Origin of the sequence: Providencia sp. PROV205 (genome assembly GCF_028479505.1) — a bacterium.
Lineage (GTDB): Bacteria > Pseudomonadota > Gammaproteobacteria > Enterobacterales > Enterobacteriaceae > Providencia > Providencia huaxiensis.
The window spans coordinates 1-57,671 of record NZ_JAMPNU010000033.1; the positions used below are offsets into that span (position 1 = coordinate 1).

48 protein-coding genes (1 of these 48 running past the window's edge) are annotated in these 57,671 nt (G+C 41.1%); 19 read left to right on the forward strand and 29 right to left on the reverse strand.

The window, feature by feature from the left end; genetic code table 11:
* From PR800_RS17525 to ybbA, 3 genes are all read right to left on the reverse strand, one after another.
* Positions 1–1,134, reverse strand: a 1,134-nt coding sequence (locus tag PR800_RS17525) for an esterase-like activity of phytase family protein (RefSeq protein ID WP_272531199.1), incomplete at its 3' end; no start/stop codon positions are given.
* A 235-nt stretch (positions 1,135–1,369) separates the two neighbouring features.
* Positions 1,370–3,814, reverse strand: coding sequence for a putative ABC transporter permease subunit YbbP (gene ybbP / locus PR800_RS17530; protein WP_195697604.1), 2,445 nt, complete (start codon positions 3,812–3,814; stop codon positions 1,370–1,372).
* Positions 3,811–4,497, reverse strand: a complete 687-nt coding sequence (ybbA, locus tag PR800_RS17535) for a putative ABC transporter ATP-binding protein YbbA (protein WP_102139374.1) — start codon at positions 4,495–4,497, stop codon at positions 3,811–3,813. Before ybbA ends, ybbP begins: the two co-directional genes overlap by 4 nt.
* Here ybbA and tesA point away from each other — a divergent pair.
* The 5 genes from tesA (at position 4,465) to PR800_RS17560 (ending at position 8,355) form a co-directional block, all read left to right on the forward strand.
* Positions 4,465–5,106: a multifunctional acyl-CoA thioesterase I/protease I/lysophospholipase L1 gene (gene tesA, locus PR800_RS17540; RefSeq protein WP_102139375.1), complete on the forward strand. Its 642-nt coding sequence runs from the start codon at positions 4,465–4,467 to the stop codon at positions 5,104–5,106. The genes ybbA and tesA overlap by 33 nt on opposite strands.
* Positions 5,107–5,184: 78 nt before the next feature.
* Positions 5,185–5,988: an SDR family oxidoreductase gene (locus PR800_RS17545; RefSeq protein ID WP_102139376.1), complete on the forward strand. Its 804-nt coding sequence runs from the start codon at positions 5,185–5,187 to the stop codon at positions 5,986–5,988.
* A 75-nt stretch (positions 5,989–6,063) separates the two neighbouring features.
* Positions 6,064–6,921: a co-chaperone YbbN gene (locus PR800_RS17550; RefSeq protein ID WP_195697607.1), complete on the forward strand. Its 858-nt coding sequence runs from the start codon at positions 6,064–6,066 to the stop codon at positions 6,919–6,921.
* Between the two features lie 13 nt (positions 6,922–6,934).
* On the forward strand, positions 6,935–7,879 hold the full coding sequence (locus PR800_RS17555) for an SPFH domain-containing protein (RefSeq protein WP_004260315.1): 945 nt from the start codon (positions 6,935–6,937) through the stop codon (positions 7,877–7,879).
* A complete protein-coding gene (locus PR800_RS17560) occupies positions 7,876–8,355 on the forward strand; it encodes an NfeD family protein (RefSeq protein WP_166265643.1) in 480 nt (159 codons plus the stop codon). The genes PR800_RS17555 and PR800_RS17560 overlap by 4 nt, the downstream gene beginning before the upstream one ends.
* On the opposite strand, the gene cueR is transcribed toward PR800_RS17560, so the two are convergent.
* A complete protein-coding gene (cueR, locus tag PR800_RS17565) occupies positions 8,309–8,719 on the reverse strand; it encodes a Cu(I)-responsive transcriptional regulator (RefSeq protein WP_094960975.1) in 411 nt (136 codons plus the stop codon). The genes PR800_RS17560 and cueR overlap by 47 nt on opposite strands.
* A gap of 119 nt (positions 8,720–8,838) precedes the next feature.
* Here cueR and copA point away from each other — a divergent pair, with 119 nt between their 5' ends.
* Positions 8,839–11,772 (forward strand): copper-exporting P-type ATPase CopA, encoded by a 2,934-nt coding sequence (gene copA / locus PR800_RS17570; RefSeq protein ID WP_272531200.1) that lies wholly within the window; start codon positions 8,839–8,841, stop codon positions 11,770–11,772.
* Positions 11,773–11,876: 104 nt separating this feature from the next.
* Here copA and PR800_RS17575 read toward each other — a convergent pair whose 3' ends face one another.
* Genes PR800_RS17575 through PR800_RS17610 form a run of 8 tightly spaced genes read right to left on the reverse strand, consistent with a single transcriptional unit; the run spans position 11,877 to position 20,691 of the window.
* The gene (locus PR800_RS17575) at positions 11,877–13,508 is read right to left on the reverse strand and encodes a sodium/sugar symporter (protein ID WP_166265649.1); all 1,632 of its coding nucleotides are present in this window, start codon (positions 13,506–13,508) and stop codon (positions 11,877–11,879) included.
* Between the two features lie 15 nt (positions 13,509–13,523).
* Positions 13,524–14,282 carry an SDR family NAD(P)-dependent oxidoreductase gene (locus tag PR800_RS17580; protein ID WP_166265652.1) on the reverse strand — a complete coding sequence of 253 codons (759 nt, stop codon included), beginning with the start codon at positions 14,280–14,282 and terminating at the stop codon, positions 13,524–13,526.
* Positions 14,283–14,316: 34 nt separating this feature from the next.
* Entirely contained in the window at positions 14,317–15,663 is a 1,347-nt protein-coding gene (locus tag PR800_RS17585) for an MFS transporter (RefSeq protein ID WP_166265655.1), read from the reverse strand.
* A gap of 1 nt (position 15,664) precedes the next feature.
* Positions 15,665–16,582 carry a dihydrodipicolinate synthase family protein gene (locus tag PR800_RS17590; RefSeq protein ID WP_166265658.1) on the reverse strand — a complete coding sequence of 306 codons (918 nt, stop codon included), beginning with the start codon at positions 16,580–16,582 and terminating at the stop codon, positions 15,665–15,667.
* Entirely contained in the window at positions 16,582–18,288 is a 1,707-nt protein-coding gene (gene ilvD, locus PR800_RS17595) for a dihydroxy-acid dehydratase (protein WP_166265661.1), read from the reverse strand. Before ilvD ends, PR800_RS17590 begins: the two co-directional genes overlap by 1 nt.
* A gap of 18 nt (positions 18,289–18,306) precedes the next feature.
* Positions 18,307–19,167 carry an SMP-30/gluconolactonase/LRE family protein gene (locus PR800_RS17600; RefSeq protein WP_272531201.1) on the reverse strand — a complete coding sequence of 287 codons (861 nt, stop codon included), beginning with the start codon at positions 19,165–19,167 and terminating at the stop codon, positions 18,307–18,309.
* On the reverse strand, positions 19,167–19,811 hold the full coding sequence (locus PR800_RS17605; RefSeq protein WP_166265667.1) for a 2-dehydro-3-deoxy-6-phosphogalactonate aldolase: 645 nt from the start codon (positions 19,809–19,811) through the stop codon (positions 19,167–19,169). Before PR800_RS17605 ends, PR800_RS17600 begins: the two co-directional genes overlap by 1 nt.
* 1 nt (position 19,812) lies before the next feature.
* Complete coding sequence (locus PR800_RS17610; protein WP_206275919.1) at positions 19,813–20,691, reverse strand: 2-dehydro-3-deoxygalactonokinase; 879 nt, start codon at positions 20,689–20,691, stop codon at positions 19,813–19,815.
* A 340-nt stretch (positions 20,692–21,031) separates the two neighbouring features.
* Between PR800_RS17610 and PR800_RS17615 the strand changes: the two genes are divergently transcribed.
* The 4 genes from PR800_RS17615 (at position 21,032) to ybaK (ending at position 24,024) form a co-directional block, all read left to right on the forward strand.
* Positions 21,032–21,766 carry a FadR/GntR family transcriptional regulator gene (locus tag PR800_RS17615; RefSeq protein ID WP_166265674.1) on the forward strand — a complete coding sequence of 245 codons (735 nt, stop codon included), beginning with the start codon at positions 21,032–21,034 and terminating at the stop codon, positions 21,764–21,766.
* A 201-nt stretch (positions 21,767–21,967) separates the two neighbouring features.
* Positions 21,968–22,549, forward strand: coding sequence for an HdeD family acid-resistance protein (locus PR800_RS17620; protein WP_166265677.1), 582 nt, complete (start codon positions 21,968–21,970; stop codon positions 22,547–22,549).
* A gap of 157 nt (positions 22,550–22,706) precedes the next feature.
* A complete protein-coding gene (locus PR800_RS17625) occupies positions 22,707–23,507 on the forward strand; it encodes a TraB/GumN family protein (protein WP_272531202.1) in 801 nt (266 codons plus the stop codon).
* A 43-nt stretch (positions 23,508–23,550) separates the two neighbouring features.
* Positions 23,551–24,024 (forward strand): Cys-tRNA(Pro)/Cys-tRNA(Cys) deacylase YbaK, encoded by a 474-nt coding sequence (gene ybaK, locus PR800_RS17630; RefSeq protein ID WP_272531203.1) that lies wholly within the window; start codon positions 23,551–23,553, stop codon positions 24,022–24,024.
* Positions 24,025–24,119: 95 nt separating this feature from the next.
* Here ybaK and ushA read toward each other — a convergent pair whose 3' ends face one another.
* Entirely contained in the window at positions 24,120–25,790 is a 1,671-nt protein-coding gene (gene ushA / locus PR800_RS17635; protein WP_166265680.1) for a bifunctional UDP-sugar hydrolase/5'-nucleotidase UshA, read from the reverse strand.
* A gap of 258 nt (positions 25,791–26,048) precedes the next feature.
* Between ushA and PR800_RS17640 the strand changes: the two genes are divergently transcribed.
* Both PR800_RS17640 and ybaL read left to right on the forward strand, forming a co-directional pair.
* A complete protein-coding gene (locus PR800_RS17640; protein WP_102139384.1) occupies positions 26,049–27,272 on the forward strand; it encodes an MFS transporter in 1,224 nt (407 codons plus the stop codon).
* Positions 27,273–27,558: 286 nt separating this feature from the next.
* Positions 27,559–29,307 (forward strand): YbaL family putative K(+) efflux transporter, encoded by a 1,749-nt coding sequence (ybaL, locus tag PR800_RS17645; protein ID WP_102139385.1) that lies wholly within the window; start codon positions 27,559–27,561, stop codon positions 29,305–29,307.
* A gap of 109 nt (positions 29,308–29,416) precedes the next feature.
* Here the strand turns inward: ybaL and PR800_RS17650 are convergent, their stop codons facing one another.
* The 4 genes from PR800_RS17650 to PR800_RS17665 form a co-directional block, all read right to left on the reverse strand.
* Positions 29,417–29,767, reverse strand: coding sequence for a DUF1937 family protein (locus PR800_RS17650; protein ID WP_102139386.1), 351 nt, complete (start codon positions 29,765–29,767; stop codon positions 29,417–29,419).
* A 110-nt stretch (positions 29,768–29,877) separates the two neighbouring features.
* Positions 29,878–30,654, reverse strand: a complete 777-nt coding sequence (locus tag PR800_RS17655) for a DeoR/GlpR family DNA-binding transcription regulator (protein WP_102139387.1) — start codon at positions 30,652–30,654, stop codon at positions 29,878–29,880.
* Between the two features lie 35 nt (positions 30,655–30,689).
* Positions 30,690–31,931 carry an NAD(P)/FAD-dependent oxidoreductase gene (locus PR800_RS17660; RefSeq protein ID WP_272531204.1) on the reverse strand — a complete coding sequence of 414 codons (1,242 nt, stop codon included), beginning with the start codon at positions 31,929–31,931 and terminating at the stop codon, positions 30,690–30,692.
* A complete protein-coding gene (locus PR800_RS17665) occupies positions 31,928–33,328 on the reverse strand; it encodes an NAD(P)/FAD-dependent oxidoreductase (protein ID WP_166265683.1) in 1,401 nt (466 codons plus the stop codon). Before PR800_RS17665 ends, PR800_RS17660 begins: the two co-directional genes overlap by 4 nt.
* 241 nt (positions 33,329–33,569) lie before the next feature.
* Between PR800_RS17665 and PR800_RS17670 the strand changes: the two genes are divergently transcribed.
* Together PR800_RS17670 and eutH are read left to right on the forward strand one after the other, a co-directional pair.
* Positions 33,570–35,009 (forward strand): FGGY family carbohydrate kinase, encoded by a 1,440-nt coding sequence (locus tag PR800_RS17670; protein ID WP_102139390.1) that lies wholly within the window; start codon positions 33,570–33,572, stop codon positions 35,007–35,009.
* Between the two features lie 22 nt (positions 35,010–35,031).
* On the forward strand, positions 35,032–36,282 hold the full coding sequence (gene eutH / locus PR800_RS17675) for an ethanolamine utilization protein EutH (RefSeq protein ID WP_102139391.1): 1,251 nt from the start codon (positions 35,032–35,034) through the stop codon (positions 36,280–36,282).
* Positions 36,283–36,624: 342 nt separating this feature from the next.
* On the opposite strand, the gene PR800_RS17680 is transcribed toward eutH, so the two are convergent.
* The 9 genes from PR800_RS17680 to apt form a co-directional block, all read right to left on the reverse strand.
* Positions 36,625–37,938 (reverse strand): inosine/guanosine kinase, encoded by a 1,314-nt coding sequence (locus PR800_RS17680; RefSeq protein ID WP_102139442.1) that lies wholly within the window; start codon positions 37,936–37,938, stop codon positions 36,625–36,627.
* 106 nt (positions 37,939–38,044) lie between these two features.
* Positions 38,045–39,166 (reverse strand): LPS O-antigen length regulator Wzz(fepE), encoded by a 1,122-nt coding sequence (gene wzz(fepE) / locus PR800_RS17685; RefSeq protein ID WP_181490076.1) that lies wholly within the window; start codon positions 39,164–39,166, stop codon positions 38,045–38,047.
* A 123-nt stretch (positions 39,167–39,289) separates the two neighbouring features.
* A complete protein-coding gene (gene hemH / locus PR800_RS17690) occupies positions 39,290–40,255 on the reverse strand; it encodes a ferrochelatase (RefSeq protein ID WP_102139392.1) in 966 nt (321 codons plus the stop codon).
* 181 nt (positions 40,256–40,436) lie between these two features.
* A complete protein-coding gene (gene adk / locus PR800_RS17695) occupies positions 40,437–41,081 on the reverse strand; it encodes an adenylate kinase (protein WP_239978556.1) in 645 nt (214 codons plus the stop codon).
* 192 nt (positions 41,082–41,273) lie between these two features.
* The gene (gene htpG / locus PR800_RS17700) at positions 41,274–43,142 is read right to left on the reverse strand and encodes a molecular chaperone HtpG (RefSeq protein WP_272531207.1); all 1,869 of its coding nucleotides are present in this window, start codon (positions 43,140–43,142) and stop codon (positions 41,274–41,276) included.
* 493 nt (positions 43,143–43,635) lie between these two features.
* A complete protein-coding gene (gene recR / locus PR800_RS17705; protein WP_102139395.1) occupies positions 43,636–44,235 on the reverse strand; it encodes a recombination mediator RecR in 600 nt (199 codons plus the stop codon).
* Entirely contained in the window at positions 44,235–44,564 is a 330-nt protein-coding gene (locus tag PR800_RS17710; RefSeq protein ID WP_004260403.1) for a YbaB/EbfC family nucleoid-associated protein, read from the reverse strand. Before PR800_RS17710 ends, recR begins: the two co-directional genes overlap by 1 nt.
* A 48-nt stretch (positions 44,565–44,612) precedes the next feature.
* Entirely contained in the window at positions 44,613–46,556 is a 1,944-nt protein-coding gene (gene dnaX / locus PR800_RS17715; RefSeq protein WP_102139396.1) for a DNA polymerase III subunit gamma/tau, read from the reverse strand.
* 112 nt (positions 46,557–46,668) lie between these two features.
* Positions 46,669–47,220, reverse strand: a complete 552-nt coding sequence (apt, locus tag PR800_RS17720) for an adenine phosphoribosyltransferase (RefSeq protein WP_102139444.1) — start codon at positions 47,218–47,220, stop codon at positions 46,669–46,671.
* Between the two features lie 142 nt (positions 47,221–47,362).
* On the opposite strand from apt, the gene priC reads away from it, so the two are divergent.
* Together priC and PR800_RS17730 are read left to right on the forward strand one after the other, a co-directional pair.
* Positions 47,363–47,911, forward strand: coding sequence for a primosomal replication protein PriC (priC, locus tag PR800_RS17725; protein ID WP_102139397.1), 549 nt, complete (start codon positions 47,363–47,365; stop codon positions 47,909–47,911).
* 18 nt (positions 47,912–47,929) lie between these two features.
* Complete coding sequence (locus PR800_RS17730) at positions 47,930–48,106, forward strand: DUF2496 domain-containing protein (protein WP_166265695.1); 177 nt, start codon at positions 47,930–47,932, stop codon at positions 48,104–48,106.
* Here PR800_RS17730 and mscK read toward each other — a convergent pair whose 3' ends face one another.
* From mscK to acrR, 3 genes are all read right to left on the reverse strand, one after another.
* On the reverse strand, positions 48,107–51,487 hold the full coding sequence (gene mscK, locus PR800_RS17735) for a mechanosensitive channel MscK (protein ID WP_166265698.1): 3,381 nt from the start codon (positions 51,485–51,487) through the stop codon (positions 48,107–48,109). It lies immediately after the preceding gene.
* A gap of 107 nt (positions 51,488–51,594) precedes the next feature.
* Positions 51,595–51,948, reverse strand: a complete 354-nt coding sequence (locus PR800_RS17740) for a DsrE/DsrF/TusD sulfur relay family protein (protein ID WP_102139400.1) — start codon at positions 51,946–51,948, stop codon at positions 51,595–51,597.
* Positions 51,949–51,959: 11 nt separating this feature from the next.
* Positions 51,960–52,610, reverse strand: a complete 651-nt coding sequence (gene acrR / locus PR800_RS17745) for a multidrug efflux transporter transcriptional repressor AcrR (protein ID WP_102139401.1) — start codon at positions 52,608–52,610, stop codon at positions 51,960–51,962.
* A 134-nt stretch (positions 52,611–52,744) separates the two neighbouring features.
* On the opposite strand from acrR, the gene PR800_RS17750 reads away from it, so the two are divergent.
* The 3 genes from PR800_RS17750 to PR800_RS17760 all read left to right on the forward strand — a co-directional run.
* Positions 52,745–53,932, forward strand: coding sequence for an efflux RND transporter periplasmic adaptor subunit (locus PR800_RS17750; RefSeq protein ID WP_166265701.1), 1,188 nt, complete (start codon positions 52,745–52,747; stop codon positions 53,930–53,932).
* A 15-nt stretch (positions 53,933–53,947) separates the two neighbouring features.
* A complete protein-coding gene (locus tag PR800_RS17755) occupies positions 53,948–57,106 on the forward strand; it encodes an efflux RND transporter permease subunit (RefSeq protein ID WP_102139403.1) in 3,159 nt (1,052 codons plus the stop codon).
* Positions 57,107–57,433: 327 nt separating this feature from the next.
* Positions 57,434–57,671, forward strand: the beginning of a protein-coding gene (locus tag PR800_RS17760; protein WP_102139404.1) for a two-partner secretion domain-containing protein. It continues 698 nt past the right edge of the window; 238 of the gene's 936 nt are visible here — the first part of the coding sequence; its start codon is at positions 57,434–57,436; its stop codon lies beyond the right edge, outside the window.

A 57,671-nucleotide genomic window follows, 5' to 3' on the forward strand; every position in this document is an offset into this window, starting at 1 on the left:
CTTATCTACGGCTTTCCCTACGTTGCTATCTGAAAATTCAATACGATATACACGCTTGAATTTAGCTAAATGACTAAAGCAATTTTCAGTATTACTGTTTCCCGCCGTGCAGGCTTTATCTGCTGTACCTTCACCATTATCACGCTCAATGATTAGGCCGTGGGTATCATCAATAAGATTGAAATCACCAATGGCATTTTGATTGTCTTCAAAGGCATACAACCAGCTTCTACCCGTCCAATCTTGCTTTTTCACATCAAACTCAAGAATACGTGCTGCGCGTTTACCATCAACATTTTCATAATCTTGCTTGTCATCAAGCCAAATCGCACCTTCTAGCATTGGGTAGAGCTTAGAACCGTCTGGTGATGACGCCATACCTTCAAAACCTTTCGAACGGTTGACTTGGAAATTCACTTTATCAGCAGGTTTACCCGGTGTTGTGATTTGGTAGTGATCAGGAGAAACAACTTTCTTTCCATCTACTTGTGTTTCAAACAAGGCTAATACCTTGCCATCCAAATCCATTTTGATTAGATAAGGGCCAAACTCATCGCCAACCCATAGAGCACCACCTGCAAATTGAAAGCTTTCAGGGTCAAAATCACTTCCTGTTAAATAGCGTTCTTTTGTACTCTCATTCGTAATATGAAAAGGAATAATTTTATCGGGGTCATGGAAGAAAACCGTTTTTAATGGCGTTGTATTACCTGATTGAAAATCAATATCATATTGAGTGACATACAACATAGAATCAGGGGAATTTACTTTATTACCGAATCCATTGTCGGTTAAAACCCAGTAAGTGCCATCCACCATGCTTTTGATACCCGAGTGCCCTTGCTGTGGCTGGCCTTTAATTGGAATATGCATTCCTGTTGGGCGATCTGCAGATTTACCTTCCACTTTCCCTAAACTATCAACACGAGCGCCAGTGGTAAATTTACCACTCACTTGCATGTCTGAAGGTGCATTTTCGGGGGAAGAAACCGTTGAATTAACTGGAAGAATGGAGTGCCCCGCTAACGTTGCGGTCACTTCTTGTTGTGCAAACCCTGTGATGCTAAATGAAATTAAACTAGCCAATAAAGATAACGAGCCCAGCTTACGTTTAATCGAATGGTTATTCTGCATTGTTATGTTTCCATTATAAGGCTATCAATAATTGATGGCGGAATCATAACGTCGATGAATGAAGCTTTTATGAAGGATTAGAGACAGTTATTTTACTGAAAAACAAGTTGTTTTTATAATGTTCAATAAATAGTGGCATTAAGATATTTCCCTAACACCACTATATTCTAAATAATTCGAGTTGCAGCTAGCTGAACGTAATCAACAACGCTGCAACTTGAAGTATGACGAGTATTTAACCATTCAAACGACGGTGCTGACTCCCCGTCCCTAATAAACGTAACCCCAACCAACCACCACAAATGGATAGTAAGAAAGCCGCGCTTAAGGGTAATAGCACCCACATACTCCACTCAGGTTGCCAAGGGAAATCAAACACTTTACTTTGCAACAACCATAAAGCAATTTCTGCCCCAAATGCCGCGGCAAGCCCTGCCATTAAGCCAAGTAATGCAAATTCGCTCCACAGGGTTCGACGCATCAATTTTTTACTGGCTCCCAGAGTTCGGTACACCACTAATTCACGTTCCCGTTGGCTCATACCGACTTGAATTTGAGCCAATAATAGCAACAGCCCACAAAAAATAACCAGCACTACCATCACCTCAAGGGCTTGGCTCACTTGCTGAAGAATTTGCTGGATTTGGGTGATAATTGCACCGGTGTCGAGCACATTAATGGTTGGGTAATGGCGGCTAAGTTGCGTTAATAGCTGCCCATCGCCTTCATAGTGGAAGCTGCTCAACCAAGTGGCCGGCATCTGAGAAAGGCTTTCTTCAGAGAAAATAAAATAGAAGTTTGGTCGTAGGCTTTCCCAATCAACCGTACGAATACTACTAACTGTTGCACTAAAGACCTGGGCCCCTGCGTTAAATGTGAGTTTATCACCTAATTTCAACCCAAGCTCTTTAACGACCGTTTGTTCAATCGAGACTTCACCTGCTTTTGGTGGCCAAGTTCCTTTATCAACCACATTAGCTGGCGCTAAATCAGATTGCCAAGTTAGGCTCAATTCACGTCGCACCGTATTATTATTTGGATCACGTTGATCGGCCCATTCAATTGCTGACTGGTCATTAATATCGGTTAAGCGCGCTAACACCACAGGGTTGAACTCGGTGGGTTTCACGTCAAACTCAGCCAATAGCTTGGTGACAGGCTCAAGCTGTGACTGGTTCATATTGATCAAAAAATAGTTCGGGCTATCTGCGGGTAACTGTTGCTGCCAACGGTCAAGCAAATCACCACGCACTAAAATTAGCAGCGCCAACAACATAAATGACAGCGAAAATGCACTCATTTGTGTGATGGTTTGTAACGGCTGGCGCAATAGGCGACTAACGGATAAACGCAAACTTAATTGGCGAAACTTAATATGACGCAGCCCCCATAAGCCAACCCAACCAATCAGCGCAAGTAGAATGGCAACCACGACAATACCGGCCAAAATTGACCACAACAGAGGGTTAACGCCAGCAAACACAAATAAGCCGCCAACCACAATTAAAATAACAATTGGCAGATAATAATATAGCGGCCAAACGGGTGATTTGGCATCTTCACGTAATACCCTTGAAGGCTGTGTTGCCATCAGTTGGTAATAGGGGCGGCTGCCAACAATTATCGCAATAATAAATAATGTACCGATCGCCCAAACCCAAGGCATTAAACTTGCAGGCGGCAATTCCTTCGGCAACATAGCCCCTAAGATTTGCATTAAAATGCCTTCAAAAGCCAAACCTAATAATGAGCCGAGTAAAGCCGCAGCAATTAAAATCACTAACCACTGCCCAATAATCCACTGACGTAATGCGCTACGCCCTGCCCCTAAGGTTTTTAATACTGCAATTAATTGATGGCGGCTACGGCAGTAATGCGTCATTGAAACCACAACCGCAGCAATGGCTAGCAGCAGGGTTAATAAAACTGACAACAATAAAAACTGTTGGGCACGTTGGAAGGTTTTCCCCACTGCACCGTTATTTTCGCTTAACGTAAACCAACGCTGATCATTTCGTAGGTCTTGGTCATATTTTTGTTGAAATACATCAATAAGCTGGCGATCGCCGGCAAACATGTCGCGATAAGTTAACCGGCTGCCTAATTGAATTGCCCCTGTTAATGGTGCATCTTCAATTGCTATCAATACTCTTGGCGCAATCTGGAATGGGTTAAAACCGCTGTCAGGCTCTTGAATTAGTTTACCCGAAACTTTTAGCGTCGCATCTCCGATATCAATGTTATCCCCTACATTGAGGTTCAATAATTCTAATAACCGTGGTGCGACTAATATCTCCCCTTTTGTCGGGGTTACCCCAGCCGGTTCTGTGATGAGCTCGCCATATAATGGATATGCCTTATCCGCTGCTTTCACTAACACCAGTTGTGGCCGAGCGTCTTCATCTTCCGTCGCATAAGCCATGGTAGAAAATGATATTTGCTGGCTTAGCGTTAACCCCTCTTTTTGGGCCTCTTGTAACCATGCAGGGTCGCTTGGGTGAGAAGATCGTAAAACTAAGTCACCCGCTAATAGCTCACGGCTTTGGTAGCTCATGCTATTTTCAATGCGATCGCTAATTCGCCCTAAAGCCAGTACACAAGCAACCGCAAGGGTAAGCGCAAGCCAAACAATCAATAACGAGGGTGTTTTCCATTCACGCCAAAACCAACGCCAAATCATACTTCTTCCCTCAACTGCCCATCGACCAAGCGCAAGCGGCGTTGGCAGCGTGCAGCCAGCTCGTTATCGTGGGTAACTAAAATCAAGGTTGTTCCATGCTCTTTGTTCATATCAAACAGTAAATCTGCAATTTTATCCCCGGTGTGGCGATCGAGATTCCCCGTTGGTTCATCGGCAAATAAAATCTGTGGGCGGCCATTAAAGGCACGAGCAAGTGCAACACGCTGCTGCTCACCCCCTGACAACTGTGGTGGCATATGTTTTAGGCGATCTTTTAAGCCTAAATCCGTCAATAAACTTGCCGCGTGTTGGTAGCTTTCAGACTCAGATTCACCACGTAACAAAGAAGGAAGTTGCACATTTTCAATAGCATTTAAGGTTGGGATCAACATAAAGGATTGGAACACAAAACCGACACTTTGTGCCCGTAAACGTGCCCGTTGTTCTTCGTCCATTTTAGTAAGGTCTTGGCCTAATAAATTAACCGTTCCGCTTGAGCCGTCATCCAACCCCGCAATAATCCCTAACAAGGTTGATTTCCCCGAACCTGACTCCCCAATTAAAGCAATTGTTTGCCCGGACTCGACAATTAGCTCAACACCTTGCAATATAGTCAGTTCATGTTCACCTTGACCAACACGTTTAATGAGATGATGAACTTCAAGAATATTATTCGCCGACATATATTGGTATTTCTCCTGTTACTGACTGCAAGTGGGCACGCACTTGCGTCAACTAAGCTATTAATCTTAGGTGATAGCCTAAGTGCAGGCTACCGTTTACCGGCTGAGCAGGCTTGGGCCTCCTTGCTTGCCGAACGTTGGCAGAAACTTTCCCCACCCGTTGCTATTGTTAACGGTAGTATTAGTGGAAATACCTCTGCACAGGGGTTAGAACGCCTTTCCGTTTTACTCGAACAAAACAAACCTAACTGGGTATTGATCGAATTAGGTGCAAATGATGGCTTACAAGGTCTCCCTGTAGAGCAACTCGAAGATAATTTACAGCAAATTATCGATCAAATCGTGCAATCGGGTGCGAAACCGCTCTTAATGCAAATTCGCATTCCACCTAACTATGGCAAACGTTATACGACAAGTTTCGAAAAAGTCTATCCGAAATTGGCGCAAAGTAATCAAATTCCATTACTCCCGTTTTATATGGAAACCGTGATAACTAAGCCTGAATGGATACAACAAGATGGTATTCACCCTACCGTTGAAGCCCAGCCATCCATTGCTGATTTTATGGAAAAACAGCTTTTCGAACACATTTTACCGTCTAGTAAATAAAACAGACGTTAAACAAGGGTATTAAAACGCTCTTTTATACCCGAAATAGATTCAGCTGCATGAAACCAAGGTAAAGTTATGCAAACATCGGCACGAAACAAAAAATCAGTCCTAGTCACAGGTGCATCAAGCGGTATTGGCTTTTGTGCTGCACAGACACTTCGGCAGCGTGGCTACCATGTGATTGTTGCTTGCCGTAAAGAAAGCGATATTTTGCGCCTAAAAGAGCTAGGTTATGACACGGTATCCCTTGACCTCGATGATAAGAATAGCATAGAAACCGCGGCTAAAACGGTGCTAACACTCTGTAATCATCGCCTTTTCGGTTTATTCAATAACGCTGGTTTTGGGGTGTATGGCCCGTTAAATAGCGTCAGCCGTGAACAACTTGAAGCACAATTTTCCACTAACTTTTTTGGTGTTCACCAGTTAACCTTTTTGCTATTACCTGCAATGCTAGCGCACCATGAAGGGCGAATTATCCAAACTAGTTCAGTGATGGGGGTAATTTCAACCCCCGGTCGTGGCGCTTATGCTGCCAGCAAATACGCGCTGGAAGCATGGTCCGATGCGCTACGCTTAGAATTGGTAGGAACAGGGGTGAAAGTGAGTTTAATTGAACCGGGCCCGATCCATACGGCTTTTACTCAAAATGTTGAACAAACACAAAAAGATAAACCCGTTAAAAACCCAGGTATTGCTTCACGTTTCACCTTAACACCAGAACATGTGGTAGAAAAACTGATCCATGCGTTAGAAAGCCCCCGCCCAAAAGTACGCTATTCTGTCACGTTATTAACCGTCGCTGTGCGTATCTTAAAACGTATTCTACCTGACAAAATAATGGATAAAATACTGGCAAATCAGGGGAAAAAAGCTTGAAAAAAGCAAAATCAGCCCCACTTTATTACTATTGCTCACAAATTCTATTGATAACAAATTCAAAAGAGACTTCTTATGTTTGCTAACGCTCAGATAATTGATATTAACGAAACGAACCTACACCAAGTCATTGAACAATCAATGAACTTACCCGTCATGTTTTACTTTTGGTCACCGCGTAGCCCTCATTGCCAAGATTTCGGTACCATGTTGGAAAAAATTGCCAACGACTACGCAGGGTCATTTATTTTAGCTAAAGTTAATTGTGATGAAGAACAAATGATCGCAAGCCAGTTTGGCTTAAAAGCGATCCCTACTGTGTATGTATTGCAAAATGGTCGCCCTGTTGATGGCTTTGAAGGGCCACAACCAGAAGAAGTGGTATTGGAAATTTTAGCTCGTGTGCTGCCAAGCCCAGAAGAAATGAAAGCAGCACAAGCTGCTGAATTAATAGCAGAAGGTAAAATACAAGAAGCACTGCCACTGCTAAAAGAAGCGCATCAGCTGAACCCCAAAAATAGCGATATCACATTATTATTAGCAGAAACCCAAATTGGTTTAAATCTCGTTGATGACGCACAAGCTACTTTAGAAGCTGTCCCATTACAGGATAAAGACAGTCGCTACCAAGGTTTAATCGCACAAATTGAATTATTAAAGCAAGCTGCGGACACCCCTGAAATTCAACAATTGCAAGATGAATTCAATCAAAATCCGCAAAATACAACGTTAGCGGTTCAATTAGCCCTAAAACTGCATGAAGTAAACCGCAACGAAGAAGCGCTGGAAATGTTATTCGGTTTTTTACGTACCGACTTGGGTGCAGGTGACGGCGCAGTAAGAAAAACCATGATGGATATTATGTCTGCAATGGGTACTGGTGACGCCATTGCCAGTAAATACCGTCGCCAAGTATATTCATTACTTTACTAATTAAGGGTTAAATATGGACTTGTTCGCCTTTGGTGCAATACCGATTATCATTTTTGTCGCTGTCGTTATTGTTTTTACCTGTGTTAAAACAGTACCTCAAGGCTTCCAATGGACGGTTGAGCGCTTCGGTCGCTATACCCGTACGCTACAACCGGGCTTGCATATTATTGTGCCATTTATGGACAAAATTGGCCGTCGTATCAATATGATGGAACAAGTCCTTGATATCCCATCTCAAGAAGTTATTTCTCGTGATAATGCCAACGTCACGATTGATGCCGTCTGCTTTATCCAAGTCGTTGACCCAGTACGTGCTGCCTATGAAGTCAGTAACCTTGAGCTTTCAGTCCTGAATTTGACGATGACCAATATTCGTACCGTATTAGGTTCCATGGAACTGGACGAAATGTTGTCACAACGTGATTCCATTAATAGCCGTTTGTTGCACGTGGTGGATGAAGCAACCAACCCTTGGGGTGTCAAAATTACCCGTATCGAAATTCGTGACGTGAAACCACCAAAAGAATTGATTAGTGCGATGAATGCTCAGATGAAGGCTGAACGTACTAAACGTGCCGATATTCTTGAAGCCGAAGGGATCCGCCAAGCGGCAATTTTGAAAGCTGAAGGTGAAAAACAGTCACAAATTCTCAAAGCCGAAGGGGAACGTCAGTCGGCATTTTTACAAGCCGAAGCGCGTGAAAGAGCCGCGGAAGCGGAAGCAAAAGCGACACAAATGGTATCTGAAGCGATCGCCGCTGGGGATATGCAAGCAATTAACTACTTTGTGGCGCAAAAATACACCGATGCACTGACCAGTATTGGTTCTGCCGAAAACAGCAAAGTCATCATGATGCCATTAGAAGCCAGTAATTTAATGGGCGCAATTGGTGGGATCACTGAACTAATCGGCGAAAGCAAGAAAACCAGTGCCATGAAAAAGCAGGTAAAAGAATGATAGAGCTTATCAGTGCTCAACCCGCATGGTTTTGGCTGTGTCTTGGTGGGCTATTACTGATTGGTGAACTTCTTGGAACCGCAGGCTACCTTTTATGGTCGGGTATTGCGGCGGTACTTGTTGGGGTTATCGTTTGGGCTCTACCATTCATCGGTTGGGAGTGGCAAGGGGTCTTGTTTGCTATTTTTACCGTGGTCTCCGCTGTTTTATGGCGAAAATGGTTGAGTAATAGGCAAAAAAACAAGGCTGATAACGTCAACCAAATTAGCCATCAACTCATCGGTGTTAAAGGCCGTTTGTTGTCAGATACTGAAGAAGGTTTTAGCCGTGTACGCCTTGCTGATGGCAGTTGGCGTGTCTATAGCGACACGCCATTAAGTGCCAACACCGAAGTCGTCGTCATCGCAGTAGACGGCATCACCTTGCAGGTTAAGCCTTCGCATGGTGACAACACCCACGCGCCAAGTGGTCAATAATCGGGCAATCTGCACCATCATCCCCAGGGCACACGTCCACAAGCTCTTGTAATGTATCTCGAATGGCAGACAATTTAACGATTGTCTGCTCTATTTCATTTATCTTGGCTATCGTTGTCGTTTTTACATCTGCGCTATGTCTGGTTGGATTACGAAACAAACCTAATAGTTCGCCACATTCATCCAAGGTAAAACCCACATCTTTTGCCTGTTTGAGCAATACAAGTTCGTTTAAATGACGTTCTTGATAATAACGGTAGCTATTTTCCCCTCTTTCAGGGGGGGTAATTAGCCCTTTGTCTTCATAAAAACGAATAGCTTTTGCAGTTAGGCCAGTTTTTTTGGCAATTTCACTAATATTCATAATTCCTCTTGACCTTAACCTTGCTGGAAGGTGTAACCTTTGTTCATTGTCGAATTATAGACCTAATTGTAGATAAAGTTATAGACCCAATACATCAAACGGGTTTTGGAGGCTGCAAAATGAGTAACATGATTATTTTAAAATTACAGGGACTAAGCTGCATGCATTGTGTCGGTTCAGTCACTAAAGCGCTCGAAGGGCGTGGCGATGTCGCTAACTTAAAAGTCACTATCGATTATGCCGTGATGGAAAGTGATGCCAATGTCGCTGACTTAATTAAAACCATCGTTGATGCAGGTTATGAAGCTGAAGTGGCTAACACTCCAGATACCGAGTTACAGCTCTCCGGCCTCAATTGTATGAAATGTGCAGGTAAAACACAAAAAGCTCTCGAAGAGGTTGACGGTGTCGCTGCCGCTGTTGTCGATACCACCAGCGCCAAAGTGTACGGTTCAGCTGATGCACAAGCGTTAATCGCAGCCGTTCAACAAGCGGGCTATAACGCAGAAATTGCCCAAACTAAGGCGATCACTTTAGCCCTTTCGGGTCTAAGTTGCATGAAATGTGCCGCTAAAACGCAGCAAGCGCTAGAAGCCGTTGACGGCGTTGATAGCGCAACTGTCGATACCCAAACCGCTGTTGTCCATGGTACCGCATCCGCAGAAGCCTTAATTGCGGCAGTTCAAGCCGCTGGCTACCAAGCTACAGAGGAGGGATCTCACCCAAAAACTGAGCCGCTGAGTACCACAACTGAACAGCCGGAAGCTGATTCAGCGGCAATCTGTGAGATCCCGGCACAAGAGTCTGATTTAGGTGAACAACCTGAAATTAGCCCAATGGATGACAGTGTACAGTTACTGCTTGATGGCATGACCTGTGCCAGTTGTGTCAATAAAGTTCAAAAAGCCTTAAATAGCGTACCGGGTGTTGAAAATGCACGAGTCAACTTAGCTGAGCGTAGCGCTTTAGTCACCGGAACCGCTGAACCTAATGATTTAATCGATGCTGTTGTCAAAGCAGGTTATGGCGCAGAGATCATTCAAGATGAAGCCAAGCGTCGTGAGCGCCAACAAGAAGTTGCTCAAGCTAATATGCATCGCTTCCGTTGGCAATCAGCATTAGCACTTGCCCTTGGTATCCCTGTGATGGTGTGGGGGATGATGGGCGATAACATGGTGCTGACTGAGCAAAACCATACCATCTGGCTCACCATAGGTGTATTAACCCTTGCAGTCATGGTATTTGCAGGTGGGCACTTTTATCGCAATGCATGGCAAAGCCTGAAAAATGGCAGTGCCACTATGGATACCTTAGTTGCGTTAGGAACAGGAGCAGCTTGGCTCTATTCTATTGTGGTGAATATTTGGCCTGAATGGTTCCCTGACCAAGCCAGACACCTTTATTATGAAGCCAGTGCCATGATCATCGGTCTTATCAACCTAGGTCACGCCTTAGAGCAACGCGCTCGCCAGCGCTCATCAAAAGCTCTTGAACGTTTGCTAGATTTGACGCCACCAACAGCACGTGTTGTCACAGAGCAAGGCGAAGTGGATATGCCACTGGAGCAAGTCAAAAAAGGGATGGTTTTACGCTTAGCAACCGGTGACCGTGTGCCTGTTGATGGTGAAATTATCGAAGGCGAGGTCTGGCTAGACGAAGCCATGCTAACCGGTGAGCCGATCCCACAGCAAAAGAGTAAAGGGGATCAAGTCCATGCCGGAACCGTGGTACAAGATGGTACCGTACTATTTCGTGCCGCTGCTGTCGGTAGCCAAACGACTTTAGCACGAATTATCCACCTTGTTCGCCAAGCACAAAGTAGTAAACCACAAATTGGCCAGCTTGCTGACCGAATTTCAGCCGTGTTTGTCCCCATTGTTGTGGGTATTGCCTTAATTTCAGGTGCTATTTGGTACTTTGTTGGGCCTGCACCACAAATTACTTACGCACTCGTTATCACAACAACCGTATTAATTATTGCGTGTCCTTGTGCGCTAGGCCTTGCAACACCAATGTCGATTATTTCTGGCGTGGGCCGAGCAGCTGAGTTTGGCGTGTTAGTACGCGATGCGGATGCATTACAGCAAGCCAGTGAATTAGATACTATTGTATTTGATAAAACAGGTACATTGACTGAAGGAATGCCTCAAGTTACAGATATCCATGTGTTTAATGGGTTCGAACAAGACACCGCCTTACAGTATGCCGCTTCATTAGAAAATGGCTCTAATCACCCACTAGCTCGCGCTGTTTTAAATCGCGCAAAAGGTTTAACGCTGCCGGCTAATGAACAGTTTAGAACCTTAGCTGGGTTAGGTATTAGTGCAATAATTAACGGCCAAACTATTTTGTTAGGTAACCAAAAACTGTTAGCGCAAAATAATGTTGATACCCGTGACGTGGAAGAAACGCTACACCAACAAGCGACTCAAGGCGTAACCCCTGTATTGCTAGCTATTGATGGAAAAGTTGCTGCGCTATTATCTATCCGTGACCCATTACGTGAAGACAGCATAAGTGCGCTGGCGCGTTTACATAAACAAGGTTTCCGTTTAGTCATGTTAACCGGAGACAACCCAGTAACCGCCAATGCGATAGCCAAAGAAGCGGGTATTGATGAAGTGATTGCAGGCGTCATGCCAGACGGAAAATCCGCTGCAATTGAAGCCTTACAAGCCAAAGGCCACAAAGTGGCGATGGTCGGTGATGGTATCAATGATGCCCCTGCTCTAGCCCGAGCTGACGTTGGTATTGCGATGGGTGGCGGTAGTGATATCGCGATTGAGACCGCATCCATTACCTTAATGCGCCAAAGCTTACATGGCGTTGCCGATGCAGTGTCTATTTCAAAAGGAACACTGCGTAACATGAAGCAAAACCTATTTGGTGCCTTTGTTTATAACACATTAGGCATTCCAATCGCGGCGGGTATTTTATACCCAATTACGGGGACTTTACTTAACCCTGTTGTTGCAGGTGCAGCAATGGCCTTATCATCCATTACCGTGGTCAGTAACGCCAACCGCTTATTACGCTTTAAACCTGAGAAATAATGGCTAACTTATTTATATTTCGTTGCCTATGCTAATAAATAGCATATAAAAGGGCCTCAAATTGCTGAGGCCCTTTATATTAAGAGTATCTAATACTACGGAAATTACCAAAAAACTGCATATAGCATAGCGAAGATAATAAAGATGGCATATGACGAGATATTAAATGCTGCACTCGTTTTAAATTCTTTCGCGGTCAATATAATCGCTTTCGGATCATCATCGCCTGTATTATTTGTTAAACTCACTACGAAAATACAAACAATAGTAAACAGAAATGTATATAGCATTTGATCTAAGAATGGCATACCGAATGGCATCAGCTTCAGGAATAAAGCGAATGGAATTGATAGAACTACTCCCCAAATAGCGCCTTTAGATGTTGCTTTCTTCCAGTATATCCCTAATAAAAAGACCGCTAAAATACCAGGACTGACTAAACCTGTATATTCTTGGATATACTGAAATGCTTGCCCTAGATTTTTCAGTAATGGTGCAATAAAGCTCGCAATAATTAATGAAATAATTGCAGAGAAACGACCGACATTAACTAAAACTTTTTGGCTAGCTTTAGGCGCAATGTACTCTTTATAGATATCCATCGTAAATATTGTCGCGATAGAGTTAAGCATTGAAGCTAATGAAGAGACAATTGCTGCAGTTAAAGCTGCAAATACAAGTCCTTTAACACCTGCGGGTAAAAATTGAGCTAACCATGGGTAAGCTTTATCCGCTTGTTCAAAACTTGGTAAATTAAATGTCGCATACTCTCCTAATCCTGCCAATAAAGCAGGGTCATTTACAATAACATAAGCCGCAATTCCCGGTATAACCACAATGATAGGCAATAAGAATTTAATAAATGCGGCAAAAACTAATCCTTTTTGCGCTTCATTTGTGGATTTAGCAGCTAATGCTCTTTGAATAATATATTGATTAAATCCAAAATAGTACAAGTTAGCGACCCATAATCCCCCAAGTAAAACAGCGATACCTGGTAAATTTTCAAATTGCGGATGGTCTTTACTAAGGATCATTTCAAAATGCTCTGGTGCCGCTTGCGTTAATTGACCTAATCCTGAAAAAAAGCCTTGTTCTCCACCAATATAGTCTATCGCTAAAAATGCAGTTAAAAAACCGCCAAGGATAAGAACAAAAACTTGAACGACGTCAGTCCATGCTACAGCAGATAACCCACCATAAACTGAATAGACGACAGCAAATATTGATAATCCTGCAATCGCATACATCATTGGAACATTTAGAATAGTTTCTAATGCTAATGCACCTAAGTATAATACTGAGGTTAAATTCACAAAAACAAATAACCCTATCCAGAAAATAGCTAGAATTGTTTTTAACGATTTATTGTAACGTTTCTCAACAAACTCCGGTATTGTATAAATTCCTTCTTTTAAAAAAATTGGTAATATAAATTTAGCAACAACCACTAACCCTATCGCAGCAATCCATTCATATGCTGAAATCGCTAATCCAATTGAAAAACCAGAACCGGACATACCGATAAATTGCTCTGCAGATATATTCGCTGCAATTATTGAGGCACCAATAGCCCACCAAGGTAGACTTTTACTTGCAAGGAAATAATCTTCAGTCGTTTTTGTTTGACCATTTTTAGTTCTGGAGACCCATAAACCAATTCCAATAATAACAATCGCATAAGTAATAAAAATCACATAATCTAATGTACTTAAACCAATTATTTCTGTGTTCATAGTGTATTCTCCACACTAATCTTGCATAACGGCACTACGACCGCCATCAATTAAAATAGTTGTCCCTGCAATAAAACCAGCATCACTACTCGATAAAAATAAACAAAGCTTGCCCACCTCTTCCGGCTTACCGATTCGCTTAACACAGTGTTTATTTTCAATTTCTTGGCGTGCTTTACGTGAATCCGCAAAAGAATCAAAATAGGTTTGATTACCTTCTGTATCAATAAAACCCGGTGCAATACCGACTGTTCTTATTGTGGGTCCCCAATTTAACATTAAGCTTTGAACGAGAGATAGAAGAGCCCCTTTGCTTATATTGTAGGGTGCACATTCTGGTAATGTGTGATACGCGTGATTAGATGTAATAATAATAATTACACCATTACTTTTTTCTAATGACGGCTTGAATGCTTTAGCCATTCTCCAATGTGATTTTAAATTCAAGTCAAAATTGTGATCCCAATCTTCTTCGTCACAATCAATACCTTTGAATATATTTTTTCCTGCATTTGAAACTAAAACGTTAATTGTTCCAAATTTTTCACTTACCATTTTTGAAAAGTTTGTAATTTCATTTTTTTTAGAAACATCAACTTCATAATAAAAAAAACTATCAGTGTACTTTTCTGTTAAGAGAGAAATATTTTTATTTTTGGGTTCACAAGCGCATCCAATGACAATATCTCCATTCTTCAAATACGTCTCACAAATACTATAGCCAATACCTTGACTGACGCCAGTAACAACAACAACTCTAGAATTATTATTCATATTAAGATACCTGTTCTATCTTTTGCTATGTTTATTAATTATTTTTTATTTCAGGATTAACTAATTTAGCTGGAATGAGAAATATCAACGGTGCACATAAAGCTAAAAAACCGGCTAATATAAGTAACCCGATACCAGAACTACCTGTTAAATCATTTAACCATCCTAAAACCGTCGGCCCAAAAAAACCTGCCAGATTTCCAACCGAATTAACTAACGCTATACCAGCAGCTGCAGCAGTTCCTGAGAAAATTGCACCCGGTAAACTAATATAAGTAGGAATTAGAGCTAAAGTTCCTGAGATAGCAACACAGATCCAAAACATCATTGCTATTGTCGAACCTTCATTTAAAGAACTAAAGACTAACCCTATAGAACCTAATATCGCTGGAATAGCAATATGCCAACGTCTCTCTTTTTTAAGATCTGAGTGATAGCTGTTCCACAACATAAATATAGAACCAAACAAATAAGGTAATGCCGCTATAAAACCAATTGATAAGTCATCAGTTATCCCAGACGATTTAATTATGGATGGCAACCAAAAATTAATTCCATAATAACCAATGTTAAAACTAAAGAAAATTAGTGATAATAGCCAAACATACTTGTTTTTTAACAAATCTTTCAGACTAGCAGCGACTTTTCCATCACTGTTTTTTTTCTTTTGTTCTCCATCTTTTTTTAGATCATCTTGTATGACCAATTTCTCTTCATCTGTTAGCCATTTTGCTGACTTAACATCGTTATCTAAATATTTTAAAACAACAAATGCCAATAAAAATGAAGGTATTGCTTCAACTAAGAAAAGCCATTGCCAGTTATACCAGGGCCCAACACCATCAAACATCTTTAAAATAAAACCTGATAATGGACTACCTAAAATTGTCGATAAAGGCGTTACTAATATAAATAGCCCCAATGTTTTAGCTGAACGCCATGATGGAAACCATAGCGTCAAATAGAACACAATCCCAGGAAAGAACCCTGCTTCCGCAACACCTAATAAAAAACGGACAACGTAAAATTGAGTCGGCGTTTGAACAAACATAGTTAGTGCAGATAATATTGACCAGCTGACCATTATTCTAGCGATCCAAAATCTCGCACCATATCGCTGCATTAATAAGTTGCTAGGCACTTCAAATAAAAAATAGCCAATAAAAAATATACCAGCACCGAGCCCATAAACTGTATTACTAAAGCTAAGGTCCTCCTGCATATGTAATTTTGCGAAACCAACATTCACTCTATCTAGGTAGGCAAAAAAATAACATAGAACAAGAAAAGGAATTAACCTAAATATAACTTTTCTATAAACCTTATCTTTTTCTTTCTCTATTATTTTATCATTTTCAGAAATCAGTGATGAATTACCCATATCACCCTCCACCGTTAATTGGCGTTAAGTTAAACTCATTCATAAATTCAGCGATTGTTTTCATGTCATCATTATTAAGTGAATAATTAGGTCTTCGACAATAATCACTTTTTAAAATCCCTCTTTTGTTTAGAATTGTTTTTTCTACTTGAATAATATATTCGCAATGTGTCATCCATTGATTAATATATTTCAATAATCGTCCATGTAGCTTTTGCGCTTTATCTTTCTCTTTATTTACCCAAAGACGATATATTTCGACATAAATTTCCGAGAAAGAACACCCTGGCATTACACCTTTCCCACCAATATCTAGCATGTCAAGCATATATAGACCTGCATAGCCGTTAAGCACTACAGCATCAGGTACATAGCTCAAAAATTCTTGGGTATATTCTGTCGGAGGGTTACATTCTATTTTGAAAACCGCATTAGGATAAATTTCACTCCACTGTGCCATTTTTGATGGCGTAATGAGAAACCCTGTTTCATTAGGAGCATATTGCAACATAACAGGAATTGATACTGATTCTAATACCTCTTGAATATGCTTCTCGACGGCGGCTTGAGATGGGTTCAAAAAAAAGGGAGGAAGTAGCATCAGAGCATCCGCACCAAGCTGTTCATATTTTTTGGCTCTTTTAATTGCATTTTCAGTTGAGTGATCAGTGACCGATAATGCCTTATAAAAATTAACCTCTGATTGATTAAGATAAATATCCGCTAATAAATCACGTTCATAATCATTAAATTTAGCAAATTCACTTGCAACGCCAAATAGCGTTGCACCATTAACACCAATCGAATTTAAATAAGAAATAATGTTAGAAAAACCCTGTTCATCTATTTCACCATATCTATCAAATGGTGCTGCAATAATTGGATTAACACCAATTATGTCATTAACTTGATATTTCATTACAGATCCTCATCGTCAATAAATATAGCGCCAAGAGCTGCTGAAGAAGTACTTTTTCGATATAAACGTAAAAAACCACGAGGGACTTCTTTGTGAACTGGAATCCAGTGTTGCTTTCTTGAATCTAAAATTTCATCTGACACTTTTAGTGATATTTGTCGATTAGGAATATCTATAACTATAGAGTCACCATCTTCAATTAAACCAATAATTCCCCCTTCTACAGCCTCAGGAGACATATGACCAACAAACAAACCTCGATTAGAGCCTGAAAATCTTCCATCTGTAATTAATGCACAACTGTCTGATAAATTCATACCTTCTAGTAATTTCATTGGTAGGTACATTTCAGGCATGCCTGGACCACCTTTTGGCCCCTCATAACGTAGGACAAGAACGCTACCTGGTTTTACTTGACCATTCATAATTGCATCAACAGATTCTTGTTCACTATTAAAAGTGATTGCTTTACCTTCGAAAAACATCAAGTTTTCAGGAACCGCAGCAGGTTTAACCACACAACCTAGAGGCGACAAATTACCCGTCAGAACTGCAATTCCTGACTCTTTGCGCACAGGATCACTCAATGTTTTTATGACTTCTGGGCGTGTTGTCTTCATATTTCTGGCTAACAAAGCACCTTTTTCTTCACCATCAACAGTCATTGTGTCTGAAAATAAAATAGATGAAATTTCATGCTCGACTGCAGGAACGCCACCAGCTTCCCAATAATCAATCATGTCGTGCTCTGATGCGGGATATAAAGCAGATACTAGAGGAACTTTATAACTCAATTCATCAAATGATTTTAAAGGCAAGTGCCCTAGCCCTGCTTCATAATGAATCGCTTGTAAGTGAAGAATGGCATTCGTTGACCCGCCTGTTGCCAATAGGTAAGCCATTGCATTATGTATGGATTTCTTATTAATAATTTGACGTGCGGTGATATCTTTCAGTACTAAAGAAACTATCTTTTTTCCTGACTCAATAGCAATCAACCTACGCTCCTTCGACACCGCAGGCAACGTGCTACCACCAGATAAAGACATCCCCATCGCTTCTGCAATGCAGCACATCGTATTCGCTGTACCATACATTGTGCATGAACCAGGCCCAGGCTCTGCGATATTTTCTATATGTTCAAATTCTGCTTCATCGATTAACCCTTGTTTTTTCCACCCAATAGCTTCCGTTATAATGTTTCCGTCCCAATGTTTTCCTTTATATTCAGCTGGATACATTGGTCCACCATTAACAAGGATCGCAGGAACATCTAAACGCGCTGCGGCCATTAGCATGGCTGGAACTATCTTGTCACAAGAACCGAGTAGCACCATTCCATCAAATCGATGCGCCCTCATCATGCATTCAATAGAAGCGGTGATAACTTCACGGGATGCTAAGACATAACGCATACCAAAATGCCCTTCAGCAATACCATCACAAGGCGCGATAGTACCGAAAACCATACCAACACCGCCTCCTTCATCGATCCCTTTTAATACATTTTCGGTAAGTTCATTAAGATTAACGTGGCCCGCCGTTGCATTGGTGTAGCTATTAACGACCGCAATAACTGGGCGTTTTAATTGTTCTGTTGTATGGCCACTCGCTTTATATAAAGCTCGTTTTAAGGCCCCACTGTCTCCTTGTAAACTAGGATTAAAGTGTGTATTACAAGAAGAACACCCTCCACAATTACTCATTTTTTTCTCCATCAATTTTTACAGTACAAATGTGTTACTAGGTTGACCAATAAAACTTGTTTTAATGGAAGTTACCCTTCCATCATTTGTAGTTATTTTTTTTAACCCGTCATAAGCAGAAGTTACATAAAGGGTTGATTGGTCAATTCCTGAAAATATACAACTCGTTGGTTGAGAGGAACCAACTATTATTTTTCCTATTAATTGCATTGAATTATTCAAATCGTATAAAGCAAGACATTTATCTCCCCAGCAAGCATTAATTAAAATACCTTCTTTGGTTAGAGCCGAACCATCTGCAATATAATTAACTGGATACTCTTTAATCTCATTTGTGTTTAAATCTTTTCGATAAAAAACTTTACGCCCTGAGTCTGCAAACCAAAATCCACCGCCAAACCACTGCATAGTATTAGGGATAAGTAAATTAGAATGAATACAGTTCAATTCCTTTCTTTTAACATTGAACTCATAAATCCTACCTATAGGATTATTGGCATTTTTATCCATCACACTGATAAAAATATTTCCATCAGGTGAAATTTGGCATTCATTAGTTCTTATTCCTTCATTGTTAAACTCAAATTCAAAGTAAATACTCAACTCTTTAGTCTTATAATTTAAAACATAAACTCCATTGATATTAATCAAAATAAAAAAATTTTTTATGTTCGTTGGTAAAACGGCACTCGTTAATATTGGAATATCCTGTATTTCTATAACATCACTTAAATCAGGATAAAACCGAAATAATTTCCCTTTTTTAATATCAACCCAAAGTAGCGAATTAGTGTGATGACACCAAATTGGTGACTCACCCAATTCAGCTTGAGGGCTTCTTATAACTTTAGTATCAAATGCAAAAATACTTTTTGGCATTATCGATTATTCCATGCATCTATTAATTTATCTGCATTTTTCAAGACTTCCTCAACGCTCATTGTTGGCTTATATAGGCTTCCGCCAATACCGAATCCATTAGCCCCTGATTCTATATAAGCATTTAATTGATTAGAGTCCGCAGAGATCCCTCCAACTGGAAAATATAAGCCTTTTTTAGGCAGAACAGTTAACATTGCACTAAGTACTTTTGGTGTTATCATATCTGCGGGATAAAATTTTAAAATATCTGCACCATATTCTATTGCATTAAAAGCTTCAGTCACTGTGTAAACGCCCGGGCAACTAATCATTTGTAGATCTTTAGTTTTTCGAACAACATCTTCATTCAAATTAGGTGAGATAATAATTTCCCCACCAATATCTTTGATTTTTTGAACCTGTTCTATTTTGAGAACAGTTCCTGCACCTATAGTTGCTTGATTACCAAATTCTTTAATTAATAACTCAATAACTTCATATGCATAATCAGTATTCAAGGGCACTTCTATATATTTTATCCCCTTATCAATCAAACCACTACAAACTGGAATTGCATGTTCTACCGTTAACCCTCTCAATATAGCAATGAATGGGTACTTATTATTACTCCAATGTACTTCGAACTCTGTTCCATTTTTCATTTTAATTACCTAATTGATTAATTAATTTAAATGCACCTTTTAGAAAACACCCATTACCAGATACATATTCCATATTTAGGCCAAAGTATTTACCTGCAACGATATATTTTTCACCTAATGACTCATTTGTAATTACCCATATTTTATTTTCATACTCTACATTTTTTAATTCAATTCCAATTAAAATACCTGACAAATAACTGCCAACAAATTCAGCAGGTATTTCTTTATTTAATTGTTTAGTTCTGGCAGAGAAAATTAAATGTGTAAATGGAATATTTTCCTTAGATTTTTCGATTCCTGTTAAGAAATACTTTTCATTATCAATCTGTTTTGGCAATCCTTTACCAATCATTGATGAGTTTATTAATAAGGAGTAGAGCTCCCCTGTCATAAAGCTAGTAAACGTTTTTATTTCACCGTGGGAAATAACGCTGTGTTTACTATGTGTTCCTGGCAGAATTGCATAAGTATCTGCACTGTCTGCTAATCCAAGTAATTGGGTTTCTTCTCCACGCATAACATCTGGTAATGCATACTGGCTTAAATTTTGAATACCTGGAACAATCCACGCTTTACTACCCCAGTATGTGGTTAATTCTTTCAGTGACTCGGCTAACCCCTTTGCGGTTATTGGTACTTCTTGATATGGAACTTCATACCAACCTTTTTGGGAGCCAACCATTCCTGCTAATAAAATAGGAAGGTTCCCTTTCGATGTTAGCCAATGCTCAATATTACGGTATAAAACAACATCAAATTGGTTTTCAGTAACGGATAAAATTCCTTCAGTTCCAATAACCTCATCAATGATTTCATCTTTTTTCATTAAAAAAGCACGAAAATTTGTAGTACCCCAATCCACCGCAATCCAATACACTTTGTCCACCTCAATCTTGTAATACAAGTTAATGTAATTTGTATCACATGATTTTATTGTGTCAACTAGGTGAAAATAAGAAAAAAATAATAATCATTTGATAATGTTGAATTTATTGGTATTTACGGAGGGATTAGTTTTTGTTATTTGTTATCTACGTCTACTTTTTTGTAAGTATCAACCTCACCTTACAGTAAAAAATAAACCGTATAACTGGCGGTAGAATCTATATCAGTTACGTTATTTTAGTCACACGAACAAAGATCAGCAGGCAGTTGAACGCCAATCATGATAGATTGTTACAGTCATCAATATTACATCAAAATAAGGTTTTAATTTAATGGCCGAGCCTCAGCAAACATTAGCTCAATCGATTATGCAACAAATCGGGATGCAAATTATTCTTGGGTATTATAAAGATAATATGCTACCTGGTGAAAATGAGCTCGCACAACAATTTTCCGCATCAAGAACATCAATTCGCAATGCACTACAGCAACTTTCCAGTAAAGGGCTTATCTCTATTCAGCCAAAGAAAAGAAGTGTTATTAATCCAAGGGATGAATGGAATTTTCTTGATTACGACCTACTTAAATGGGTTGGCAAAGCAGGAGTTTCTCCTGAACTATTCAAACAACTCGTTGTATTAAGGCTCATGTTTGAACCTAATGCTTCCGCACTAGCTGCCAGCTTTGCTACAGGAGCAGATTTAGCAGACCTAGAGAAAGCCTGGTTTTTAATGCAAAAAGGCCATGAGCAAGATTCTTTGGCTTTATTCGAACAAGGTGATATTGACTTCCATTACGCATTACTCAAAGCCTGTCATAATCCTTTTTTATTTTCAATCGGGAATGCCATCCAAGAAGCACTCATTTTGTCGTTCAAACATACGCAAGAAAAAAGTGCGAGGGAAACAACCGAGTCAGTTAAAATGCATAAATTATTGTTTGATGCGATCCGCTTAAAAGACAGCCATAATGCAAAAAAACTGATGAAAGAAATTATTTTAACTGCTGCGACTCGCCATTTCCCAAATTTAGATCAAGAAAAATATTTAGATATTTTAGATCGTTAACTAAATTAACCATAATATTGGTAGTTAGCAGATTCTATTTACGCTACACATGACTCTCTGTGTTATTTAAAGTATAAAAAATGATGCAAATCTACACGAAGACAACTAAAGCTGATTAAATTTATACTAACTAAGATGTTATTATGTGAAAGCTAAGCCTATACTTATAAATAGTTAGTTATTTAATATTTGGAGTACAAAATGCTTAATATTGATCGTGAGAAACTCGCCAAACTTGCGGGAGAAGAGTTTAAAAAACAACGCACCTTTCTGGTGATCTTATCCATTTTACTGTTAGCTGGTGGGCTTTTTTGTATTATCAACCCGATGATCTCCGGTATTGCCGTCAGTACAGTACTGGGTGTATTGCTGATTATTGGCGGTGTTGGTGCGATAGTCAGCATCTTGAGTACGGTGATTTATACTGGTTGGTCACGGTTATTTGGTTTTGTTATTGGTCTTATTTATATTATTGTCGGCTACTCGTTTATTAAAGATCCGTTACAAAGTTTAGTGGCGTTGGCTATTTTGGTGGCCGCGTTATTTATTGTTGGTGGGGTGATCCGGCTCTATGTCGGCTTCCAACAAATTAGCTCAGCGGGTGGCTGGTTACAAATCATCATTGGGCTGTTAGATTTCTTTATTGCCTATTTACTCATCGGTAATGGTCCAATTACATCAATTACCTTACTGACAACACTAATTGGGATCGAAATGGTGTTTAGTTCCTTTAGCTTATTCGCTTTACTCAGTGTATTTAAAGGCATTAGTAAGAATAACTAACCCTATGATGCCCCTTTATTAGGGGCATTTTTTTACTTTGTCTCGCCTCCACGAAAAAATCAGTCAGCTAAAAAATGCGTAATCGGTGATGAGCATTCGCAAATTGCGGCAAGATTGTTTAACCTAGTAAAATGAGAAATAGCGCAGGGACGAAATCGTGGGCAAACTGATTGAAAATTTAAAAAACTGGCTTCATACGGAAACTGCTCCAGTTTACCCTTACCCTGCGGTTGATATTCGGCTATCAAAAAACCTTAAATTGCACGTTGTGGGGAGTATCCATATGGGAACAGAGAATATGTTTCCTTTGTCTGCCACATTATTAGATAAACTTAATTTCGCAGATGCCTTAATTGTTGAAGCAGATATCACTGAAACTCACTCCCCATTTCCTAATGATGTAGCAGAGCATCTTCCTGTAGAACAGCGGTTAACCGATGATGAATATCATCTTTTTCAACAATATTGTTTAGAGCTCCGCCAATCCCCCGAACGCTTTGATACCTTACCCTCATGGCAAATCGCCCTGATCTTGCAAGCGACCCAAGCTCAAGAGCTAGGGCTCAGAGGCCATTATGGTATTGACTACCAACTTATCCGTAATGCGCAATCACAACTCAAACCAGTTATTGAGTTAGAAGGAACCGCCTCTCAAGTTGAATTGCTGCTTTCTTTGCCTAATAATGGGTTAGCGTTGTTACAAGACTCATTGAACCACTGGCGTGAAAATGCGCGCTCGCTACAGACAATGATAAGCTGGTGGCTAGATTACCAACCCAATAACCGCACGGCTTTACCTAATACCTTTAGCGAAGACATTTACCAAGTATTGATGAAGCAACGAAATGCGAATTGGAGTGAGCAGCTTAAATCACTTCCTGATGGTAACTATGTTGTCGCTGTTGGTGCATTACATCTGTTTGGTGAAAATAGTCTGGTAGAATATTTGCGAAATTAAGCTATAAGTTATAAAGCTATAAGTTATAAATAGAAGGCTCAAAATGACCCCAGCCGTGAAATTACTCGAAAAACAAAAAATTTCCTTCACTTTACATCCTTATGACCACGACCCAAATGAAAGTAACTTTGGTGATGAAGCAGTACGAAAACTTGGGTTAGATGCCAAACAGGTGTTTAAAACCTTATTGGTTGCGCTCAATGGTGATCAAAAAACGTTAGCCGTCGCTGTTACACCTGTTTCAGGGCAATTAGATTTAAAACAGGTCGCCAAAGTGTTTAAAGTCAAAAAAGTTGAAATGGCAGATCCACAAATAGCCCAAAAGACTACTGGGTATTTACTTGGTGGCATTAGTCCATTAGGCCAAAAAAAACGCCTGCCAACGGTAATTGACGACCAAGCTCAGCAATATGCCACACTGTTTATTTCAGGTGGAAAGCGTGGATTAGATATTGAACTTGCTCCTAACGATCTCGCAAAAGTACTGAATGCAACCTTCGCTGAAATACGTAAATAGCACTAAACCATGATGGTACTGGTGGCTGTTAAATCACCTTTAGCTAAAAAAGCCCCACCGCGAGCGGTGAGGCTTTCAAGGTAATAATGATTTAATTATTTATTATTATAAATAATCTCACCTTTTGGCTCATAGTCTGCCGCTTTCAGTGGAGAGTGTTTTTCAATATATCCTTTGAGCACTTCCGCATCGACAAAGCCGGTATTAACGTAATTAGGGTGGTTGTCAATTTTCGGGTAACCGTCACCACCAATCGCATTAAAATTCAACGTTGCCATACGATAGGTTTTCGCTGGGTCAACAGGCTTACCATCAATTTTGACATCACTGATCGTGCCATCTTTATTCAGCGTTAAGTTCACATTGTAGAACTGGCCATATGCACCTGCATCCGGTTTCATATTCGCAACTGCGGTCAGGTATGGGATAACTTCATCACCTTTGAAATCCACATAAACTAACTCATTGGCAAATGGCTGAACTTTAAGAACATCTTTATAAGTGATATCGCCACTTTCGATAGAGTCACGAACACCGCCACCACTCATGATCGCGAAGTCAGCTCCTGCACGTTCTTTCTGTGCAGCTAACAGAAGGTGCCCCATATTGGTTTGTACAAAACGCACTTTGCTGCGATCGCCTTCGAGTTTGCCTTCAACAGATCCCACTTTAACACTCAGTTGCTTGTCACCTTTTTCTTGATAAGGTGTCAATAATTTCATCATGTCAGGGTTGTGAGCAATTTCTTGCGTATAGTAAACTCGCTCGCTCGTTCCATCTTCTTTTGTCACTTTTTTCTTCAAGTTAATAGGAATTAACTGGTAGTGCTTGAGCGTAAACTTGCCGTTTTTAAACTCAAAATCCGCACGACCAACATATTTACCCCATTCATGAGCTTGAACAATCCAAGTCCCATTTTGGTTATCTGGCGCACACGGCGTACCTGGTACATAGTCTTCTTGTTTGTAGTTTTTCTTTTCTTGAGACATACAAACAGGGTCTTGTGAGTGACCACCCACTATCATATCTAAATAGCCAGCCGGTAAGCTGCGCGCCATTTCGACATCGCCAGGGGCATTGGAGCCATGATTGCCATCGTCATAGTGGCCCATATGCGTTGCTGCGATGATAATATCTGGTTTTTCTGTTGCGCGGAGCTCTTCAACCACTTTTTTAGCTTCATCCGCAGGCACACGGAATTCAACATCAGGGAAGTTAGCAGGGTTACCGATACGTACAGTATCGTCAGTTGTCAGCCCCATCACTGCAATTTTTACACCTTGTTTATCAAAAACTTGATAAGGCTTGAAAAGACGTTTGCCTGTGCTGCTTTGATAAATATTGGCGGATAAAAACGGAAAGGTTGCCCACTTTTCTTGCTGACGCAGCGTTTCAAGCGGGTTATCAAACTCATGGTTCCCTAATGCCATCGCATCGTAACCCACTAAGTTCATTCCTTTAAAATCGGGTTCTGCATCTTGTAAATCAGACTCTGGTACACCGGTATTAATATCACCACCAGAGAGCAGTAAAACACTACCACCTTGCTTAGCGACTTCGTCACGAATTTCATCAACCACCGTTTTTTGCGCGGCTAAACCATATTCGCCATGGTCGTTGTGCCAGAAATGGCCGTGATGGTCATTGGTATGTAGAATGGTAATATTGTATGTTTTGTCTTTTTCCCACGCATTTGCCATAGTTGCGGGTATTAACGCTAACGATACCGTTAATGCGCATGCGGATGCCTTAAATGCAAACTTCATACATTTCTCCCTGCTGATATAGGAATTTTTATTCAGTCATATTAGATTATAGTTTGTCACTACCTGCTGTCTTATAGCATAAAAATATGATCAGGATTTGATACCTATTGCAGAATAAGAAATTCGTTTCATAAAAATGAGATCATCATCAAATAATTAACCGACACTAATTATTCACGTGATTTATTTATCCATTTAAATAAATTGTATTTCAGTTATATTGATAACAATTATGTAACACAGAAAGTTGATAATAATATGAGTGAGCAAACCACAAACCCTAACAACCCAAGCCCGTCAAAGCCAATAAACAAAACGGGGAAAACGGTCTTTAGTATCCTAACTGCCATCAGTGTCTCCCATTTACTTAATGACATGATCCAGTCACTGATCTTAGCCATTTATCCTTTATTACAATCTGATTTTTCATTAAGTTTTGCCCAAATTGGGATGATCACCCTCACCTATCAGATTACTGCATCATTACTGCAACCTATTATCGGCTATTATACCGATAAACACCCGCAGCCATATTCTCTGCCAATAGGTATGAGCTTCACGTTAACGGGATTAATATTGCTAGCAATGGCTGAAACCTTCCCGACTATATTACTGGCCGCGGCACTCGTTGGAACAGGCTCTTCCGTATTCCACCCTGAGTCCTCACGTGTTGCACGTATGGCATCAGGGGGACGTCATGGCCTCGCACAATCCTTTTTCCAAGTGGGTGGCAACTTAGGGGCCTCCCTTGGGCCATTACTTGCAGCGCTGATTATTGAACCTTATGGCAAAGGTAATATTGGTTGGTTCTCACTAGCAGCCCTACTTGCAATTGTTATTTTGCTGCAAGTCAGCAGTTGGTATAAACACCAACATCGTGCCGCAAGTAAAAAACCGATCGGTGCGGGGAATGTAAAAGTCTTACCACGTAAAGTCATTGTTGGCTCTTTAGCTGTACTATTAGTCCTGATTTTCTCCAAATACTTCTATTTGGCCAGTATCAGCAGCTATTACACCTTTTATCTGATCGATAAATTCGGTGTTTCAGTGCAAAATGCGCAAATTCATTTGTTTGTTTTCTTATTTGCCGTTGCCGCTGGCACAATGATTGGCGGGCCAATAGGTGACAAAATAGGGCGTAAATACGTTATTTGGTTCTCAATCCTTGGTGTTGCGCCATTTACTTTAATTTTACCCTACGCATCCCTCTATTGGACTGGGGTACTTACCGTCATTATTGGTTTGATTTTAGCCTCCGCATTTTCAGCTATTTTAGTCTACGCACAAGAGCTGATCCCCGGTAAAACCGGCATGGTATCAGGGTTGTTCTTTGGGCTGGCCTTCGGTATGGGGGGTGTTGGTGCAGCAGTTTTAGGTCATATCGCAGACCAAACCAGTATTGAACAAGTTTATCATTATTGCGCTTTCTTACCATTACTTGGGATTTTTACAGTATTACTGCCAAATATTGGTAACAAATAGTTTTATTTTCTTATTTTACCCATACTTACCTAAAAATAAGTATGGGTCTTTCCTTCCTCAATCCAAACAAATTCCAGATAAAAATCTCACAAACATAGCGCTTGTAACGATTTAGCACCTTTAAGCTGTCTTTTTTTTAAAAACATTTCATTTTTTTAAGGAAATTTATCTCAAAAAAAGTTAGAATATAAAAACATGCAAATTGCATTTTAAAATGAAGGCCTCATTTTAAAAGTCAACGGCATGTACCCACCTTTCTATTTTTATATTCACCAGAGGAGACTAAATGGAGCATTCAACGCCCTTAATCACAACCATTGTTGGTGGTCTCGCCCTTGCATATTTGTTAGGTATGATCGCGCAGCGATTAAAAATTTCCCCTTTAGTTGGCTACCTTGCAGCCGGTGTTCTCGCAGGCCCATTTACCCCCGGTTTTGTTGCTGATGCAGCACTGGCACCTGAACTTGCTGAAATCGGTGTTATCTTACTGATGTTTGGGGTTGGCCTACATTTTTCATTAAAAGATTTACTTGCTGTTAAAGCTATCGCCATTCCCGGAGCCATTGCACAAATCGCAGTAGCCACCTTATTGGGTCTTGGCCTCTCTATGCTATTTGGTTGGGGAATATTTACAGGCGTTGTATTTGGCCTGTGTTTATCCACTGCCAGTACCGTCGTATTACTACGGGCCTTAGAAGAACGTCAATTGATTGAAAGCCAGCGTGGGCAAATTGCTATAGGCTGGCTGATCGTTGAAGACTTAGCCATGGTCTTAACACTTGTTCTACTGCCTGCCGCAGCCGCTATTATGAACACAGATGACGCAAGTTTCAGTGAGCTTGCATTAGGCCTTGCATGGACAATTGGTAAAGTAGTTCTATTCATATTCATTATGATTGTCGTGGGTCGTAAAGTGATCCCATGGATTTTATCACGTACCGCATCAACAGGTTCTCGTGAACTATTTACCCTTGCTGTTCTCGCACTTGCATTAGGTATTGCCTATGCCGCTGTGGCGATTTTCGATGCTTCATTTGCCCTCGGTGCGTTCTTCGCAGGGATGGTATTAAATGAGTCTGAGCTCAGCCATCGCGCTGCACAAGACACTCTGCCATTACGTGACGCCTTTGCTGTTCTGTTCTTTGTCTCGGTTGGGATGCTATTCGACCCAGTCGTGTTAATTGAACAACCTTTAGGGATTTTAGGGGTTCTGGCCATTATCATTATTGGTAAATCTGCAGCGGCCTTGGTTCTTGTCAGGATGTTTGGGCACTCACGGCGAACAGCACTAACCATTTCCGTCAGTTTGGCGCAAATCGGTGAGTTTGCCTTTATCTTAGCAGGCATGGGCTTGACCCTTGGCGTGATGGATAAAGACGCACAAAACTTGGTATTAGCAGGCGCAATTGTCTCTATTATGCTGAATCCTGTGTTATTTAGCTTATTAGATAAATACCTTGAGAAAACCGAGACTATCGAAGAGCAACTGCTGGAAGAGACTCTGGAAGAAGAAACTCAAGTTCCTGTCGATATCTGCGGCCACGCAATCATTGTCGGTTACGGCCGAGTCGGTGGCATGCTTGCAGACAAACTGCGTAGAAGGGAGATTCCGGTTGTTGTTGTTGAAGATACCCGCGCTCGGTTTGAAGAACTTGCTGAAAATGGCTTTAGCGCAATTTTAGGCAATGGCGCAAATAAAGATATCATTAGTCTTGCACGTATTGAATGCGCCAAAACATTGCTTTTAACCATTCCGAATGGTTATGAAGCAGGGGAGATTGTCGCAACAGCAAAAGAAATGAACCCAGATATCACTGTGATTGTTCGTGCCCATTATGATGATGAAGTCAGCTTTATCAAAGAACGAGGGGCTGAGCATATTATTATTGGTGAACATGAAATTGCTAAATCTATGGCGACACTCATGTGCAATGATGTGGAAGAGTTCGGTTGTTCTATTGATGATTTTATTGATAACGACAATAGAAAAGTCGAAGGCAAAAACTTAGATGAATATCTAAAACCTAGCCACTAAACGCCGCCCTATCTTTAAAGCCGTAGCCTTTGGGTTACGGCTTTTTTGTGCACAAAAAAATCCATGACGATAAAACGTCATGGATCATCAAGATAGCGATAAATAAACGTTATTCTGCCATTTGTTCTTTGAACTCATCCCCTGTCCAAACCGGCAACCCTTGGTCTTTAAAAAACTGAATTTCCGCTGCAACACCGCCGCTCTTCTCCCACCCCGGTAATGTCAGCACAATTAACCCATCACAACGCTTTAGAAACTCCATATCAATAGAAGACCAAGCGACTTTTTGTCCTTGTGAGGCAAGGTATTGGTTAATAGGATGGGTCATCGTGATTTGGCTATAAGTTGCTATACCTTTAAGCGCAAGCTCTGCCGCGAATTTAGTGCACTCTTGGAAGCGCATTTCCACAACATTGCTATCGGGGTCTGAATAAGGGCAAGCAATAAAATAGAGGCTCATAATAATTCCTAGTATTGGCGTTAATCAAATTTTGGGTAAAGTAACCCTATGAAAAATAATTAAATATATTTCATAGGGGGTGTTTATAATTGAATGATAAAAATTAAAGCTTATTCAACATCCGCAACAATAATCTTCGTTTTAGGGTGTTTTTTATTTTCAGGTAATTTAAACTCTTTGCTGGTGGTCACCAAATAGTCAATGTTTTCCCAACTTGTCACAAAATTAATCGCATGCTTATTGGCCTTTGTGCCATCCGCTAATACCATTAATTTATCGCTATTTTCCATCATCTTTTGCGCGATCGCAGCTTCATCGACGTGCTGGTCCATCACACCATGCAGAGCGTGTATCGCCCCTGCGCCAATCACTGCGTAATCAGCAAAAAATTCAGCAATGTTTTTTAGTGCTATCGCACCTAAGCATGCATTTTGCGCTGCATTAAATTGCCCACCAATCAAAATTGTTTCGATGGTTGAGTTTTCTTGTAACGTATTTGCCAATAAAGGCGAATTCGTAATGACGGTTAAATTATCAATCAACTTAATTCTTTGGCTAAATTCAAAGGTGGTTGTGCCAAAATCAATAAACAATGTGTCTCCAGGTTTTATCAGCTCAGCCGCTTTTGCTGCAATCGCTTTTTTCTCATCAACCGCGGCTTGTGCTCTTTCCGTAAAATTACGCTCAAATTTTGACTGGATATTAACGGCTCCACCATGGACTTTTTTCAGTAACTTTTGAGTTTCAAGTTTACTAAGGTCACGACGGATAGTTTCTTGCGCGACATTAAAATGTTTTGCAAGCTCCTGTACGTAAACCTGCCCTTGAGTAGAAAGCAGCTCAATGATGGTTTGATGACGTACTTTTGAGGAACGTCCCTCACACATAGTTTAATCCTTCTTAACCATTTAACTTTCCAGCACTATACAACAGTGATACTAATTTCAGTAGCGTCCCGTTGTATTTTTGTTAAATCAATATTTTTCAGTAAAATACGTCGTGTTGGTAAACAGCGATGGCGTTTTTCATATAACAGGGTATTTCCTGCCATAACTCGAATAGTTCCGCTCACAGGTTGTTCAACTTTGATATTAAAATCAATTTGTCGCACTGATAAATTATCAATATCAATATCAATATCAATACATGCAGGAACACTAAAACAAATTTTCGAGTCAAACTGCACAGGAATATGTTGGGTTTCTTTCAATTGTTGTTGATGATGATTCGCTAATAAATCGTCTGCTATCCGCCCTCCTGTCACTAAACCTTCTTGATAGCATTGGTCACCCATATCGGCCGGATGCAACATATTGCCCGCAGCATAATAACTAGCATCTGAGCAACGCCCATATTGGTCTGTTACCGGTTTTCCTGTCGCCGCATCAAACCCCAAATGACTTTTACGGATTAAGGTGTTTTCACCAACAAATTGCCCCGTAAAAATGACCGAATCACACATAATTTTGTGGCTTTTACCTTTGGTTTCAATAACCACATATTCCACGCGATCTAATCCACCAATTTCAGTAATTTTACTATTCAAATAAACGGAGGTTCCCATCGCTTTGGCAAATAAAGTCGCGGGTTTAAACGCTAAAATCCGTTCGCCACTTTCAATCATCGCTTGGGCTTTAACACCTGCATTTTTTAGTGTCCATAATGCAGAAAAACTCACTAATTCACTGCCTACTATCACTGGATTGCGGCAAGGCTTCTTACCATTTAGATAAACAAATTGCTGTAATGCCCCGGCTGTTAATACCCCTTGAGGGCGCAAGCCTGAAACTAAGCGCGGGTGTCTAGGTGTTTCTCTGACCCCAGTCGCTATCAGAACCCGCTTAGCTTGCATTTCGACAAGGCCTTCTGGTGTTGAAACCGTTAATTTTCCATTAGGCTGCAGTGCCGTTACCGTACTACGGGTGAAAATTGGTGTATTTCCCAGTTGATTAACAATTTTTTCTGCAAATTGATTGCCTTTCATCGGGCGCTTGAATGCGAGTATGCCAAAAGTTGGGTGCTGGCAATGACGCGGAACGCCTCCTGCCTGCGCTTCACGTTCAATAATGGCGATATTTTGAATACCGCGACGACGCAAAGCCTGTGCAGCAGCAACACCAGTAGGGCCCGAGCCAATGATAATCACATCATAATTTAAACTCATTTTACGGCCTCCACTGCCAGTGTGTGGTCGAAACGACCATTAATGATTTCAGCCACCTGGCTACTACAATAAAACCCATTACAGCGCCCCATCATCACTCGCGTTCTGCGGCGTAAAGCGCCCAAACATTCGGGAGGAATATCCGAATCAAATGCGGCCTCAATCTCCCGCTGAGTCACTAATTCACAATGGCAAACAATACCGCCATTGCTTTTGCATTGGTAATCCCGCTGATGATATTCAGAAATCATTGGCATGGTTGGCCAAATTAGTGCTTCTGGCGGTGATAATTCAAAAAGTGGTGTGAAGTTTTCTTGATACAATTTACCAAGATAGCTTGCCACCCCTAAAGCCGAAGTTAAGCCTGTTGAACGAATTCCCCCCGCACATATCCACTGTTTTTCAGGATAATCATTAATACGGTAATACTTTTCTTCTGTGGCAGGACGTAACCCCGCATAGGTTGCGGTCACACTGTAATTGTGCAATGAAGGTAACATACGTGAACCTTGGGCAATTAAGTCCTCAAGGACTTCTTGTTTTACTTCTGCCTTCCAACGGTCATCTTGTTCCTCCGCTGTTGGGCCAAGTAAGAGGTTGCCAAAGATGGTTTTTGATAGCAAAACACCTTTTGTGATAGCCGTTGGCACTGGCAAGATAATCGCATTGATATCTGCTGCTGCGGCTTTATCATAAACGAGGAACTGTCCTTTACGTGGTTTTATTTGGAACGGTGATGGGTGGCAAATTGATTCAACAATGTCCCCGTTGATCCCTGCGCAGTTAATGACTAAACGGGCAGAAAACTCACCTTTTGATGTGGTTAAACGCCATATTCCATCATTGAGTGCTCCACCGCTTACCTCACAATGAAAACGGTATTCAGCCCCATGTTTCACAGCTTGTGTTAAATACGAAAGTGGTGTACTCCATGGGTCGATAACCGCCTCACCTGGCACAGAAACGGCCGCAAGTGCGCCTTGTGCTAAATGTGGTTCTCTACGATAGAGTTCTTCTTTATCAATAATTGTCACATCTAATACATTATTAGTGTGCGCTTGCTCAACTATCGCAGGTAATTTACTGAGTTGCTCATCATTCCATGCAACCACTAATGCTCCTGTTTCAAGAAGAGGTAAATTCATTTTTTCTCTGATTTCAATGAATTCACGATACCCTTCTTGCATGCACTCAAGTTCTAGACTCCCTGGTGTGGCGTCAAAACCTGTATGTAATAGCGCACTATTTGCCTTACTTGCTCCCGAAAGAATGTCACCTCCACGTTCGAGTAACAACGTGTTGGCACCCATCAGTGTGAATTTGCGTGTCACTGCACAGCCAATGACACCACCGCCGATGACAATGACATCCCAAATCTTTTTATTATTAATTTCCATGGCTGAGATCCTTAACTTAAAACTTGCACACATAAAACCACATAATTCCCACAATCACAATAATTAAAACAACACAAAGCACAACAACAACCAAAAACTTACTCACATTGTTACTTTATTGTGAGTTTTGTCACATTAGTGAAACTTGCTGTGAGTTTTTTGTGGATTTTATTTCCGATTAAACGATAGTAAGCAAAAAAACAGACCTATTTACAACATTTATAACACTGGGAATACTGTGATGCTCAATCAACGTTATGCGGCTATCGATCAGGGAACAACGGGAACCCGGGTCGTTGTCTTTGAAGAAGGCGGCCATTACCACTCCCCTATGAGCATTCCTCATAAGCAAATCACATTGAATAGTGGTTGGGTTGAACACGACCCAGAGGAAATACTGGCAAACATCATTAAGTGCTTACACAGCTGTGAAGTTGTTGATGCTATTGGGCTTTGTCACCAAGGTGAAAGTATTGTGGCATGGGATGCGGACAGCAAGCGTCCTTTATACAATGCCATTGTCTGGCAAGACTTGCGGACAGAGAAAACCATCTCAATGCTCAAAGAGGCAGGGTTAGAGCCACTGGTGCAATCTAAGTCGGGATTACCTCTCGACCCGTATTTTTCCGCCAGCAAAATGGGGTGGATAATTGAAAATGTCGTCGGAGCAAAAACATTAGCGGATAAAAATAAACTGCGTATCGGTACGATGGATGCTTTTTTTCTCGACCGTTTATGTGGCGTATTCGTCACCGACTATAACTCAGCATCTCGAACGTCATTACTCAACATTCATACATTAGAATGGGACCAAGAACTGTGTGACATTTTTGGTGTTCCCATCCACTGCTTACCACCAATTAAAGATAACATCGGTGATTTTGGTGCAGTAAATCTCGATGGGCATCTCACACCAGTCACAGCCATTATTGTTGACCAATTTGCTGGCACATTTGGCCATGGCTGTCGTGAAAAAGGTGATGCAAAAATTACCTTCGGTACAGGCGCTTTTTTGCAAGCATTGACTGGTACAGATATACCACAAACTCATGACAGCGGTTTACTACCCACACTCTGCTGGAAGTTCCCCAATCAACCCCCGGTATTTGGCTTAGATGGTGGCGTGTACAACGCAGCGTCTGCCATCAATTGGGCTCGCAAAATCGGTTTATTTGACTCATTCGATGAGCTTGGTGATTTCAGGGCTGAATCTGCGATTAAACGTGGTCTCGCCTTTGTCCCAGCGTTATCTGGTTTAGGCTGCCCATACTGGGATCGCAGTGCTGCGGGTCTCTGGGCGGGGCTTTCATTAGATACTGACAAAAAAGATATGATGCAGTCTGTTTTGGAAGGCATCGCAGCGCGCTCCGCTGAAGTTATTTTTGCAATGGAAAAAATTTCACCGTTAGGCCAATCAATCTCAGTCGATGGAGGGCTTTCTTCAAATCAATATTTTAAACAATTTTTAGCGAATTTATTACAGAAAGACATTGAAGCACCAGCAAACCGTGAAGTCACCGCACTAGGCGCAGCCTTGCTGGCTCGCAAAGGCATCGGTATCACTCACGAAATGGCGGTAAGACGCAACGCTACTGTGACACATCCTGATGGAACGAACATGCAAGGTGTGATGGAACAATATCGCGACATCATTGCCCGTTCTCGCCAATTAAGACACTAAAATAATAAAAGGAAACCCTACCATGGCTGAATTCGGAAATTACATTATTTACTTGATCATGTGCGGAGCCATCATTGGCGCAGTCGCATCCATTGTCAGACCCACCAGCGATCTTGGAAAAGAGTTTGTTAACGGGATCTTTTCTATTGGTCCCGTGTTTCTTGCCCAAGCGGGGATCATGGCTGCAGTTCCACTACTCTCACAGTTAATCTCTTACATTCTTGGGCCTGTCTTTTCCTCTGTTGGATCAGACGTTTCCATTGCGGCCTTATCGATTATTGCAGTTGACATGGGCGGTTACCAACTAGCCGATGCACTGACGACGAATCGAGACATGTGGATCACCGCAATGTTGATCGGTTATACCTCTGGGGCCACTATTGTTTACCTGATCCCAGTAGGGTTAACAATGCTAAATCGCAAAGATCATAAATACCTTGCGCTTGGTGCAATGGCTGGGTTGATCTCAATACCATTTGGCGTACTCGCTTCACTGCTATTAATTACGTTCAATAATATTCCTGTCAGGGATATTATCTCTACGAACTCACCGGCAGCACATCAATTAACCTTAGATTTCTTTACCATGTTGCAATACTTGATGCCGCTGTTTGTATTCTGTTTTTTATTAGCTGCTGGGCTAAAATATCGCCCAATGTTAATGGTAACGGGTTTCCTGATTTTCGGTAAAATCATGGATGCATTCGTCAAATTAGTCTTAGCATTTTCAATCGTTGAACACTTTACCGGGGTATTCACTAAAGTTTTCGGGGCATGGGGCTTCGACCCACTGTTTGCGGACCAAAATGAGTTATTCCGCGCCATCGAGATTGCGGGCTATATCGGTATTATGTTAGCGGGTACATTCCCAATTTGTTATTTATTCCAACGCTACTGTAAACCTTTAGTACGTGCATTAAGTAACCGTTTAAAACTGAGTGATACCGGGTCTTTGGGTTTTATTATGGTTATGGCAAACATTATTGCAACTTATCATTTATTCAAAGAAATGCGAGCTAGAGACAAAGTACTCTGCGTTGCATTTGGTGTTTGTGCGCAAGCCACCATCGGTGACCACCTTGCGTTCACGGCCAATTTCCAACCCACGCTTGTTTTACCTATTCTGCTTGGTAAGTTGGTTGGTGGCTTCTTAGCGGTATTTATTGCGATTAAAATATCAGTGCCACAAGCAATGCGCTATGAAGCTGAAGATATAAAAGCGGCTGAAATAGCCAAAGAAGAAAGTGAACTCGCTGTTGCGAAGCAACATTAATTAACATTAACCATATTTATATATTTAAATATACAACTCGCTGCATGCTAAATATGAATACTCATAAAGTAGTATGCAGCTTTTATTTATTGGTCTGAAATTAATTCAAACTCTCATCAATTATTAACATTGCACTCACTATATGGTTATTTATATTAGTCATCATTAACCATTACATTATTTATAGATACATAATTTGAATGTAAATAATTACTTCAATTAATAAAATTTAGTGACAACAATTCATCAAAATAATTGTTCAAAAATAAAGGCACCTCAATAACAATTATATTGAAGTGCCTTAAAATCGATATCATTAATTAAAATGAGAATTATTTCGCTTTAACGTTCCCAATAAGATTCTTCTAAGCTATCTTCTTTTTCAGGTAAGCCACGAGTCAAGCGAGGCGAATGCTGAGTTAATACTTGATAACTTACACGATTAGCATATTTACACACTTGGGCTAAAGATGAATAAGTTAAGTATTGGCGCTCATGTTTACTGGAATTAGGCACATTAGAGCGATGGTAAGAATTGGCAGTAATATCGTGAAGTAATGCAGATAAAGCCCCGTCTCCCGCCCCATTCGTGTTCATGATTTTCTCAGGCCCGCCCATGTAAGGCTCAATATGCGAGAAAATTCGTAATGGAACTTGGCAATCTTGCTGACGCATTGCTCGGCTAAACTCGTATAAGTTAAATTCTGCAATCGCCCCCGGCAATAGTGGGTGCTGCGTCGTACGTTTATAAGCGTCTTCCGTATAGCCAGCCATATACAAGCCTGACGGGCCCGCTGTGCATAAAACTAAATCGACCCAGTCTAATGCCATATTAGAGGCAAGTAATGGGTCACTCAGCCCTGTCAGCTCCTGTGCTTCATCTTCATTCATTGCAACTACTGAAATATGTTCCGCTAAGAAATCACGCCAGAACTGAGGGTCTTGAGCGATGACAAATTTAGTTCCAAGCGTCAACACAACGGGAACATTATGCTTTTTCGCATACGCAATAGCCTGCATAGTCGCATCCGGCATAGTTTCTCCGGGTTTGCAGCGGACTAAATAAGCCGTTAAAACCAGCGCGGAAGCCCCCGCAATGATATCTTCGGGAATGCTATTTGGGTGCAAGCGGTTCATATGGCCTGGACTGATAGCAAAAGTTCGCTCGCCATTTTCAGTAACTAAGGTAAAACAACGCCCAATAGGGCCATCCACACCTTGTAGAAAATTTAAATCCATACGGCTTGAGGTGTGGCATAAATAGCGATAGGCATAGCTACCAATTTGGATGTTATTACACATTGTGCCCAATAACACAGATCTGTCATCGGCTAATACTGAATAATTGTGCAGTGTATTGCCAATTGTCCCACCCGCAAACTCATGAGTAATCAATGCATTATCTGTAAGTTCTTTATATAAAGCTTCAGCGGCATCATCTTCAATAACCAATGAATGTCCCTTACTCAACTGGTAGCGCTGAATGAAATCGTCATCCACTTTCGCTTCAATATCGACTAGTGTTTGATCGATACCAACGATATAGGACTTACAATTCTCATCATCCGCCAATGTTTCTTTTAAAGGCTGTAATAAAGGATCTCTGAGGCTAACAGGAAAATAGTGTTTTGACTTGCGTTGACCGGGGAATTTCATAATTAGAAGATTAACAATGGAACATCGCCCTATTCTAGCACGATAAAGTAAAGCCAGCACCTGCAAAGAAGGCACTGGCTCCATTGTTTGTCATTTGGAAGTTATTTTACTGATTTTGATATTTATAATCGCGGTAAAGTTCCCGACTTAACACAAATGCACAACTCAAAATTAAACCAAGTATTGCGCTTAATGCAACAATTAACGATGATTTTGGTGAATCTTTATGCAACGGTAAGTCTGGCGTTAAAATAAATTTAACTGGCGTAAAATTTAATTCTTTACTGGTTAACTCTTGTAAATCATCAATATAAATTTTACGGTTTTGTAGGTTTTCGCTCATCAATGCCAAATCACGATTTTGGGTTTCGATCAGTAATTTTTTCTCTAAAGCTTCAGTTCCTAACGCAATAGGGTAATCAGGGTCATCATTGATAGCAACAGAATCGCTGGCTATCGGCTTTTCAATTCCAGCCGCTTTTGCAATATCAACAGCTCGTTTAAGCCTTTCAACCTTAACATCGTATTCCGTTTGAATTTTGCTGACTTCGCGTTTTAGTGACTCACTGGCATAAATAAGTTTCTCTGAAATCATATTGTCGATTTCAACTTTTAACTGTTGCCTTACTTTCGATGCACTATAGCGAATATAACCTTCAAGTAAGTCCTGGGCTTCCGTTGGCAAAGGGGCAGTAAAGCTCAAAACAATATCACTTGAAGTACTGTTTTTCTCTTTTGAGAGATCTTGAATTTTAATATCATTAGAAATGATTGAGTTTACTAACCTTTGCTGAGCGATAACATCATCTTTTGGGTCAATTTTCTCTGCAAGATTATGATAATACTCAGTACTTCTTATATAACTCTCTTGATTAACTTTCGAACGATATTGGTCAATAAATGCAGTAAAAACACGTTGAGCACTGAGATCAATAGGAATATCTAAGACATCCAATTGCGCTTTAAATGCATTGACTTCTTTAAGCTCTTCAGATGCAGGAGGAATAACAATAGCAGTACTGCTCCATTTTTGAGGTAATAACTTAACAACACCAACACTTACCCCAATACAAACAATCGTAAATATAAGAATCAAAAATTTATGTTTTAACAAAATGGAAAACAAGGCCATCAAATCAATTTCATCGTTTTGCTGTATATGAAATTGATGAGCAGAAGACGACTTCTGCTCTATATTACCTTGTGGTGGCTGCTGCTTATTGCTCATATTAATTCCAAAAGACATAACATTCATTCAATCATTTATAATTTCAGATAAGTGATTATAGTCTATAATCAGCTTATTGATATATCGATAAGCAAACTTTTCTGCATTAATTTACTGAATTACTTATTTCAGTACATCTTGAATTATTGAATTAATCATATGAATACTATTTGGATTATCATTTAACGCCGGTATGTAATTATATTTATTACCGCCACTACTCATAAAAAACTCTTTATTTTGCTCGCTAATTTCTTCTAATGTTTCTAAGCAATCAACTGAAAACCCTGGGCAAATGACCTGAACTGACTTTACTCCTTGTGCGGGTAATTCATGCATCGTTTTATCCATATAAGGCATCAACCAAGGCTCACGTCCAAAACGTGACTGGTAGGTAAGCATGACTTTGTCACTTGGATAATTCAGCGCCTCACGGAGTGCCTCCGCCGTTTTTTCGCATTCTTGCTGGTAAATATCTCCGGTATCACAATAACGCTGCGGAATACCATGGAAAGACAATATAAGCCTATCTGGCTCACCATGCAGAGCAAAGCTTTCTTCTATCGAGCTGACTAGCGCTTGAATATAAGCGGGATGTGTCGCATAACTCCGAATAAATTGCACACTTGGAATGGTACGTCTGCTTGCAAATGCTCTCGTTAATGCATCATACACCGCTGCAGTTGTCGTACAGGAGTACTGTGGATACAGTGGAAGTACCACTAAATCAGTCACGCCTTGGTCTAGCAAGCTATCCACCGCACTTTTAATTGAAGGCGAACCATAACTCATACCTATCTCTACGGCAGTATTCGGCAATAATTCAGCGAGTTTTTGCTTTTGACGTAAAGAATAAACCAGTAATGGCGAGCCACCTTCTAACCAAATAGATTGGTATAATTTCGCTACCTTAGAAGAACGAAGCGGTAAAATCGCTCCATGCAAAATGGGTTTCCAAATCAAGCGGGGTACATCAATAACGCGTTTATCACTAAGAAATTCGGCTAAATAGCGTTTCACTGCTGAGGTCGTTGGGGCATCAGGGGTTCCTAGGTTAGCTAACAAAATGCCGTATTTTTTTTCTGACATGAAACAACTCCTAATTGATAATTATTCCCAACTTTAGCACAGTTAATTAACGATTTTTGTCACCAAGTGGTATAAAAAACAAAGGCAGCGATCATCGCTGCCTCCATATAATACCTTATACTTAAAATAATTCGAATTGCAGTGACTATTACTGCAATACACATCATGATAAGTACAAATATTAACCTAAAATTTTCGCCAGTTCTTCACTAACTTCTGCTACTTTACGCGTACCGTCTAATTTGAAGTACTTGGTATTCCCTTGTTTAGCTTCATTTTGGTAATACGCAATTAAAGGTGCAGTTAATGCATGGTATTCAACCAGACGCTTACGTACGGTGTCTTCTTGGTCATCTTTACGGATGGTTAGTTCTTCACCTGTTACATCGTCTTTGCCTTCAACCTTTGGTGGGTTAAAGCTGATATGATAAACACGGCCTGATGGTGCATGCACACGACGACCAATGATGCGCTCAACAATGATTTCATCAGGTACATCAAATTCCAGCACGTTATCAACAGTGATGCCAGCTTCTTTCATGGCGTCCGCTTGAGGGATAGTACGGGGGAACCCATCCAACAAGAAGCCATTGCGGCAGTCATCTTGTTTGATGCGCTCTTTAACTAATGCGATAACTAATTCATCAGTAACTAATTTACCGTTATCCATCAGCTCTTTAGCTTGTAAACCAAGTTCGCTCCCTGATTTAACAGCGGCACGTAACATGTCACCGGTTGAAATTTGAGGGATCCCAAACTTTTCCATAATAAATTGAGCTTGAGTGCCCTTACCAGCGCCTGGAGCGCCAAGCAGAATGATACGCATTGCGTAAACCCCTTGCTATTTAGATTTTTATAATTTGAAAAGAAAACAAGCTACCATACCATTAGCATGCCGCTTTACTCAAGAACACACGTAAACGATTTCGCATTTATCTTTTTTCGCAAAAGAAAAAAACCACGCTAAAGCACAAGCAAAAGCGTGGTTTATGCTCAATAACGAAAATACTAGATTAAATTACTTTAGAAGTAATTCATTGATTTTTCGTATAAATAGGTTTGGATCTTCCAATGTACCACGTTCTGCTAATAATGCTTGATCCAACAGGACATCAACCCAATCAGCAAACACGGACTCATCAGTGACTTCAGCTGCTTTTTTAACCAAAGGATGCGTTGGGTTCAATTCGAAGTTATATTTCACTTCTGGCGCGGCTTGCCCAGCTGCTGCAAACAGTTTCGCCATCTGTGTACTCATTTCATCTACATCTGTCGTGACAATTGCAGGTGTATCCGTTAAGCGATGCGTGAGTTTAACCTCTTTAACACGCTCACCAAGGAATGACTTAACGCGCTCAATAAAGGGCTCTAATTGCTTATCAGCTTCCTCTTGTTCCGCTTTGTTTTCATCCGCTAGCTTATCTAATGACTCATCGGCTTTACTTACGGATTGGAACTGTTTACCGTCGAATTCCGATAAGTAATTCATCATCCATTCATCAATACGGTCAGATAACAGCAAGACTTCTATGCCTTTTTTACGGAATAACTCAAGATGCGGGCTGCCTTTTGCCGCTGCATGGCTGTCTGCCGTGATGTAGTAAATTTTATCTTGGCCCTCAACCATACGGCTTACATAATCGTCTAAAGAGACGTTCTGTACACTGCTATCAGTATGAGTCGTTGCAAAACGCAGGAGTTTAGCAATAGTTTCACCATTTGCCATATCTTCCGCAGGGCCTTCTTTCATCACTAAACCGAATTGTTGCCAGAAGGTTTGGTATTTTTCTGCATCTGATTTAGCCAGTTTTTCCAGCATTTGCAGGACGCGCTTGGTTAATGCACTGCGCAAACTACGAGTTAATGCGCTGTCTTGCAGTATTTCCCGCGAAACGTTCAACGGTAAATCATTGGAGTCCAACACCCCACGAATAAAACGCAGGTAATTCGGCATGAACTGTTCTGCGTCATCCATAATAAATACGCGTTGAACATAGAGTTTCAAGCCGTGTTGTTGGTCACGATTCCATAAATCAAATGGCGCTTTAGAAGGTACATACAGCAGGCTGGTATACTCTTGCTTACCTTCTACACGGTTATGTGACCATGTTAGTGGGTCTGCGTAGTCATGGGAAATATGTTTATAGAACTCGGTATATTCTTCGTCTGAAATTTCAGACTTACTACGCGTCCATAATGCTTTCGCTTGGTTAATTTTTTCCCAAGTGACCGTACCGTCTTCTTCATTTTTTTCTTCGATTTCAACTGGTAAAGCAATATGGTCAGAATATTTGCTAATCACTGAACGCAAGCGCCAGTTATCCAAATATTCTTTTTCGTCATCGCGCAAATGCAAGGTAATTTCGGTGCCGCGTTCGGCTTTTTCAATATCAGCGATGGTGTATTCACCTTCACCAGCAGATTCCCAGAACACACCTTCATTTGCAGGAGCACCTGCCGCACGGCTACGTACCGTTACTTTGTCAGCCACGATAAATGCAGAATAGAAGCCCACACCAAATTGACCAATCATTTGGCTATCTTTGACTTGGTCACTACCTAATGATTCTAAGAATGCTTTTGTGCCGGACTTCGCGATAGTTCCGAGGTTTTCAATCACCTCTTCACGGCTCATACCGATACCGTTATCGCTGATGGTCAATGTACCTTGGTCTTTGTCAGCACTAATGCGCACGCGCAGCTCACCATCGTTTTCATACAGTTCGGGTTTAGATAATGCACGAAAACGCAGTTTATCCGCCGCATCTGATGCGTTGGAGATCAATTCGCGTAAGAAAATCTCTTTATTTGAATAAAGAGAGTGGATCATTAATTGGAGGAGTTGTTTAACTTCTGATTGGAAACCACGCGTTTCCTGTCCTTTCATACTCATTAATCGCCTCTATTTCATCAATCTAATTGGATAGGTTTGACTTATCGATGCAGATTAGTTGGGGGCGAAAAACAGAAATTCAAGCGAAAAGAACAAAAAATTTAAACCATCAGAACCAAAAGCTAATGATTAGAAAGAAAATAATCACATCCGTCATCATTCTAAAGGAAGTTGATGAAAGGGATCGTTTTAATCACCTCCAAACATATCCTCTAAATAATTTGTGCTGTAGCTAGGCGTCAAATGCGTTAATCCCTAGGAGCATACCAGTATATGACCTGAGTCACCGAATGCAGCCCCCTACGGCTTAAATTAGTAACTGAATTCTGTAGGGTGATTTTAGAAAAACGAAATCAATACTATCCTCTAAATAGTTCAAGTTGTAGGTAGGCGGCAAATGAGGAGATCTCGGGGAGCATACATCAGTATGTGACCCGAGTCGCCGAGTGCAGCCAACACCCCTACAGCTTGAAATATGACGAGGATATTACAACCGAGAGCGGCCGGAGAGCGAATGCGATAACGTCGTACTATCGACAAGCTCCAGTTCTCCGCCAACAGGCACCCCGTGTGCAATTCGGCTCGCCGCCACTCCATATTGGCCACACATTTGCCCAATATAATTTGCCGTCGCTTCCCCTTCTACCGTTGGGTTAGTTGCTAAAATCACCTCATTGACCGTCTCTGACGCCAAACGCTCTTCGAGCCTATCAAGACCGATATCCATAGGGCCAATGCCATCAAGTGGTGATAAATGCCCCATAAGTACAAAATAGCGGCCGGAAAATTGCCCGGTTTGTTCGATTGCATAGATATCTGCGGGGCTTTCAACCACACAAATTAAGCCATTCTGTTGGCGGCGTGGGTTATCACAAATATTACAAACATCTTGTTCTGTAAATGTTCTGCAATCACGACAGTGGCCTATTTCAGACATGGCTCGAGTGAGTGATTGTGCTAAACGCATTCCACCACTACGGTCACGCTGTAAAAGATGAAAAGCCATTCGCTGCGCTGACTTGGGGCCAACCCCCGGAAGACAGCGCAGAGCTTCCATCAACGATTCAAGAAGCGGACTTGTTTGCATTAGAATGGCATCTTAAAGCCTGGTGGTAATTGCATACCACTGGAAACACTCGCCATTTTTTCTTTCTGAGTTTCTTCGATACGACGTGCAGCATCATTGAATGCCGCGGCAATCAAATCTTCTAACATTTCTTTGTCGTCTTCAAGCAAGCTAGGGTCGATTTCAACACGACGGCAGTTGTGTGAACCATTAATGGTCACTTTAACTAAGCCAGCTCCAGACTCACCTGTAGCTTCGAGTTGAGCGATTTCTTCCTGAACTTTTTGCATTTTATCTTGCATTTGCTGGGCCTGTTTCATCAGGTTACCCAATCCACCTTTACCAAACATAGTTATCTCTCACAACTGAGGCTACAGCTTAACAATGAGACTGTAGCGTTAAACGGGGCGAATACTCTCTTCATCTAATTGCGCATCAAACATTGAGCGCAGTTTTTGAATCGTTTTATCCGCAATAATAGACTGGCGCGCTTGTGCCAGTTTTTCTTCATAAATCGCCTGTCGCCATTCTAGCGGGGTTTTCACCTCGCTATTATCATCATGAACGATTTTCAGTTCAACAGTACGACCATATAGTTCGCTCAGAGCTTCTTCCAACGCTTTGTGTGCCGATGGTTTATCGAGATGCTTCTGAGCCGAGCGCAAATGTAAAACAATTTGCGACTCGCTTAACTCTTCTATATATGAATTCAAAGCTAATTGTTCAACCAGTTTGGGAATATTTAATTTTGCAATTTTCCCTGACCAACTGTCACGAACTCGCCCTTCCTCAATAATTTTAACGGCTAACTCAGGCGTTTTTTCATATTCTAACGCCTCTTTGATCCCGCTTGGCGTTGTCACTGCCTCTTTTGGCGCCATCGCCTCTTCATTTTGAGGCTTCCATTGGTATTGCTTTGGTTTTTGTGGTTTTGCCGCCTGAGACGCTTTATTAACCACATTTTGTTGATGTTTGCTGGTCACGGCGGCCAGCCTTTCCAGTGCTGATGCCGCCGGCTTAGCCCTTTCAGGCGTCACCGGTTTAGCCTTTTTTGGGCTAGGATCCTCACTTTGTGGAGATTGTAACGCCTGTCTAGCCTTCAATAACTGTAACGTTGGGCTATTGTCTGGCAGATTTTCTGCTCGCGCTTGTGTCGGAGGCACCCTTTGCGTCATATTTGATGCCGCAGACGGTGCAGATTGAACAGCGGCTTGTGGAATAACTTTTGGCGGTGCTTCAATTTCAGCAATCACATTTTTAGGATGAAAAGCTAATGCACGTAATAGTGCCATTTCAACCCCCATACGCCGCTCAGGGGCATAGGGGAGTTCTTTTCTTCCGACTAATAACGTTTGGTAAAACAGTTGGAGATCTGCAGGGGAAATGACCCTTGCGACCTGCCGTAGCCGCCCTTCTGTCGATGACGGGTCTGTTTCTTGTTCAGCAGGAAGCAGTTGGATCATCGCGATACGGTGTAATTGCGACAAAATTTCCACCAGCAAGTTCTCCCAATCCGCTCCGCGACTGGCAGCTTGCTCCACCTGCTCCATTACCGCCATGCTATCGGCACGTACTAGTGCTTCAATAATGGCTAATGGCTGCTCGTCATCAAGGGTTCCTAGCATTTGGCTGACAATATCAGCCGTGACTTTCCCTTGCCCCATCGCAATGGCTTGGTCAGTTAAGCTTAATGCATCACGTAAACTGCCATCAGCTGCTCTTGCTATCAGCTGGCGAGCACGTTGGTCATGCTCAATATTTTCTGCATTTAGGATGAGCTCAAGTTGCTCACTGATTTGCGTGACATCTAACGCTTTTAGATGGAATTGCAAACAGCGAGACAAAATGGTCACGGGGAGTTTTTGTGGGTCCGTCGTCGCCAATAAAAACTTCACATGTTCAGGCGGTTCTTCAAGGGTTTTTAACAACGCATTGAAACTATGACGAGACAGCATATGTACTTCGTCAATTAAATAAACTTTGAAGCGCCCACGTGCGGGTGCGTATTGGACGTTGTCTAATAATTCACGAGTGTCTTCGACTTTGGTACGGGAAGCCGCATCAATTTCAATTAAATCGACAAATCGCCCTTGTTCTATTTCAAGGCAGTTAGCGCATTGTCCACAAGGCGAGGCGGTGATCCCTGTTTCGCAATTAAGGCCTTTAGCAAATAGGCGCGCAATCGTCGTTTTCCCTACACCACGTGTACCTGAGAAAAGATAGGCGTGATGAAGCCGCTGATGCGTTAGCCCATTAGCGAGTGCAGTCAAAACGTGCTGTTGACCAACAACGTCTGAAAATTTTTGGGGGCGCCACTTACGGGCAAGTACCTGATAGCTCATGGATTCCACTGTCATTTAACATGGTACGTGAATATATATAATCATAGTACCATGCTACCACAGCCTCAACCTATACAGCGAGGCTGTGATAAAAATAGAGGGAAAATAAAGATTAGTGGCCTGGGAACTCAACAAGGCTATAAGAAGAAACACCTTCTTTTTGTAGACGTTCAACGCCGCCAAGATCAGGTAAACAGATGATAAATGCCGCATCAACAACATTAGCACCAAGCTGTTTGATCATTCTTACCGTTGCTTCCACGGTACCACCGGTCGCGAGTAAGTCATCAACAACTAAGACGTTATCTTCAGGGCTGATGCTATCTTTATGGATCTCAAGCGTATCGGTGCCATACTCAAGGTCGTAAGTCATACTCAATACTTCACGTGGTAATTTCCCTTTTTTACGCACAGGGACAAAACCTACGCCTAAACGTAATGCAACTGGCGCGCCAAATAGGAAACCACGCGCTTCAGTCCCTACAATTTTAGTGACGCCTTTATTTTGATAATGTTCCACTAACATATCAATCGTTGCTTGGTATGCAGCAGGGTTATTTAATAAAGTCGTAATGTCACGAAAGATCACGCCTTCGATTGGATAATTTTGAATCGATGCGATACTTTCTTTAATCAATTGCAGTTGTTGCTCTTTAGCGGTCATAATAAAAGCCATGTAGTAAACACGAAAGTGTAGAATCTATGTAAAGTACCATAAAAATGCAATAAGAAGCCGTCAATTTGGCATCAGTTTTGTTGCTGAATATCAATATTCCGCTATTTTTGACACTTAATGAGAACAAAAAATGAAAATTCCCGCTCTTTTGGACGCGTTAAAAAAGCAAATTGATGAATTGAAAACACGAGTGGAACCCATAAAGGATCTTGAGTTTTCACATTCACGCTTCGATATGCAATTGTTTAGTCGCAAATCAACCCGTTTGGGTGATTGCCAAAACGAATTACAGACCTTATACCAGCAATTGTGCCATAGCGTAACGTTAAACCACAGCGAGCAGGTCAATTTTCTGACTGAGAAAATTGTCCATCAAATGCAGGCAATTTCACGAGAGATCTCTACACAAACTTTACGTGAAAAAGAGTCTAGTTTCACTAAAAAAAGGGAACAGGTTGATTTATATGAACGTTTATCACAACACCAAGACTATGAACGACGCTTGCAGGCCATGGTGAGTGAAAAAGAACTTCATTTAAGTGAGCTAACCGACCACCGTTTGCAGCACCAATGCCAAAAAGAACTCGCTGTACTCGCAGGCCGTTTGTACCGATGCCGCCAAGCACTTTTGCGCATTGAAAAAGCCATTGAACATCAAGAAAATCAATACTTTGATTAAATATTAGAAGGGAACGCTATGAATTCGCTCAAAGATGCCCCACAAGAAGTACAACTTGCCGTTGATTTGATTTATTTACTCGAGAATTCAGATATTGAAGCCGATATTGTATTAAAAGCTCTTGATATTGTTAAAAATGATTATATTTCCAAACAGATGCAGGCGGCACAAGCCACCCGCACAGATGAAATCTAATTAACTTGGTAGGTTGTCATCACTGTCTTTTGGTGTACGTTTCACTTCTTGCACTTCATCCCCTTTGCTATTATGCAAATGAACTTCTAACTGGTTGAATGCAATATCAATATCATTTTCTCGACATAATTTATCTATCGCACGGTTCACTTCATCGCTGGTCACACCACGGTCACCTATCTGTCGCACATAAAAACGCAATTCATGATCTAGCGTGCTCGCGCCAAAACTGGTGAAATAAACATTGGGAGCAGGTTCCGTCATTACCTTACTGTTACTGGTTGCGGCAGATAGTAAAACGCGTTTTACTTTATCAAGATCAGAACCATACGCTACCCCGATCGCAATCGTAATACGTGTAACGGTGTCTGATAGCGACCAGTTGATCAACCGCTCAGTCACAAATGCTTTATTGGGTATGATCACTTCTTTACGATCAAAATCGACGATCGTTGTTGCACGAATGCGAATTTTACTGACTGTTCCTGAATAGGTCCCAATAGTGACCGTATCGCCAATGCGGATCGGCCGCTCAAACAATAAAATGATCCCTGAAACAAAGTTAGCAAAAATTTCTTGTAAACCAAACCCTAACCCGACCGTTAAGGCTGCCGCCAACCATTGCAGCTTGTTCCACGTGACACCAATCATCCCTAATGAGGCGATCGCCCCAATTCCCACAATAATATAAGTCAATATTGTCGTGATGGCATAAGTGGAACCTTGACGAAGTTTTAACCGCGATAAGACCAAAACCTCCAGTAACCCGGGGAGATTTCGCGTCATCACCCAAGCAACAATAATGATCACCAGAGCCAAAATTAAATTCGCTAACGTGACGAATTGTAAGATATTTCCCCCATCTGCCGATGTGGCGGTATAGCTCCACAAATTCACGCTATCTAAGAAAGAGAAAATAGTGATGAAATCAGACCAAATTGCGTAAAACGCCAATGCAAAGATAATAAACAACACCATCGTGGTGAGACGTAACGATTGCTGGCTAATCAGCTCAATGGTCATTGGGGGTTCTTTAATAGGTTCGTTCTCAACCTCTTCTTGCTTCAACATCGCACGCCGCTCTATAGCACGCTGATACGCCAATTTACGGGCAACCAATGTTAACCCCCTCAAACACGCGCTATAAGTGATATACCACAGCAATAACAGGTATAAACTGTCTATCCAACGGTTTGCTAAGCGTAAAGTGGTGTAGTAGTAGCCTGCCATCATTAAGCCCACTAAAATTAATGGCGAAAATGTCAGCAATGTCACGACAATACTACGCGTTAAGTGGCTACCCTTCTCTTGCCAAACTTGTTTGCAAAAAGGAACAGTAAAGATACATAACAGGATAAGAGAAACCAGCACGATCAACTGACCTATCACGTCCTCAGACACTTTCAGTGGGTTAGTAACCCCATAAGTGGAGAAGAAAATGAGTGGTACCAACGGAATCGATAACCGGAGCATTTGGCGCCGCGTCTGGGATATTTTCTCTTTTTCGATACCAAAATGTTTTCGAGCAATACCTTGCGGTTTTAACACGCGAAAAGTCAGCTCAAATAATGCCCAAAATATCGCCAACTGTTGGCAAAATTGCCAGAAGAATGGCCCTTGTACATTTCCTGTTTTCAAGAACCAATAGCCAAATGCCAGTAAAAACAGTGAAATAGGTAAGGTTTGCATTAATGTCAGCAGTAGCGCAAAAGGTGTGCTTAACACACTATCGTTACGCAAACTGGAAAGCCGTTGGTCAATATCTTGCAATCGATTATTAATTTTACGGTTAAACCAAATAAACAACAGCGCGACCAATACAAGTGGAATAACAACTAACAGTGAATTACTCATTCCCCGTTTAATACTGCGATTCGATAAACTAAAATCAAAGCTATTAATTTGTGTTGCTGCGGCTTCAGGGAAACCTTTAACCCATTCCAAATCAATTGGTTTATTACTATTCACCCAAAATATTTGCTGGGCTAATGTGTTTTCAAGAGAACTCACCACACTCAATAATTGGTTTTGATCCAATTGCAAGTTGATAGCTTGCGAAATTTGCCCACCAAGCTGCTGGTTAAGTTCGTCTAATAACCCCCGACGTACTTCCAATAGTTTCAATAACGAGGATTTATCTTCAGCTGATAATAATGTGCTATTTGCTGGCTCATCCCCTGTTTTTATCTCAAATTGCTGTTCCAACTTCGTAATATAATCATTAGGTTGGTAAAGCTCATCACGCTGTTGGTTAATATCAAACTGTTCAAGCCGCAAATCGGCAATCGTTGTAGGTAAATTTTTAGTTAAAATGTCAGGAGGCAAATCAATTTGTTGTTGAAATAAAATTCGTGAAAGCAATAAGCTACCGCGTAATACATTAATTTGTTCTTTTAGATTTCGTTCTGACTGCGTCGCTCTTTCAAGCCATGTTTTCACTCGAATACCATTTTGCACCAGTTTATTACTACTTTCTGTCACTGCGATTAAACGGTCACTGAGCGCATTATTAATCGCAATTTCTTTTTGAATAATGGGATTCTGTTGCGCTTCAATATCGGTTTCAGAAGTACTCAATGCTTCACGCACTGTTGATTGGGAGTCATTTAGGCGACGATGGCTAATCGCGTTTTGTACTTGCTGAATATGATGTTCCAATTGCTCAATATAGGCGGCGGTATAATCACGCTGTTTTTGCAGCACATCTTGTAATTGAGTGTTAGCCTGTAGAATACGTTTTTGATATTCATTTTGTTGCTGCAATAAATACTGTTCAACTTGCAGCATGGTAATTTGAGTTGGTCTTAAATTCACAGATTCATTCAATGAACTATTTAGCTCATTACGAATTTCCTGTAAGCGCCTCGCATTTTCCAACATCATCGCTTGTGCCCTTTCAGGCTGCGTTTGTAAGCCAATTAATTGGCTACTATAGGTTGCAAGGTCATTTTGTTCTGTTTGCAGATTTTCTAAATAAGAGGCTTGTAATGCTTCTAATTGTGAAAGAGAACTATCTTGTATTTTTTGTAGGAAATTTTCGGTGCGCTGCTCATTTTCATTTTTTATTTGCAACAAACCTTGTGCTGCTTGTTTCGATTCTTCACTCGCGTTACTCAGTTTTTTTTGCAGTTCAGCCGTTCGCTGTTCGAGTTTATCCAGCTCGTTATAAAAATCTGAGGTTTTTTCCAGATCAGCGAGAGCAAGTTTATCTTCTTCACTGAGTGAACTTTTTTTATTCAATGCGCTGAGCGCACTTTTTATTTCATTCTTATCAGGTAAGTTATTTGATGTTAATGCCGTAATTGAACTGGAAAAAGATATGATGAAAAAAAACAGTGTTATCGATACTAACTGCCGCCACTTCCATTGTTGTTTCATCATAATGGCATTCCTTTATACAAATAATTATATTGTTTAATTAAGCAAAGTGCCGATAGTCGCCTACCCACACTTACTTTCACCTAATTAAACATATTTTACGTAAAATATTAGAAAGTTAATACTTTATCTGCCGTTAATGTCCAGCTTGCAAGCTCAACTAACGTGCCTACTTCAACACCATCAGCAAGAGTTAACTCACTTACACCGCGGGCATCTGTACAAGTTTTACATAATTTCACGGGGACATTTTGTGCCGTTAAAATCTCTAACATTTGTTGAAGATTATAGCCTTCTTTCGGCTTTTGAGCAGCCAATCCTGCGCCCACAGCATCTGACATCAGAAAAATTTTTAAATCTAACTGCGGCTCTTGCTCTTTTAACGTTATCGCTAGTCGCAATGAGTTGAACAGTGTTTCACTGCCGTAAGGTGCCCCATTAGCAATAATCAAGATAGAGGTCATATGGACTCCACTTATTCAGTTTGAATTGGTTTTAACCGGATTGTCGTACTACACTTTAGTGTTTCTAATAGTGTATCAACCAATGTAATTGTATGTTGATTAATATTAAAATTTTCTGATTGGAGTAGCCAGTTTTCTAATAAACCAGACATTAATGAACGGATCATAATCGCGGCTGCTTCCACATCAAGGTCAGCAGGAAGTTGACCTGCATCAATACAGGCAGTCAAATTGTCAACTATTCGGCATTGACTCGCAACATAGTTAGCGCGTTTAAAATCAACTAACTCTGCCATTTCACCCACTAATTCACACTTCAAAAAGAAAATTTCCATCAAAGCGCGATTTTTAGGACTTTCAATAAAACCAGTCAAAATATAAACTAATAATTCTCTTAGTATTGAAAGTGGATCATTGGTATATTTAGAACGATAATATTCTTCAGCTTGTATTATTTGGTTATCACCAAATTCACAAGCTTGATAAAAGAGATCAACTTTGTTTTTGAAATGCCAATATATTGCACCTCGGGTAACCCCCGCTGCTTTTGCAATATCGGCTAATGATGTGGCAGAAACTCCTCGTTCAGAGAATGTTTTGATGGCAGCATCTAATATTTCCTGACGGGTTTCTTCAGCCTGTTGTTTAGTTTTTCGTGCCATTGTGACCCGTTTCTATCGAAAGCTGATTTACATACATTCGTGTATGTTTGTACTATAGCACAGTGATAAATCATATTGTTTACCATTTTTCTTATTTTTGTTTTGAACTCATATTGATTAATTGAGGTTAACTTATGCGAAAAAACAGAGGGGTGTTACCTCTGGCTCTGTTAGTTCTTTCAGGTGGCTTGGCTTTATCTGGTTGTAACGATGAACAACAAGGTGGCGGAGAACGCCCGGCGCCTGAAGTAGGAATTGTTACGCTTAAAGCCGAACCTCTGACTCTCAAAACCGAGTTACCAGGCCGTACATCCGCATTTCGTGTTGCCGAGGTTCGCCCTCAGGTTAGTGGCATCATTTTAAAGCGCAACTATAAAGAAGGTAGCGACGTAGAAGCAGGGACATCTTTATACCAAATTGACCCAGCACCATTCCAAGCAACCTATGACAGCGCAAAAGCGGAGCTAGCAAAAGCACAAGCAAATGCAAATCTGGCTGCCTTAACGGTGAAGCGTTATAAACCATTGTTAGGAACTAATTACATTAGTCGTCAGGAATACGACCAAGCGACCTCAACCTATGCACAAGCACTTGCTGCCGTCAAAGCGGCTGAAGCAGCGGTTGAAACTGCACGTATTAACCTGAATTATACCAAAGTTACTGCGCCGATTAGCGGCCGTACTGGCAAATCGAGTGTGACTGAGGGAGCTTTAGTATCATCAGGACAAGCCACTGAATTAATGCGTGTTCAGCAACTTGACCCTATCTATGTGGACGTAACACAGTCGAGTGACGATTTCTTACGTCTGAGAAATGAGATAGCGAAAGGTGCTATACAGCAAGAGTCAGGGCAAGCGCCTGTCCGTTTGATCAATAATAACGGTCAAGAATACGCACAAAAAGGGGTTTTGGAATTCTCTGATGTCACTGTTGATGAAACAACAGGGTCTATCACGATGAGAGCCATGTTCCCTAATCCGAACAAAGAGTTACTTCCAGGTATGTTTGTTCGTGCTGTATTAGAAGATGGTGTTGTTGAAAATGCGATTCTAGTTCCGCAACAAGGATTATCTCGTACGGCTCAAGGAACTTCTCAAGTCATGGTTGTTGGCGCTGAGAATAAAGTTGAAGTCAGACAAGTTAAAGCAGGACAAGCAGTTGGCAACAAATGGCTGGTAACTGAAGGTCTACAAGCAGGTGATCGTGTCATTGTCATCGGCTTACAAAAAATCAAACCAGGAATTGTTGTGAATCCTAAGGAAGCAAACTTAGAAACGCAATCCATAGACAATCAGGCAAAACCTGAAGAAAAGTCTAAATAAGGGAGCGGCTGATTAATGCCTAAGTTTTTTATAGAAAGACCAATTTTTGCGTGGGTAATTGCAATTATCACCATGCTTGCTGGTCTGTTGGCAATTATCCAGTTACCTGTTTCACAGTACCCGACCATCGCGCCACCGGCTGTTTCTATTTCAGCTAACTATCCGGGAGCGGATGCTGAGACGGTACAAAATACAGTAACGCAGGTTATCGAACAGAATATGAACGGTATCGATAACTTGGTATATATGTCATCGAGCAGTGATTCATCAGGTTCTGCTAGCATTACGCTGACATTTGAAGCAGGAACTGATGGTGATATCGCGCAAGTACAGGTGCAAAACAAATTGCAACTGGCGATGCCATTGTTGCCACAAGAAGTTCAGCAACAAGGTATTAGTGTCGATAAATCAACTAGTTCATTCTTAATGGTTGCGGGTTTCGTTTCTAGCGATGGCTCAATGGGGCAATACGATATTGCCGACTACGTAGGGTCAAACATTAAAGACCCACTTAGCCGAGTTAACGGTGTAGGTGAAACTCAACTGTTCGGTACCCAATATGCAATGCGTATTTGGTTAAAACCAGAGCAACTCGTTAAGTACAACATGACCACAACGGATGTCATTAATGCGATCAAGGTACAAAATAACCAAGTCGCAGCAGGGCAACTCGGTGGTTCACCGTCTATAGCAAACCAGCGTTTAAACGTTTCTATCATTGCGCAGACACGTTTGAATAGCCCTGAAGAATTTAGCAATATTTTATTACGTGTAAACCAAGATGGTTCACAAGTGCGTATTAAGGATGTTGCTGATGTCCAATTAGGTGCTGAAAACTATAGTACGATTGCCCGCTTTAATGGTAAGCCAGCAGCAGGTATCGGTATTAAACTGGCAACTGGTGCGAACGCGTTAGACACGTCTAATAACGTCCGTGCTGCACTTGAGGAAATGAAACCTTTCTTCCCTCAAGGGTTAGAGATTGTTTATCCATACGATACAACTCCATTCGTTAAAATTTCAATTAACGAAGTAGTTAAAACGTTAGTGGAAGCAATCATGCTGGTTGTTGTCGTTATGTATTTGTTCCTACAAAACATCCGTGCAACGCTGATACCAACAATTGCAGTACCTGTCGTATTGTTAGGTACCTTTGCTATCTTGTCGGCATTTGGTTATTCCATAAACACCTTGACCATGTTCGCGATGGTACTCGCCATCGGGCTTCTCGTCGATGACGCCATCGTCGTTGTTGAGAACGTTGAGCGTGTTATGCAAGAAGAAGGCTTGTCACCAAAAGAAGCGACCAAAAAATCAATGGGTCAAATCCAAGGTGCATTAGTCGGTATTGCAATGGTTCTATCTGCGGTATTTATCCCAATGGCCTTCTTTGGAGGTTCTACCGGGGCAATTTATCGTCAGTTCTCTATTACCATTGTATCGTCCATGATCTTGTCAGTACTGGTTGCGATGATCTTAACACCAGCACTGTGTGCCACCATGTTGAAGCCAATTGAAAAAGGCAGCCATGGTAGCCAAAAAGGGTTCTTTGGATGGTTTAACCGTACATTTGAAAAACAAGCACACCACTACACCGACAGTGTAAGCCGTATGCTTAACGGCACTGGCCGTTATTTAGTGATTTACTTGCTGTTAGTGGTTGGTATGGCGTTCATGTTCGTTCGCTTACCGTCTTCCTTCTTACCCGCGGAAGACCAAGGGGTATTCTTGTCTATGATCCAGTTACCACCAGGATCAACACAGGAACAAACCCAAGCGGTATTGGATGAAGTAAATAACTACTACCATACCGAAGAAGCCAAAAACGTTGAATCGGTCTTTACCGTAGGGGGCTTTAGCTTCGCAGGTCAAGGACAAAATATGGGTCTCGCTTTCGTCGTTCTAAAAAATTGGAGCGAACGTAAAGGTGATGAAAACCACGTTGATGCGATTGTACAGCGCGCGAATATCGCACTGTCACAAAAACAAGAGGCATTGATTTACGCCTTTAACCTACCCGCAATTGTTGAGTTAGGTACCGCAGACGGGTTTGACTTTGAGTTAGTCGATAAAGGTAACTTGGGGCATGATAAATTAATGCAAGCCCGTAATCAGTTACTTGGATTAGCTGCTCAGCACCCAGAAATGCTTCAAGGTGTTCGTCCAAATGGTCAGGATGATACCTCGCAATACCGTATTTATATTGACCAACAAAAAGCACAGGCTCAAGGTGTTGCTATTAGTGATATCAACGCAACATTGAGTTCTATGTTTGGTGGAAGCTACGTGAATGACTTTATCGACCGTGGTCGTGTGAAGAAAGTTTACGTACAAGGTGACGCAGAAAGCCGTATGTTACCTTCTGACATCAGTAACCTATATGTTCGTAATAACCAAGGTAAAATGGTTCCGTTCTCTGCCTTTATGGACGAATCCAAGGACCCTTGGAAGTATGGTTCACCACGTTTAGAGCGTTATAACGGTGTCCCTGCGATGAACATTCAAGGCCAAGCAGCTCCTGGGAAAAGTACGGGTGATGCGATGCTGTTAATGGAAAAACTCACCACTGAAAACCTGCCTGAAGGAATTGGTTACGAGTGGACAGGTATGTCATATCAAGAACGCTTAGCAGGTAACCAAGCCCCTGCTCTGTACGCAATCTCCTTGATAGTGGTCTTCCTGTGTTTGGCGGCTCTCTATGAAAGCTGGTCAGTCCCATTCTCAGTTATGTTAGTCGTTCCATTAGGTATTATTGGTGCGTTACTGTTTACCAGTGTTCGTGGTCTAGACAACGACGTTTACTTTAAAGTGGGTCTCTTAACAACCATTGGGCTCTCGGCGAAAAACGCAATCTTGATTGTTGAATTCGCCAAAGACTTGATGGAGAAAGAAGGTAAAGGGTTAGTCGAAGCAACGCTGAATGCAGTTAAAATGCGTTTACGACCAATTCTGATGACATCTTTAGCATTTATGTTAGGTGTTATCCCACTGGTGTTTAGTAACGGTGCAGGTTCTGCATCCCAGAACTCAGTAGGTACTGGTGTTCTTGGGGGAATGTTTGCCGCAACCTCATTGGCTATCTTCTTCGTGCCTGTCTTCTTCGTGGTGATCCGTCGCCGCTTTACCAAGAAGTCAGAGGATATTGAACACAGCCATCCACCAACAGCACAATAATTGCTGATAGGTAAATTGAAAAGAGCCACATAAGTGGCTCTTTTTTTTGTGTATTAATTCTAACTTGCTGCAGACCGCCTCCCCTTTCAAGCTAATCAGTATCTGTGCCTTCGCTCTCTTGATAACCCAAATAGAGGCGTCTGATAACCAAAATAGAAACGCCCCTTAGTGCGGCTAGAATGAAAATATCGTGTTTCATCTAGCTCAATGAGGGGCTGCGTATCATATTTTATTAAACCCAGCTAATTTTTGATTAGTAAAATAATCAACTCGGTGCATTATACTTTTAATCATAAAAGGAATTTTTACAGCAAGGAGCTACTAAAAATGAAGAAAACCATATTATTCACTCTATTAACTTGTACTTTGTATCACAATGCATCATTGGCCGAATCCCCTGATATTTCTAAGGCAAAAGTCATCAATATAGAAGCCCCTCTAAAGAACAACATTTCATTTAATACATTTGAAAGTCTCTCATCTAATGACGATGGCTTAATTTTCAATAATGACATTAACAGTAATACTAAGCTTAATAATAAAGCAGCAAGGCTTATTTTTGCAG

What these genes read in the sequence shown, in the direction of transcription:
- cueR (WP_094960975.1), bottom strand. Translation starts at nt 8,719, where the DNA reads ATGAATATTAGTGAAATTGCCAAAAAAACTGGCCTAACTGCAAAAGCT.
- ybbP (WP_195697604.1), bottom strand. Translation starts at nt 3,814, where the DNA reads ATGATTTGGCGTTGGTTTTGGCGTGAATGGAAAACACCCTCGTTATTG.
- PR800_RS17545 (WP_102139376.1), top strand. Translation starts at nt 5,185, where the DNA reads ATGCAAACATCGGCACGAAACAAAAAATCAGTCCTAGTCACAGGTGCA.
- recR (WP_102139395.1), bottom strand. Translation starts at nt 44,235, where the DNA reads ATGCAAACAAGTCCGCTTCTTGAATCGTTGATGGAAGCTCTGCGCTGT.
- ybaL (WP_102139385.1), top strand. Translation starts at nt 27,559, where the DNA reads ATGGAGCATTCAACGCCCTTAATCACAACCATTGTTGGTGGTCTCGCC.
- PR800_RS17555 (WP_004260315.1), top strand. Translation starts at nt 6,935, where the DNA reads ATGGACTTGTTCGCCTTTGGTGCAATACCGATTATCATTTTTGTCGCT.
- ybaK (WP_272531203.1), top strand. Translation starts at nt 23,551, where the DNA reads ATGACCCCAGCCGTGAAATTACTCGAAAAACAAAAAATTTCCTTCACT.
- PR800_RS17620 (WP_166265677.1), top strand. Translation starts at nt 21,968, where the DNA reads ATGCTTAATATTGATCGTGAGAAACTCGCCAAACTTGCGGGAGAAGAG.
- tesA (WP_102139375.1), top strand. Translation starts at nt 4,465, where the DNA reads ATGATGAACTTCAAGAATATTATTCGCCGACATATATTGGTATTTCTC.
- PR800_RS17640 (WP_102139384.1), top strand. Translation starts at nt 26,049, where the DNA reads ATGAGTGAGCAAACCACAAACCCTAACAACCCAAGCCCGTCAAAGCCA.
- ybbA (WP_102139374.1), bottom strand. Translation starts at nt 4,497, where the DNA reads ATGTCGGCGAATAATATTCTTGAAGTTCATCATCTCATTAAACGTGTT.
- PR800_RS17755 (WP_102139403.1), top strand. Translation starts at nt 53,948, where the DNA reads ATGCCTAAGTTTTTTATAGAAAGACCAATTTTTGCGTGGGTAATTGCA.
- PR800_RS17575 (WP_166265649.1), bottom strand. Translation starts at nt 13,508, where the DNA reads ATGAACACAGAAATAATTGGTTTAAGTACATTAGATTATGTGATTTTT.
- PR800_RS17590 (WP_166265658.1), bottom strand. Translation starts at nt 16,582, where the DNA reads ATGAAATATCAAGTTAATGACATAATTGGTGTTAATCCAATTATTGCA.
- PR800_RS17680 (WP_102139442.1), bottom strand. Translation starts at nt 37,938, where the DNA reads ATGAAATTCCCCGGTCAACGCAAGTCAAAACACTATTTTCCTGTTAGC.
- PR800_RS17655 (WP_102139387.1), bottom strand. Translation starts at nt 30,654, where the DNA reads ATGTGTGAGGGACGTTCCTCAAAAGTACGTCATCAAACCATCATTGAG.
- PR800_RS17600 (WP_272531201.1), bottom strand. Translation starts at nt 19,167, where the DNA reads ATGCCAAAAAGTATTTTTGCATTTGATACTAAAGTTATAAGAAGCCCT.
- acrR (WP_102139401.1), bottom strand. Translation starts at nt 52,610, where the DNA reads ATGGCACGAAAAACTAAACAACAGGCTGAAGAAACCCGTCAGGAAATA.
- ilvD (WP_166265661.1), bottom strand. Translation starts at nt 18,288, where the DNA reads ATGAGTAATTGTGGAGGGTGTTCTTCTTGTAATACACACTTTAATCCT.
- PR800_RS17560 (WP_166265643.1), top strand. Translation starts at nt 7,876, where the DNA reads ATGATAGAGCTTATCAGTGCTCAACCCGCATGGTTTTGGCTGTGTCTT.
- apt (WP_102139444.1), bottom strand. Translation starts at nt 47,220, where the DNA reads ATGACCGCTAAAGAGCAACAACTGCAATTGATTAAAGAAAGTATCGCA.
- hemH (WP_102139392.1), bottom strand. Translation starts at nt 40,255, where the DNA reads ATGTCAGAAAAAAAATACGGCATTTTGTTAGCTAACCTAGGAACCCCT.
- PR800_RS17670 (WP_102139390.1), top strand. Translation starts at nt 33,570, where the DNA reads ATGCTCAATCAACGTTATGCGGCTATCGATCAGGGAACAACGGGAACC.
- PR800_RS17650 (WP_102139386.1), bottom strand. Translation starts at nt 29,767, where the DNA reads ATGAGCCTCTATTTTATTGCTTGCCCTTATTCAGACCCCGATAGCAAT.
- PR800_RS17580 (WP_166265652.1), bottom strand. Translation starts at nt 14,282, where the DNA reads ATGAATAATAATTCTAGAGTTGTTGTTGTTACTGGCGTCAGTCAAGGT.
- PR800_RS17730 (WP_166265695.1), top strand. Translation starts at nt 47,930, where the DNA reads ATGAATTCGCTCAAAGATGCCCCACAAGAAGTACAACTTGCCGTTGAT.
- PR800_RS17710 (WP_004260403.1), bottom strand. Translation starts at nt 44,564, where the DNA reads ATGTTTGGTAAAGGTGGATTGGGTAACCTGATGAAACAGGCCCAGCAA.
- PR800_RS17585 (WP_166265655.1), bottom strand. Translation starts at nt 15,663, where the DNA reads ATGGGTAATTCATCACTGATTTCTGAAAATGATAAAATAATAGAGAAA.
- dnaX (WP_102139396.1), bottom strand. Translation starts at nt 46,556, where the DNA reads ATGAGCTATCAGGTACTTGCCCGTAAGTGGCGCCCCCAAAAATTTTCA.
- PR800_RS17550 (WP_195697607.1), top strand. Translation starts at nt 6,064, where the DNA reads ATGTTTGCTAACGCTCAGATAATTGATATTAACGAAACGAACCTACAC.
- priC (WP_102139397.1), top strand. Translation starts at nt 47,363, where the DNA reads ATGAAAATTCCCGCTCTTTTGGACGCGTTAAAAAAGCAAATTGATGAA.
- PR800_RS17740 (WP_102139400.1), bottom strand. Translation starts at nt 51,948, where the DNA reads ATGACCTCTATCTTGATTATTGCTAATGGGGCACCTTACGGCAGTGAA.
- copA (WP_272531200.1), top strand. Translation starts at nt 8,839, where the DNA reads ATGAGTAACATGATTATTTTAAAATTACAGGGACTAAGCTGCATGCAT.
- PR800_RS17660 (WP_272531204.1), bottom strand. Translation starts at nt 31,931, where the DNA reads ATGAGTTTAAATTATGATGTGATTATCATTGGCTCGGGCCCTACTGGT.
- PR800_RS17605 (WP_166265667.1), bottom strand. Translation starts at nt 19,811, where the DNA reads ATGAAAAATGGAACAGAGTTCGAAGTACATTGGAGTAATAATAAGTAC.
- PR800_RS17615 (WP_166265674.1), top strand. Translation starts at nt 21,032, where the DNA reads ATGGCCGAGCCTCAGCAAACATTAGCTCAATCGATTATGCAACAAATC.
- adk (WP_239978556.1), bottom strand. Translation starts at nt 41,081, where the DNA reads ATGCGTATCATTCTGCTTGGCGCTCCAGGCGCTGGTAAGGGCACTCAA.
- PR800_RS17750 (WP_166265701.1), top strand. Translation starts at nt 52,745, where the DNA reads ATGCGAAAAAACAGAGGGGTGTTACCTCTGGCTCTGTTAGTTCTTTCA.
- mscK (WP_166265698.1), bottom strand. Translation starts at nt 51,487, where the DNA reads ATGATGAAACAACAATGGAAGTGGCGGCAGTTAGTATCGATAACACTG.
- htpG (WP_272531207.1), bottom strand. Translation starts at nt 43,142, where the DNA reads ATGAAAGGACAGGAAACGCGTGGTTTCCAATCAGAAGTTAAACAACTC.
- eutH (WP_102139391.1), top strand. Translation starts at nt 35,032, where the DNA reads ATGGCTGAATTCGGAAATTACATTATTTACTTGATCATGTGCGGAGCC.
- PR800_RS17665 (WP_166265683.1), bottom strand. Translation starts at nt 33,328, where the DNA reads ATGGAAATTAATAATAAAAAGATTTGGGATGTCATTGTCATCGGCGGT.
- ushA (WP_166265680.1), bottom strand. Translation starts at nt 25,790, where the DNA reads ATGAAGTTTGCATTTAAGGCATCCGCATGCGCATTAACGGTATCGTTA.